This window comes from Streptomyces sp. NPDC059649 (assembly GCF_042734445.1).
In the GTDB taxonomy this organism is placed as follows: domain Bacteria; phylum Actinomycetota; class Actinomycetes; order Streptomycetales; family Streptomycetaceae; genus Streptomyces.
This window is the reverse complement of record NZ_JBHWDV010000042.1, coordinates 1-56,182: the sequence shown is the minus strand read 5'-3', so window position 1 is coordinate 56,182 and position 56,182 is coordinate 1. Positions and strand designations below refer to the sequence as shown.

48 protein-coding genes and 2 pseudogenes (1 of these 50 cut by a window edge) are annotated in these 56,182 nt (G+C 73.3%); 28 read left to right on the top strand and 22 right to left on the bottom strand.

Annotated features, from left to right (window positions below; translation table 11 throughout):
• Positions 1-114: the 3' portion of an MFS transporter gene (locus ACFV1J_RS31440; RefSeq protein ID WP_385863756.1), read on the top strand. Its footprint begins 1,536 nt before the window's first position; only the last 114 of its 1,650 coding nucleotides appear in the window; the start codon falls outside the window, past its left edge; its stop codon occupies positions 112-114.
• A 141-nt stretch (positions 115-255) separates the two neighbouring features.
• Positions 256-1,461, top strand: a complete 1,206-nt coding sequence (locus ACFV1J_RS31435; protein WP_385863754.1) for an acyl-CoA dehydrogenase family protein — start codon at positions 256-258, stop codon at positions 1,459-1,461.
• Positions 1,462-1,608: 147 nt separating this feature from the next.
• On the opposite strand, the gene ACFV1J_RS31430 is transcribed toward ACFV1J_RS31435, so the two are convergent.
• The 3 genes from ACFV1J_RS31430 to ACFV1J_RS31420 form a co-directional block, all read right to left on the bottom strand.
• Positions 1,609-2,058: a cell division protein SepF gene (locus tag ACFV1J_RS31430; protein WP_385863752.1), complete on the bottom strand. Its 450-nt coding sequence runs from the start codon at positions 2,056-2,058 to the stop codon at positions 1,609-1,611.
• A 247-nt stretch (positions 2,059-2,305) separates the two neighbouring features.
• Complete coding sequence (locus ACFV1J_RS31425) at positions 2,306-3,259, bottom strand: ABC transporter substrate-binding protein (protein WP_385863751.1); 954 nt, start codon at positions 3,257-3,259, stop codon at positions 2,306-2,308.
• A gap of 91 nt (positions 3,260-3,350) precedes the next feature.
• A complete protein-coding gene (locus ACFV1J_RS31420; protein ID WP_385863749.1) occupies positions 3,351-4,439 on the bottom strand; it encodes an LLM class flavin-dependent oxidoreductase in 1,089 nt (362 codons plus the stop codon).
• A 508-nt stretch (positions 4,440-4,947) separates the two neighbouring features.
• On the opposite strand from ACFV1J_RS31420, the gene ACFV1J_RS31415 reads away from it, so the two are divergent.
• The 8 genes and pseudogenes from ACFV1J_RS31415 (at position 4,948) to ACFV1J_RS31380 (ending at position 13,366) form a co-directional block, all read left to right on the top strand.
• Positions 4,948-5,829 (top strand): amino acid ABC transporter permease, encoded by an 882-nt coding sequence (locus ACFV1J_RS31415; RefSeq protein ID WP_385863748.1) that lies wholly within the window; start codon positions 4,948-4,950, stop codon positions 5,827-5,829.
• Complete coding sequence (locus ACFV1J_RS31410) at positions 5,826-7,658, top strand: FAD/NAD(P)-binding protein (protein ID WP_385863746.1); 1,833 nt, start codon at positions 5,826-5,828, stop codon at positions 7,656-7,658. The genes ACFV1J_RS31415 and ACFV1J_RS31410 overlap by 4 nt, the downstream gene beginning before the upstream one ends.
• Before the next feature lie 177 nt (positions 7,659-7,835).
• Positions 7,836-8,606, top strand: a complete 771-nt coding sequence (locus ACFV1J_RS31405; protein ID WP_385863744.1) for an amino acid ABC transporter ATP-binding protein — start codon at positions 7,836-7,838, stop codon at positions 8,604-8,606.
• 5 nt (positions 8,607-8,611) lie between these two features.
• Positions 8,612-8,824: pseudogene (locus ACFV1J_RS31400) on the top strand (F420-dependent methylene-tetrahydromethanopterin reductase); the annotation flags it as partial.
• Positions 8,821-9,606: a DUF1684 domain-containing protein gene (locus ACFV1J_RS31395; RefSeq protein WP_385863743.1), complete on the top strand. Its 786-nt coding sequence runs from the start codon at positions 8,821-8,823 to the stop codon at positions 9,604-9,606. The pseudogene ACFV1J_RS31400 and the gene ACFV1J_RS31395, both read left to right, overlap by 4 nt.
• Before the next feature lie 264 nt (positions 9,607-9,870).
• A complete protein-coding gene (locus ACFV1J_RS31390; RefSeq protein ID WP_385863741.1) occupies positions 9,871-10,779 on the top strand; it encodes a S1 family peptidase in 909 nt (302 codons plus the stop codon).
• 153 nt (positions 10,780-10,932) lie between these two features.
• The gene (locus ACFV1J_RS31385; protein WP_385863739.1) at positions 10,933-11,928 is read left to right on the top strand and encodes a slipin family protein; all 996 of its coding nucleotides are present in this window, start codon (positions 10,933-10,935) and stop codon (positions 11,926-11,928) included.
• 364 nt (positions 11,929-12,292) lie between these two features.
• Positions 12,293-13,366, top strand: a complete 1,074-nt coding sequence (locus tag ACFV1J_RS31380; protein ID WP_385863738.1) for a S1 family peptidase — start codon at positions 12,293-12,295, stop codon at positions 13,364-13,366.
• A gap of 75 nt (positions 13,367-13,441) precedes the next feature.
• Here ACFV1J_RS31380 and ACFV1J_RS31375 read toward each other — a convergent pair.
• From ACFV1J_RS31375 to ACFV1J_RS31365, 3 genes and pseudogenes are all read right to left on the bottom strand, one after another.
• Positions 13,442-14,245: pseudogene (locus ACFV1J_RS31375) on the bottom strand (metallophosphoesterase family protein).
• An 84-nt stretch (positions 14,246-14,329) separates the two neighbouring features.
• Entirely contained in the window at positions 14,330-14,770 is a 441-nt protein-coding gene (locus ACFV1J_RS31370) for a subtilase-type protease inhibitor (RefSeq protein WP_385863736.1), read from the bottom strand.
• A 410-nt stretch (positions 14,771-15,180) separates the two neighbouring features.
• Positions 15,181-15,879: a TetR/AcrR family transcriptional regulator gene (locus ACFV1J_RS31365; protein WP_385863734.1), complete on the bottom strand. Its 699-nt coding sequence runs from the start codon at positions 15,877-15,879 to the stop codon at positions 15,181-15,183.
• Positions 15,880-16,020: 141 nt separating this feature from the next.
• Between ACFV1J_RS31365 and ACFV1J_RS31360 the strand changes: the two genes are divergently transcribed.
• A complete protein-coding gene (locus tag ACFV1J_RS31360) occupies positions 16,021-16,791 on the top strand; it encodes an SDR family NAD(P)-dependent oxidoreductase (protein ID WP_385863733.1) in 771 nt (256 codons plus the stop codon).
• Between the two features lie 46 nt (positions 16,792-16,837).
• Here the strand turns inward: ACFV1J_RS31360 and ACFV1J_RS31355 are convergent, their stop codons facing one another.
• A complete protein-coding gene (locus tag ACFV1J_RS31355; RefSeq protein WP_385863731.1) occupies positions 16,838-17,161 on the bottom strand; it encodes a nuclear transport factor 2 family protein in 324 nt (107 codons plus the stop codon).
• Between the two features lie 56 nt (positions 17,162-17,217).
• Positions 17,218-18,282 (bottom strand): DUF3533 domain-containing protein, encoded by a 1,065-nt coding sequence (locus tag ACFV1J_RS31350; protein WP_385863729.1) that lies wholly within the window; start codon positions 18,280-18,282, stop codon positions 17,218-17,220.
• A gap of 275 nt (positions 18,283-18,557) precedes the next feature.
• Here ACFV1J_RS31350 and ACFV1J_RS31345 point away from each other — a divergent pair, with 275 nt between their 5' ends.
• Together ACFV1J_RS31345 and ACFV1J_RS31340 are read left to right on the top strand one after the other, a co-directional pair.
• Positions 18,558-22,112 carry a DNA polymerase III subunit alpha gene (locus ACFV1J_RS31345; protein ID WP_385863727.1) on the top strand — a complete coding sequence of 1,185 codons (3,555 nt, stop codon included), beginning with the start codon at positions 18,558-18,560 and terminating at the stop codon, positions 22,110-22,112.
• Positions 22,109-23,221 (top strand): hypothetical protein, encoded by a 1,113-nt coding sequence (locus ACFV1J_RS31340; protein ID WP_385863724.1) that lies wholly within the window; start codon positions 22,109-22,111, stop codon positions 23,219-23,221. The genes ACFV1J_RS31345 and ACFV1J_RS31340 overlap by 4 nt, the downstream gene beginning before the upstream one ends.
• A 46-nt stretch (positions 23,222-23,267) precedes the next feature.
• Here the strand turns inward: ACFV1J_RS31340 and ACFV1J_RS31335 are convergent, their stop codons facing one another.
• A complete protein-coding gene (locus ACFV1J_RS31335) occupies positions 23,268-23,984 on the bottom strand; it encodes a pyridoxamine 5'-phosphate oxidase family protein (protein ID WP_385863721.1) in 717 nt (238 codons plus the stop codon).
• A 327-nt stretch (positions 23,985-24,311) separates the two neighbouring features.
• Between ACFV1J_RS31335 and ACFV1J_RS31330 the strand changes: the two genes are divergently transcribed.
• The gene (locus ACFV1J_RS31330; RefSeq protein ID WP_385863719.1) at positions 24,312-25,163 is read left to right on the top strand and encodes an esterase/lipase family protein; all 852 of its coding nucleotides are present in this window, start codon (positions 24,312-24,314) and stop codon (positions 25,161-25,163) included.
• Between the two features lie 67 nt (positions 25,164-25,230).
• Here the strand turns inward: ACFV1J_RS31330 and ACFV1J_RS31325 are convergent, their stop codons facing one another.
• Positions 25,231-25,818: a TetR/AcrR family transcriptional regulator gene (locus ACFV1J_RS31325; RefSeq protein WP_385863718.1), complete on the bottom strand. Its 588-nt coding sequence runs from the start codon at positions 25,816-25,818 to the stop codon at positions 25,231-25,233.
• Between the two features lie 119 nt (positions 25,819-25,937).
• Between ACFV1J_RS31325 and ACFV1J_RS31320 the strand changes: the two genes are divergently transcribed.
• Entirely contained in the window at positions 25,938-26,420 is a 483-nt protein-coding gene (locus ACFV1J_RS31320) for an SRPBCC family protein (protein WP_385863716.1), read from the top strand.
• A gap of 356 nt (positions 26,421-26,776) precedes the next feature.
• Here ACFV1J_RS31320 and ACFV1J_RS31315 read toward each other — a convergent pair whose 3' ends face one another.
• Positions 26,777-27,826: a lytic polysaccharide monooxygenase gene (locus tag ACFV1J_RS31315; protein WP_385863713.1), complete on the bottom strand. Its 1,050-nt coding sequence runs from the start codon at positions 27,824-27,826 to the stop codon at positions 26,777-26,779.
• Between the two features lie 349 nt (positions 27,827-28,175).
• Between ACFV1J_RS31315 and ACFV1J_RS31310 the strand changes: the two genes are divergently transcribed.
• From ACFV1J_RS31310 to ACFV1J_RS31285, 6 genes are all read left to right on the top strand, one after another.
• Complete coding sequence (locus ACFV1J_RS31310) at positions 28,176-28,874, top strand: class I SAM-dependent methyltransferase (protein WP_385863711.1); 699 nt, start codon at positions 28,176-28,178, stop codon at positions 28,872-28,874.
• Between the two features lie 660 nt (positions 28,875-29,534).
• A complete protein-coding gene (gene asnB / locus ACFV1J_RS31305; protein WP_385863709.1) occupies positions 29,535-31,385 on the top strand; it encodes an asparagine synthase (glutamine-hydrolyzing) in 1,851 nt (616 codons plus the stop codon).
• Positions 31,386-31,540: 155 nt separating this feature from the next.
• Complete coding sequence (locus tag ACFV1J_RS31300) at positions 31,541-31,930, top strand: GntR family transcriptional regulator (RefSeq protein ID WP_385863707.1); 390 nt, start codon at positions 31,541-31,543, stop codon at positions 31,928-31,930.
• 89 nt (positions 31,931-32,019) lie between these two features.
• On the top strand, positions 32,020-32,796 hold the full coding sequence (gene ddaH / locus ACFV1J_RS31295; protein ID WP_385863705.1) for a dimethylargininase: 777 nt from the start codon (positions 32,020-32,022) through the stop codon (positions 32,794-32,796).
• Between the two features lie 92 nt (positions 32,797-32,888).
• The gene (locus tag ACFV1J_RS31290) at positions 32,889-33,854 is read left to right on the top strand and encodes a pirin family protein (protein WP_385863701.1); all 966 of its coding nucleotides are present in this window, start codon (positions 32,889-32,891) and stop codon (positions 33,852-33,854) included.
• 214 nt (positions 33,855-34,068) lie between these two features.
• A complete protein-coding gene (locus ACFV1J_RS31285) occupies positions 34,069-34,764 on the top strand; it encodes a GIDE domain-containing protein (protein WP_385863699.1) in 696 nt (231 codons plus the stop codon).
• 49 nt (positions 34,765-34,813) lie between these two features.
• On the opposite strand, the gene ACFV1J_RS31280 is transcribed toward ACFV1J_RS31285, so the two are convergent.
• The 3 genes from ACFV1J_RS31280 to ACFV1J_RS31270 all read right to left on the bottom strand — a co-directional run bounded on the left by ACFV1J_RS31280 (position 34,814) and on the right by ACFV1J_RS31270 (position 37,424).
• On the bottom strand, positions 34,814-35,683 hold the full coding sequence (locus ACFV1J_RS31280) for a helix-turn-helix domain-containing protein (protein WP_385863698.1): 870 nt from the start codon (positions 35,681-35,683) through the stop codon (positions 34,814-34,816).
• 153 nt (positions 35,684-35,836) lie between these two features.
• Positions 35,837-36,856 (bottom strand): teichoic acid biosynthesis protein C, encoded by a 1,020-nt coding sequence (locus tag ACFV1J_RS31275; protein ID WP_385863697.1) that lies wholly within the window; start codon positions 36,854-36,856, stop codon positions 35,837-35,839.
• A gap of 154 nt (positions 36,857-37,010) precedes the next feature.
• The gene (locus tag ACFV1J_RS31270) at positions 37,011-37,424 is read right to left on the bottom strand and encodes an SH3 domain-containing protein (protein ID WP_385863695.1); all 414 of its coding nucleotides are present in this window, start codon (positions 37,422-37,424) and stop codon (positions 37,011-37,013) included.
• A gap of 230 nt (positions 37,425-37,654) precedes the next feature.
• Here ACFV1J_RS31270 and ACFV1J_RS31265 point away from each other — a divergent pair, with 230 nt between their 5' ends.
• Entirely contained in the window at positions 37,655-38,986 is a 1,332-nt protein-coding gene (locus ACFV1J_RS31265) for a xylan 1,4-beta-xylosidase (protein ID WP_385863693.1), read from the top strand.
• Positions 38,987-39,068: 82 nt separating this feature from the next.
• On the opposite strand, the gene ACFV1J_RS31260 is transcribed toward ACFV1J_RS31265, so the two are convergent.
• The 6 genes from ACFV1J_RS31260 to ACFV1J_RS31235 form a co-directional block, all read right to left on the bottom strand.
• A complete protein-coding gene (locus ACFV1J_RS31260; RefSeq protein WP_385863690.1) occupies positions 39,069-42,572 on the bottom strand; it encodes a lipopolysaccharide biosynthesis protein in 3,504 nt (1,167 codons plus the stop codon).
• Between the two features lie 51 nt (positions 42,573-42,623).
• Positions 42,624-43,430 carry a polysaccharide deacetylase family protein gene (locus ACFV1J_RS31255; RefSeq protein ID WP_385863688.1) on the bottom strand — a complete coding sequence of 269 codons (807 nt, stop codon included), beginning with the start codon at positions 43,428-43,430 and terminating at the stop codon, positions 42,624-42,626.
• Positions 43,427-44,527: a glycosyltransferase family 2 protein gene (locus ACFV1J_RS31250; protein WP_385863687.1), complete on the bottom strand. Its 1,101-nt coding sequence runs from the start codon at positions 44,525-44,527 to the stop codon at positions 43,427-43,429. The genes ACFV1J_RS31255 and ACFV1J_RS31250 overlap by 4 nt, the downstream gene beginning before the upstream one ends.
• Positions 44,524-45,339, bottom strand: a complete 816-nt coding sequence (locus ACFV1J_RS31245; protein WP_385863686.1) for a glycosyltransferase family 2 protein — start codon at positions 45,337-45,339, stop codon at positions 44,524-44,526. Before ACFV1J_RS31245 ends, ACFV1J_RS31250 begins: the two co-directional genes overlap by 4 nt.
• A gap of 495 nt (positions 45,340-45,834) precedes the next feature.
• The gene (locus ACFV1J_RS31240; protein ID WP_385863684.1) at positions 45,835-46,929 is read right to left on the bottom strand and encodes a GNAT family N-acetyltransferase; all 1,095 of its coding nucleotides are present in this window, start codon (positions 46,927-46,929) and stop codon (positions 45,835-45,837) included.
• A 33-nt stretch (positions 46,930-46,962) separates the two neighbouring features.
• Positions 46,963-47,406, bottom strand: a complete 444-nt coding sequence (locus tag ACFV1J_RS31235) for a hypothetical protein (RefSeq protein ID WP_385863683.1) — start codon at positions 47,404-47,406, stop codon at positions 46,963-46,965.
• A 219-nt stretch (positions 47,407-47,625) separates the two neighbouring features.
• On the opposite strand from ACFV1J_RS31235, the gene ACFV1J_RS31230 reads away from it, so the two are divergent.
• The 4 genes from ACFV1J_RS31230 (at position 47,626) to ACFV1J_RS31215 (ending at position 50,880) form a co-directional block, all read left to right on the top strand.
• Positions 47,626-48,336 carry a YoaK family protein gene (locus ACFV1J_RS31230; protein ID WP_385863681.1) on the top strand — a complete coding sequence of 237 codons (711 nt, stop codon included), beginning with the start codon at positions 47,626-47,628 and terminating at the stop codon, positions 48,334-48,336.
• Between the two features lie 197 nt (positions 48,337-48,533).
• Entirely contained in the window at positions 48,534-49,340 is an 807-nt protein-coding gene (locus ACFV1J_RS31225) for an SGNH/GDSL hydrolase family protein (protein WP_385863679.1), read from the top strand.
• Between the two features lie 284 nt (positions 49,341-49,624).
• A complete protein-coding gene (locus ACFV1J_RS31220; RefSeq protein ID WP_030415749.1) occupies positions 49,625-49,888 on the top strand; it encodes a hypothetical protein in 264 nt (87 codons plus the stop codon).
• A 263-nt stretch (positions 49,889-50,151) separates the two neighbouring features.
• Entirely contained in the window at positions 50,152-50,880 is a 729-nt protein-coding gene (locus ACFV1J_RS31215) for a TetR/AcrR family transcriptional regulator C-terminal domain-containing protein (RefSeq protein ID WP_385863677.1), read from the top strand.
• Between the two features lie 48 nt (positions 50,881-50,928).
• Here the strand turns inward: ACFV1J_RS31215 and ACFV1J_RS31210 are convergent, their stop codons facing one another.
• Positions 50,929-52,206, bottom strand: coding sequence for a type ISP restriction/modification enzyme (locus ACFV1J_RS31210; RefSeq protein ID WP_385863675.1), 1,278 nt, complete (start codon positions 52,204-52,206; stop codon positions 50,929-50,931).
• A gap of 246 nt (positions 52,207-52,452) precedes the next feature.
• Here ACFV1J_RS31210 and ACFV1J_RS31205 point away from each other — a divergent pair, with 246 nt between their 5' ends.
• Positions 52,453-53,844, top strand: coding sequence for an MFS transporter (locus ACFV1J_RS31205; protein ID WP_385863673.1), 1,392 nt, complete (start codon positions 52,453-52,455; stop codon positions 53,842-53,844).
• A 622-nt stretch (positions 53,845-54,466) separates the two neighbouring features.
• Here the strand turns inward: ACFV1J_RS31205 and ACFV1J_RS31200 are convergent.
• Complete coding sequence (locus ACFV1J_RS31200) at positions 54,467-55,294, bottom strand: class I SAM-dependent methyltransferase (protein ID WP_385863671.1); 828 nt, start codon at positions 55,292-55,294, stop codon at positions 54,467-54,469.
• A 73-nt stretch (positions 55,295-55,367) separates the two neighbouring features.
• Between ACFV1J_RS31200 and ACFV1J_RS31195 the strand changes: the two genes are divergently transcribed.
• Positions 55,368-55,967 (top strand): TetR/AcrR family transcriptional regulator, encoded by a 600-nt coding sequence (locus ACFV1J_RS31195; protein WP_385863668.1) that lies wholly within the window; start codon positions 55,368-55,370, stop codon positions 55,965-55,967.
• The last annotated feature ends 215 nt before the right edge of the window (positions 55,968-56,182 follow it).

Sequence of the window (56,182 nt, the reverse complement as noted above, 5' to 3'; positions counted from 1 at the left end):
CGGGCGGCGGAGACCACCGAGCGGGCCGAGGGCGACACCGCCACCGCGGAGGGTGCCCCGGCGGGCGCCGGGCGCGGCACCGGCAAGCCCGCCCCGGCCGGCTCCGGCCGCTGAGCCCCGGGGCTGTCTCTTTCCCGTCCCGCCGCGCGCCGTCGGCTCTTGCCGCGCGGCACCGCGGGCCGTACCGTCGGACGCGCTGCATAACTACCACTGCTAGTTTTTCGTTGCGAGCGCTGAATCCGCCGGAGGCCCGCCATGTCAGCCAAGCCGTCCTCAGCTTCCTCTTCGGTCCCGCCGTTCGACCCCGGCGACCCGCTGGGCATCGACGACCTGCTCTCCGACGAGGACCGCGCGGTCCGCGGCACCATTCGCCAGTGGGCCGCCGACCGGGTCCTGCCGCACATCGCGGAGTGGTACGAGGCGGGCGAACTCCCCGGCATCCGTGAACTGGCCCGGGAACTCGGCGCGATCGGCGCCCTCGGCATGTCCCTGACCGGCTACGGCTGTGCCGGCGCCTCCGCCGTCCAGTACGGCCTGGCCTGCCTGGAGCTGGAGGCCGCCGACTCCGGCATCCGCTCGCTGGTCTCCGTCCAGGGCTCGCTCGCCATGTACGCGATCTGGCGCTTCGGCTCCGAGGAGCAGAAGCAGCAGTGGCTGCCCGGGATGGCGGCCGGCGAGACCATCGGCTGCTTCGGCCTGACCGAGCCGGACCACGGCTCCGACCCGGCGGGGATGCGGACGTACGCCAAGCGGGACGGCGACGACTGGGTGCTGACCGGCCGCAAGATGTGGATCACCAACGGCTCGGTCGCCGGTGTCGCGGTGGTGTGGGCCCGCACCGACGACGGCATCCGCGGCTTCGTCGTGCCCACCGACGCCCCGGGCTTCTCGGCCCCCGAGATCAAGCACAAGTGGTCCCTGCGCGCCTCGGTGACCAGCGAACTCGTCATGGACGAGGTGCGGCTGCCGGCCGACGCGGTGCTCCCCGGGGTCACCGGTCTGCGCGGCCCGCTCAGCTGTCTGAGCCACGCCCGTTACGGCATCGTCTGGGGCTCGATGGGCGCGGCCCGCGCCAGCTTCGAGGCGGCGCTGGAGTACGCCCGCACCCGGGAGCAGTTCGGCAAGCCCATCGGCGGCTTCCAGCTGACCCAGGCCAAGCTCGCCGACATGGCCGTCGAACTGCACAAGGGGATCCTGCTGGCCCATCACCTGGGGCTGCGGATGGACGCGGGGCGGCTGCGCGCCGAGCAGATCAGCTTCGGCAAGCTCAACAATGTCCGGGAGGCGATCGAGATCTGCCGCACGGCCCGGACGATCCTCGGCGCCAACGGGATCTCGCTGGAGTACCCCGTCATGCGGCATGCGACCAACCTCGAATCGGTGCTCACCTACGAGGGCACCGTCGAGATGCACCAACTGGTGCTGGGCAAGGCGCTCACCGGGCTGGACGCCTTCCGGTGAGCCGCCTGGCTCAACTCTGGTTGCCGTAATACCCGGGGGGTGACCCCCGGGCCCCCGGCCGGAAGCACCGGGATTGGGCTCAACTCTGGTTGCTGCAATACCCGGGGGTGACCCCCGGACCCCCAGCCGAAAGCACCGGTACTCGGCTCAACTCTGGTTGAAGAAGCCGCCGTTGCGGTGGCCGTGGGTCTCGCCGCTGAGGACCCTGTAGTCGGCGGGGGTGAGCAGGAAGACCCGGGTGGCGACCCGCTCGATCGAACCGCGCAGGCCGAAGGTGAGGCCGGCCGCGAAGTCCACCACCCGCTTGGCGTCGGCGGGCTCCATGGACGTCAGGTTGACGATCACCGGGACGCCGTCCCGGAAGAGCTCACCGATGCCACGGGCGTCCCGGAAGCTCTCCGGGGTGACCGTGGCGATGCGGGTGCCCTGGTCCTGGGCGGCCTCGTCGGCCACTCGGACCCGGGGGTCGGTCACCCAGGGGTTGCCACCCGGGCCGGCGGCATCGGGTCCCTCGGCGTAGTCGTCGTCGTAGTAGCGCTCGTCATCACTGTCGTCGACGAGGCCAAGCCAGGCACTCGCCTTGCGCACCGATCCCATTGACGCCTCCTCTCACCCTCGGTCTTCTTGTGCTCCTGCCCCCTATCGTCGTCCATGAGGCCGATGGAGTGCCAAGTGGATAGCGGCCGCACGGGGGGTTCGTGACACATCTGGTGCAAAGAGGGTGGCGCGCCATCAGCTTCCGCGCCCCGTAGTGAAACTGACTGTATGAAGAGCATAACGGTCGGTACCCGACCGAGGGATGACGGCAAGTGGCCGGGCCGCGCCGGGGTCTGATCCGGCCGGTCTACTTGAGTTCCGGCGGGCTGATCTGCGACGTCTTGATCGCCGAGGGGCCGGTGCCCCACTTCTTGAGGATGCGGTCGTAGGTGCCGTCCTTCTTCAGATGGTTGACCGCGGCCCGGAAGGCGGGCGCCAGCGGGGTGCCCTTCTTGAACGCGAAGCCGACGTCGAGCCGTTTGAACTCATTGAGGAACTTCAGACCGGGCTGCTGGTTGACGGCGTAGCGCAGCCCGTTGATGGTGCTCATCACCACGTCGCTACGGCCCTGCTGGAGCGAGATCCACAGTGCTCCCTGCTCGGCGAAGGTCTTGACGTCGTACGGCTCCTTGCCGGCCTCGGTGCACAGGTGCCGGTTCTGCTCCAGGGTCGCCTCGAAGGTGGTGCCGGCGCCGGTGGCGACGGTCAGTCCGCACAGCTGCCGCAGCGAGGTGACCTTCTTCAACGGGCTGTCCTTGCGGGCCGCGAAGCCCTGCCCGTCGTTGATGTACGTGACGAAGTCGAGGGTTCTGCGGCGCTCGTCGGTGACGCCGAAGTTGCCGGTGCCCACGTCGTACTTGCCGCTGCCGAGGGCCGGCAGGATCGCCTCGAAGCTCGCCACCTCGCGGTGGATCCGCAGCCCGAGGGCCTTGCCGACCGCGTCCGCGAAGTCGATGTCCTGGCCGGCCAGGGTCGTACCGTCGGGCAGGTAGGTGGCGCCGGGCGGGGTGCCGACGCTGGCGGCGAGCGCGAGGGTGCCGCGCCGGCGGACCTCGGCGGGCAGCAGTTTCGCCGCGGCCGGGTCCTTCGTGACGCCGGAGACCACGTCGGTGGTGGGGATCGTGGCGTGCGCGGCGGCCGGGCCGGTGGCCCCGGCCGTTTCCGACGGGTCGCCCGAGCCGCAGGCGGTGAGCGCCAGGACCGCGGTGGCCAGCAGGGCCGTGGCGCGCAGGGCGGTGGTGCGGGGCGTGGTGGTGGTCATGGGCGCGGGGCCTCCAGGTGCTTCTCGAACGGCAGCGGGCCGATCGACTCCGGGTCGGCGGACAGGTCGAACAGCGGCCGGGGCGTGGTGGTCATCGGGCCGCCTCCGTGACCGGCTCCGGCGCCGTGGCGGGGGCGGGCGACGGCCAGGGCAGCGGGTCGGGCAGCTCGTGGCGCAGCTGCGGCAGCACCTCGGCGGCGGCCAGCCGCAGCACCTCGGCCTTGCGGGCGAACGGCAGCCCGGCGCCGTCCACGGAGAAGAACTGCAGCGCATGGCCGTAGGCGAGGTGCTGCCAGAGGATCTTCTCGACGATCCGGTCGGGCGAACCGACCAGCGCAGGACCGTGGTCGGCGGCCTCGTCCAGGGTGCGGAACGGGGTGTTGTTGCCCGGTACGTCGCGCGCGGCGACCGCCGCCTCGTAGTACGGCGCGAACTCCCGGCGGGCGGTGCGGTCGTCGGCCGCCGTGTAGAGCGTGCCGCCCGAGGCGACCAGCGCGGCGGCCGGATCGTGACCGTAATCCGCCCAGCGGGCCCGGTAGTGGTCGATCAGTTTGGCGTAATCGGCCACCGGCTGGATGACGTTGGCGGCGAAGACCGGGTCGCCCCACAGCGCCGCCAGTTCCACCGAACGCTCGCTGGTGGCGCTGCCGTGCCAGATGGTGGGCGGCTGCCGGAACGGGCGGGGCAGCACCGTGGCGTCCTTCAGCGGCGGCCGGAACCGGCCCGACCAGGTGACCTGCTCCTCGCTCCAGAGCCGGCGCAGCAGCTCGTAGTTCTCCTCCTGGAGCTGGTATTGGTCGTCCGGGTCGCGGTCGAAGAGGTGCCAGGGCTCGGGCGCGTTGCCCTTGCCGATGGTCAGCTCCAGCCGGCCGCCGGAGAGCTGGTCGACGGTCGCGTAGTCCTCCGCGACGCGTACCGGGTCGAGGGTGGACAGCACGGTGACGGTGGTGAACAGCCGGATGCGGTGGGTCCGGGCAGCGATCGCGCCCAGCACCACGGGCGGCGCGCTGGACAGGAACGGCGCACCGTGCCGCTCCCCGACACCGAAGGCGTCGAACCCCAACTCCTCGGCGAGCACCGCGAGTTCGACGACCTCGTGGAGCCGGTCGTGGGGGGTGAGGAGGTGTCCGGACAGCACGTCCGGGACGTTGTCGATCAGAGTCATGACGCCGAAGCGCATACCGCGCCCTTCTGCGAGCGGGACGGAGAAAGGGAAGGAAAGGGAGAAGGCGGAGGAAAGGGGGGAGAGGGGGGAGGGAGAGGGGCGAGGCCCCGGGAGGAGGGGGCGTGACGAAGAGGGTGGGGCGAGGGGAGGGGCGCCGAAGGGGCGGTGTGTGGTGTGAAGGCGCGCGGCGTGAAGAAGGAGGAAGACCGCGGAAGGGGCCCGGCCTTACCGGCGACGGGCCGCGGGGCAGGGGGTCCTCAACAGGACGACGACCACACTCGACCGAAGTCGATGTGGTCGCGGGTGACCAGCCGCTGCCATGCGTACATGCGGACAAGTGGAACAGGCATCCGTTTCCGCGTCAACCACGACGTGCTCCATGGCTCACAGTGCGGACAGCCTTGACAACAGGGCGTGTTGACGCCATAGCCTCAAGAGCCGGTCGTGCTGAGGGGCGCGGCCCGTTGTGCGTGTGAAGGCGCCGGAGCCCGTGCTCGCTCTCGGCATCCACGGAGCCTTCGTCATGCCCTTGGTCGACCCCGTTTCCGACACCCTCGACGCCCCGGCCGCACCCGCCGCGGCACCCCCCGACGCCCCGGACCCCGCCGCCCTGCGCATCGTGCCGCGCCGGCGCACCGGCCGGTGGGCCGCGGCCGCCGTCGTCCTCGTCCTGCTGGCGCTGGCCCTCGTCTCCGTCGTCCGCAACGACGCCTTCCAATGGGACGTGGTCGCCGACTACTTCCTGACCACCGCCGTGCTGCGCGGTCTGGGGCTGACGCTCTGGCTGACCGTGGCCGTCATGGTGCTCGGCTTCGCGCTGGGCACCCTGCTCGCGGCCATGCGGCTGTCGGACAACCCCGTGCTGCGCGGCGTGAGTTGGGGCTACGTCTGGCTCTTCCGGTCGATGCCGATCCTGGTGCAGCTGCTGTTCTGGTTCAACATCGGCGCCCTCTACCCGACGGTCCTCGGTGTCCGCACCGTCAATCTGCTCGATCCGGTCGGCATCGCGGTCATCGGGCTGACCCTGCACGAGGCCGCCTACGCCGCCGAAGTGGTCCGCGGCGGCCTCCTGTCGGTCGACGAGGGGCAGCTGGAGGCCGCCCAGTCGCTGGGGCTGGGGGCCTGGCGGCGGCTGCGCCGGATCGTGCTGCCGCAGGCCATGCGGGCGATCGTGCCGCCGGCCGGCAACATGCTGATCGGCACCCTCAAGGGCACCTCCATCGTCAGCGTCATCGCCGTCCAGGACCTGCTCTACTCCGTGCAGCTGGTCTACCACCGCACCTATCAGGTCATCCCGCTGCTGCTGGTCGCCACCCTCTGGTACGTCGTGGTCACCTCCGTGCTCGGCGCCGGCCAGTTCTTCGTCGAGCGGCACTACGCCCGCGGTACGGCCGGTGCCCGGTGAACGCCTCGCTCGTCATCGTCGGGGCCGGCCCGCGCGGGACCGGCGTCCTGGAGCGGCTGGCCGCCAACCTCCCCGAGCTGTACGGGGACCGGCCCCTGGACATCCACCTCGTCGATCCGCACCCGCCCGGCGGCGGCCGCATCTGGCGCCACGACCAGTCCCCGCTGCTGTGGATGAACTCCATGGCCGAGGACGTCACCATGTTCACCGACGAGACGGTGGAGCAGACCGGCCCGGTCCGGCCGGGGCCGACGCTCGCCGAGTGGACCGGCGCCGACGGGCAGGCGTTCCTCAGCCGGCAGCAGCAGGGCGCGTATCTGCGCTGGGTGTACGAGCGGTCGGTGGCCGCGCTGCCGCCCGCCGTCACCGTCCATGAGCACCGGGGCACCGCGGTACGCGTCTCCGGCTCGCGCGACGGCCGGCAGCAGGTGTGGCTGGCCGGCCGACCGGCCCCGCTCCTGGCCGACCTCGTCGTCCTCGCCCTCGGCCACCTCGATGCCGAACTGCCGCCGGAGCAGGCCGAGTTGGCGGCGTTCGCGGCCCGGCACGGGCTGACGCACCTGCCGCCCGCCTTCACCGCCGACAGCGATCTGAGCGTCCTCGGGCCCGGCGAACCGGTGCTGGTGCGCGGTTTCGGGCTGGCCTTCATCGACCTGATGGTGCTGCTGACCGAGGGCCGCGGCGGCACGTACACCACCGGCACCGACGGGCGGCTGGCCTACCGGCCCTCGGGGCGCGAACCCGTCCTGCACGTCGGGTCGCGGCGCGGCGTCCCGTACCACGCCAAGATCGGCTATCCGCCGAGCGGTGAACGGCCGCCGCTGCCCCGGTTCTTCGGCCCCGCGCAGGTGGACGAGTTGCTCGCCCGGCCCGATAGGGACGGCCTCGACTTCCGGCGTGACATCTGGCCGCTGATCGACAAGGAGCTGGGCTTCGCCCACTACCACCGGCTGTTCTCCGCGCACGCCGACCGCACCCGGATGGCCTGGTCCGACTTCGAGGAGAAGTACGCCGCCGCCGACCCGGGCAGCGCCGCGCTCCAGGCCCTGGTCGGCGCGGCCGTCCCGGACCCGGCCGACCGGCTCGACCTTCCGGCGCTGGACCATCCGCTGGCCGGCCTGCGCTATCCCGACGCCGAGGCGTTGCAGGAGGGGCTGCGCGGCTACATCGAGGCCGACCTCGCCCGCCGCCACGACCCCGCGCACAGCCCCGACCTGGCGGTCTTCCTCGCACTGCTGTCGGTCTACGGCCAGCTGATCCGGCTCGGCGACCGCGGCCCCTGGTGGCACGGCTTCTTCAGCTACCTCGCCTCCGGCCCGCCGGGGCCACGGCTGCGGCAGCTGCTCGCGCTCTCCCGGGCCGGTGTGGTGCGCTTCCTCGGCGCGGACACCACCGTCACCGCCGACGAGCGGCGCGGGCTGTTCCGCGCCGAAAGCCCCAGCGTGCCGGGGGAGTCGGTGACGGCCCGGGCGCTGGTCGAGGCCCGGCTGCCGGAACCGACCGTGGCGCACACCCGGGACGCACTGCTCCGCTCCCTGTACGCCGAGGGCGCGGCCGCGACCCCGGCCGGGCTGCTGGCGGTCGACCCCGCCGACGGCCGGATCCTGGACCGGGCCGGCCGCCCGCATCCGCGCCGGTTCGCCCTCGGCCCGCACACCGACGCCCGGTCCGGGGGCGCGTTCTCCCGTCCCCGTACCAACGCCCCCGCCTTCCGGCAGAACGACGCCACCGCGCGGGTGCTGCTCGCCTTCCTCCGCGACCGGGCCGCCCCCGCCCCCACCCACGGCACCGCACCCACCCCCGAGGACACCCATGCCGCTGACCACTGACCCACCCGCCCAACGGACCGACCCCGAGCGGGCCGGACCGCCGGTCACCGACGAGCCGGCTGCGCCACAGGGGCGTGCCCCTGCCGAGGGTCGCCGCCGCCTGGTCCGTCCTGCGCACCACCGTGCGCTCCGTCCTCCAGCACCCCGTGGACGCCACTTCGCCAAGGGAGTCACCCGATGAGCACGCAGACCGCGATGGTCGACGTCCGCTCGGTCCACAAGAGCTACGGCTCGCTCGACGTCCTCAAGGGGGTGGACCTGACGGTCCGGGCCGGTGAGGTCGCCGTGGTCCTCGGACCGTCCGGTTCCGGCAAGTCCACCCTGCTGCGTACCATCAACCACCTGGAGAAGGTCGACCGCGGCACGGTGAGTGTGGCGGGGGAGCTGGTCGGCTACCGGCGGTCCGGCAACCGGCTCCACGAGCTGCGCGAGCGCGAGGTCCTCAAGCAGCGCACCGGCATCGGCTTCGTCTTCCAGAACTTCCACCTCTTCCCGCACCTGACCGTGCTGGCCAACATCACCGAGGCCCCGGTCTCCGCGCTGCGCCGCCCGAAGAAGGCGGCCGAGGCGACCGCCCGGGCGCTGCTCGACCGGGTCGGGCTCGCCGACAAGGCCGACGCCTACCCCCAGCAGCTCTCCGGCGGCCAGCAGCAGCGGGTGGCCATCGCCCGGGCACTCGCCCTCGAACCGAAGCTGCTGCTCTTCGACGAGCCGACCTCCGCGCTCGACCCGGAGCTGGTCGGCGAGGTCCTCGACGTCATCAAGGACCTGGCGCACCAGGGCACCACCATGATCGTCGTCACCCATGAGATCGGCTTCGCCCGCGAGGTCGCCGACACCGTCGTCTTCATGGACGGCGGACGGATCGTCGAACAGGGCCCGCCCGGCCAGGTCCTCGACCACCCGCGCCACGAGCGCACCCGGTCCTTCCTGTCCAAGGTCCTCTGAGCACGATGGACGCCTTCGTGCGGACCGGCGCCGCCGACGGGTTCCTCCAGGTGCCGCATCTGGCGCCCGGCGGTCTCGACCCGTTCGTCGACCGGGTGGTACCCCTCCTCCAGGAGCGCGGCGTCTGCCGCACCGCATACACCGGCACGACGCTCCGCTCCCACCTGGGGCTGCCGCCGCAGCCCGTCCGTGCCGCAGGAAGGGGACCGACCGGATGAGCACCGACGCACGCCAGGAGTGGCAGGACTGGCGCGAGCGGCGCCGCGCCGCGATCAGCGGACCGTACGGCCCGCTCGCGCTGGCCGGCACCCACTGGCCGGCGGACCACCCCGACGGCCGGATCGAAGGCCTGCCGGGCCACTGGACCGAGCGGAGTGACGCGGTCGTGCTGCGGGCCGGCCCGGACGACGGGCTCACCGTCGACGGCAGACCGGCCGCCGGTGAGTTCCGGCTGGGCCCGGACGCGGACCCGGGGTCGACGCGGGTGACGTTCGGCGAGCGGCATCTGCTCGTACTGCGCCGCGACGGCCGGTGGGCGGTGCGGGACTTCGACCCGCGGTCGGAGGCCCGCCGGTCGTTCGCCGGGATCGACGTCTACGAGTACGACGAGCGCTGGGTGCGGCCGGGCCTGTTCCGGCCGTACGCCCAGGGCCGCACGCTCCAGGTGCGCAACGCCGACGGGCAGCGGCGGGGCCTCGGACTCGCCGGGGAGCTGGCCTTCACGTGGGCGGCGGACGAGTACACCCTGCAGGTCGCGGTCGAGGGTGACGGCTCGCTGTGGGCGGTGCTCGCCGACGCCACCAGCGGCACCGACAGCTACCGCTTCCGGTTCCTGCGGCCGCCCGCGCCCGCCGAGGACGGCACCGTCACGGTCGACCTCAACCGGCTCCTGCTGCCGCCGTGCGCGTTCGCCGACCACTTCCTGTGCCCCTTCCCGCCGCCCGGCAACACCCTGTCGGTCGCCCTGCGCGCGGGAGAACGGAACCCCACCGTCCGCTGACCCGTCCCCGCCTCGACCAAGGGGGTCACCCCGCGCCCCGGCAGCCGTCAACTCGACTGCCGGGGCGCGGTGTTGGTGTGTCGGAGGGGTTTCCGGAGCGAGACATGCGTGAAGCCCTCTTGCGCTCTACGGGTGGTGCGCCCGAGACTCCCGCTCAGCGCTTGTCAGGGGCACGCAAAAATGAACGTGCGGATTCCGCGTGTCCTTCGGCTGCGCCTCACCGGGCTGCCCACCGGCGGCCCCCCGATCCCCTCGGAGGAATCAGTGAGGAACGAGCGCACCACCCCCCGCAGCGGCGTGGCGAGACGCACCCGGCTGATCGCCGTGGCGTCCGGACTGGTGGCCGCAGGGGCCATCGCGGTCCCGACCGCCAGCGCCCAGAACCCCGCCCCCGCAAAGACGTTCAGCGCCGCCCAGCTCACCGCGGCCGGTGACGCGGTCCGTGCGGCGGACGTCGCCGGCACCGCCTGGCGCGTCGACCCCGCGACCCACACCCTGGTCGTCACCGCCGACCGCACCGTCTCCCGGGCCGGTATCGCCAAGATCCAGCGGGCCGCCGGCGCCAACGCCGGAGCACTCCGCATCGACCGGACCGCCGGCACCTTCCGCAAGTTCATCTCCGGCGGCGACGCCATCTACGCGCCGAGCTGGCGCTGCTCGCTCGGCTTCAACGTCCGCAGCGGCAGCACCTACTACTTCCTGACGGCCGGTCACTGCACCGAGGGCAAGCCGCCGTGGTACACCAACTCCTCGGACACCACCAGCATCGGCCCGACGACCGGCACCAGCTTCCCCGGCAACGACTACGGCATCGTGAAGTACACCAACACCTCCCTGTCGCACCCGGGCACCGTCGGTAGCCAGGACATCACCAGCGCCGGCACCCCCAGCGTCGGCCAGTCCGTCACCCGCCGCGGCTCCACCACCGGCACCCACAGCGGCAAGGTCACCGCCCTGAACGCCACCGTCAACTACGGCGGCGGCGACATCGTCTCCGGGCTCATCCAGACCACCGTCTGCGCCGAACCGGGCGACAGCGGCGGCCCGCTCTACTCCGGAACCAAGGCCCTGGGCCTGACCTCGGGCGGCAGCGGCGACTGCACGTCCGGTGGCACCACCTTCTTCCAGCCCGTCACCGAGGCGCTCAGCGCGTACGGCGTGAGCGTCTACTGACCGGCCGGGACCGGCCGGGCCCCCGTCAGCCGGCGGACGGGGACCCGGCCGGCATCCCCCCCGTGCACGCGCCTCGACCGCCCTCCGGCCCGGGCATACCATGGAAAAGCAGCCCGAACACGGACGGTATACGGCACACCTCAGGGGGCCGTGATGGTCGAAGAACTGGTGACGGCCGGAGTGGGACTGGCATGCGCCGGCGCGGTGTACTTCATGGCGGCGGCGCGGGTGGTCAAGCAGTACGAGCGCGGTGTGGTGCTCCGGCTGGGCAAGCTGACCTCCGCGGTCCGGCAACCGGGCTTCACCATGATCATCCCGGCCATCGACCGGATGCGTAAGGTCAACATGCAGATCGTCACGATGCCGGTGCCCGCCCAGGAAGGCATCACCCGCGACAACGTCACGGTCCGGGTCGACGCGGTGGTCTACTTCAAGGTCGTGGACGCCGCCGACGCGGTCGTCCGGGTCGAGGACTACCGCTTCGCGGTCTCCCAGATGGCCCAGACCTCCCTCCGGTCGATCATCGGCAAGAGCGAACTGGACGATCTGCTGTCGAACCGCGAGAAGCTCAACCAGGGCCTGGAGCTGATGATGGACAGCCCGGCCATCGGCTGGGGCGTGACCGTCGACCGGGTGGAGATCAAGGACGTCTCGCTGCCGGAGACGATGAAGCGGTCGATGGCCCGCCAGGCGGAGGCCACCCGTGACCGTCGGGCCCGGGTGATCAACGCCGATGCCGAGCTCCAGGCGTCGAAGAAGCTGGCCGAGGCCGCGGCGGCGATGTCCGACCAGCCCGCCGCGCTGCAACTGCGGCTGCTGCAGACCGTGGTGGCGGTCGCCGCCGAGAAGAACTCCACCCTCGTCCTGCCGTTCCCGGTCGAGCTGCTGCGGTTCCTGGAGCGCTCCACGCAGCAGGGCCAGGTTCCGGCCGGCCCGCCCCAGGCCGCGGCCGGGCGGGAGCGGCTGCGGCGCCCGGACGGCGCACGGGCCGTGAAGGAGCCGCTGCCGGACGAGGAGCGGCTGGAGGTGCCCCCGGACGCCGAGAACCCGGCCGACCTGCCCGCCCACCTGGCGACCGAGGAGCCGGTGGACCTGCCGGCCGATGTGCCGACCGACGTGCCGGTGGACCTCCCGGAAGACCTCCGCTGAGCCGGTCCGCCCGGCCGCTGCCCCCGCCGCTCCCCGGCGGGGGTGTTTTTCGGCCGGAGCGGACCCTCACACACGGGCCCGCCCGGGGCGGCGCGCACCCCTTCTGATGTCCGCACTCAGGACCGCGGTCCGCGGATATCGGTGTGGCGGCGATGTGACGAAACCGTGAACTCCCGTACGGGAGACCGGAACTCGGTCTTGTGCACGACTGAGACGGGTGGGAATACTCGGCTCCGCACGTTGGCATGAACGCGACCCCCCGAGGCACTGCGCCGCGGGGCGGCACCGTTCGTGCCGGACCTCACTCTCCGGGCCCGTGCGACTCCCCACAGTCCGGGCCCTTCCCCCCACGGGAGGCTCTGAGTTGAAGCACCGACGCATACCCCACCGGCGCGCCGTTCTGGCAGGAGCCGGCGCGCTCGCACTCGCCGCCACCGCCACCGTCACCCTCGCCAACGCCCAGGCGTCCCCGGCCCCCACCACCCCCACGGTGGCCAGGCTGACCTCCGCCGCGGCCACCACCCTGGCATCCCAGCTCAAGACCGGCACGGCCGGCGCGTACTACGACGCACAGGCGAAGAAGCTGGTGGTCAACGTCCTCAGCGAGACGGCGGCCAAGGCCGTCCGGGCGAAGGGCGCCGAGGCCAGACTCGTCCGGCACACCCTCGCCCAGCTCGACGCGGCCCGGCAGACGCTGAAGGCCAAGGCCACCATCCCCGGCACGGCCTGGGGCATCGACCCGCGCAGCAACAAGGTCGTGGTCACCGCCGACCGCACCGTCACCGGCGGCAAGCTGGACCGGCTCACCCAGGTCACCCACAGCCTCGGCGACAAGGTCGAACTCCGGCGCAGCAAGGGGGAGTTCAAGCCCTTCATCGGTGGCGGTGACGCGATCTGGGGGAGCGGCGCCCGCTGCTCGCTCGGCTTCAACGTGGTCAAGGACGGCCAGCCCTACTTCCTGACGGCCGGCCACTGCGGCAACGCCGTCAAGAGCTGGTCGGACAAGCAGGGCGGCTCGGAGATCGCGACCACCGAGGACTCCAAGTTCCCAGGCGACGACTTCTCGATCGCCAAGTACACCGGGAACACCGAGCACCCGAGCGAGGTCGACCTCTACAACGGCAGCACGCAGAAGATCACCAAGGCCGCCGAGGCGACCGTCGGTGAGAAGGTGCAGCGCAGCGGCAGCACCACCCAGGTCCACGACGGCACCGTCAAGGCCCTGAACGCCAGCGTCAACTACCAGGAGGGCACGGTCGACGGGCTGATCCAGACCGACGTCTGCGCCGAGCCCGGCGACAGCGGCGGCGCGCTCTTCGACGGCGAGAGCGCCATCGGCCTCACCTCCGGCGGCAGTGGTGACTGCTCCGGCGGCGGCGAGACCTTCTTCCAGCCGGTCCCGGAGGCCCTGAAGGCCTACGGCGCAGAGATCGGCTGATCGCGGCAGCACCCCAGGACCGGCCCGGGCACGGCACCGGCCCCGGACCCGTCCGGGGCCGGTGCGCCGCGGGGGTCAGTCCGCCACCCGCCCGTCGCCCGGCCCGAACGCGGCCAGCGCCTCCTCGGCCGTCACCCGGGCCCGCACATACGTATCCGCCCAGTCGGCCGCCGACGGAAAGCCCGATTCCCGGGCGATCCGGGCGCAGGCCGCGTCGTAGTCGAAGGGGGTGTGCCGCAGGGTGACCGCGCCGCCGCCGGGCCCCAGCAGCGCCCAGTGCGCACCGGCCCTGCCGTACGGCATGCCGACGCTGCCGGGGTTGACCACCAGCCGGCCGTGGGTCAGCCGGACCTACGGCATGTGGGTGTGCCCGCAGACCACGGTCCGTACCGCCTCGGGCACCTCCGCCAGCACCTCGGCCCAGCGCGCGGGACGTGAGTCGACGAGCACCGTCTCCGCGTCGTCCCGGGGCGTGGCGTGGCAGAACAGGACCGGTCCGAGCCCGGTCACCTCCAGCGTCACGGAGGTGGGCAGCGACCGGAGGAACTCCCTTTCCTCCGGGGCGAGTTGGCCGGCCGCCCAGGCGCTCACCGGGTCCGTCGGACGGTCTTCCCCGCCGCCCGCCGGATCGCCGGTCAGCTCCCGGTCGGCGTTGCCCCGGACCCACACCGCGCGCTCCCCGAGGGCGTGCAGCAGGGCGAGGGTCTGGCGGGGCAGCGGGCCGGCGAGCAGATCGCCGGTCAGTACGATCCGCCCGGCGGCGCGGACGTCCGGCTCGGCGAGCACCGCCTCCAGGGCCGGCAGCACACCGTGGACGTCGGAGAGCACGGCGACCGGGGCCGAAGGGCCGTGCGAGGGCCAGATGTTGATGTCGGGCATGGGCCGAGCCTATGCTCCGGCGGCCCCCGCACAAGGCGGTCCCCGGGCACCACCCACCGGTGCCCGGGGACCTGGGTGCGGCGCTCAGAACTCGAAGACCGAGCTCAGACCGGCGCGCATCACACAGGAGTTGGCGTAGGTGTAGGTGTACGACACCCGCTTGCCCTGCCACACGCCGTCGGCGGTGACGACGATCGGGGCCCACTCCTTGGTGCACAGCCGGTCCGACTTGGGGCTGGTGACGGTGTTGAAGTCACCGGCCGCGGCGCGCAGTTCGGCGCAGGCGGCCTTCGGAGCCGGGTGGCTTCCGGAGGCCACCGGCATACAGCTGAGACTCACCGCGCGCTGGACCGTGGCGGTCGCGCGGCTGTCGCCCTGGCCGACCGTCAGGACCAGTTCCGACGGCGCGTAAAGACCGCCGGTGCGCGCGGGCTGTGCTGGGGCGGCGACGGCTTGGGCGCTGGTGGCCAGCGTGCCGAGGACCAGCGCCGTGCCGAGCGCGATCGCCCCAGTGGTGTACCGCATGACGAACACTCCCTTGCTCGAAGGTGCAGATACCGGACGGGAGTTTGGTCGAAACACGTCCCGAAAGCACCTTGAGTGGCCCTTCAGCGATCGCTTTGAGTCGTTGGGTGAAAGCTGAGAGTAATGGCGCGAACCTGACGGGAGGGGTTCCGGTAAGTGTGCGGGAAGCCGGGTGCGGCCAGCCGGGATGCCCGTGCATCATGCGGCGGGCAAGGGCCGGCGATGGCCGGGAAGGAAGCAAACCGGCCGCCGACCGGTCGTTCGGGTGGGTTTTGATCTCCGTCGATTGGCCGAAGAGGGGGCCCGGAGGCCGCCTCCGAACGGCCTGAGCGGCCCTGGGAGGTAAGAGGCGGTCCGCGGCGGGCCGCCTTACCCGCCGCGTTTCCGTATGCAATCCGGGGCGACCGGACTCAACTCCGGGGCGTGGGCCGCCCGTTGGGCGGCCCGTCCAGCCCCGGCAGTCCCGCCGTCAGCGCCCGCATACCGCGCACCACCAACTCGGCGGGCCCCTGTGGCCCGTTCACCGGCCCGTCCTCCGCCGCCCACTCCTCCACCGCGACCCGCATCGCGGTGTTCGCCGCGGCCGCGGCCAGCCGCACCTCCAGCGCGCCCGCGCCCGTCATCCGTGCCAGGACCGGCCGCAGTGCCTCCTCGGCGTCGTGGTGCACCCGGTGCCAGACCGCACGCAGCGCCGGATCGCCGGGCATCGCCCGCAGCAGCCCGCGGGTCCGGCGCAGCGCCTCCGCGGCCGGCTCGTCGGCGGGGCTCAGTGCCCGGCGGGCGGCCCGCTCCAGCGCCTCGCGGACCGTGGGCGCCGCCGGTCCGGCCGGCGGTGCGGCCAGGTCGTCGATCCACTGCCGCACCCCGACGGAGAGCAGCGGCGCCACCGCGTCCTCCTTGGTGCGGAAGTAGCGGTAGAAGGTGCGCAGGGCCACGCCGGAGGTCCGGGCGATCTCCTCGGCGGTGACCGCGACGCCGCGCTCGGCGAAGAGCGCCGCCGCACAACGGGCGATCTCCAGCTGGGTCGCGGCCTTGCGCCGCTCGGTCAGTGAGGGGCGGGCGGCGGGCGCTGCGGGGCGGTGCTCGGCGGGCGCGGACTCGGCGGACATGGCCCCAGCTTACGGAGCGGAACGCCAGGTCGGCACATGGCGCTCACTTGGCACATCATGCCACTTCGGCGTACCGTGCACGGCCAGGTGCAGAACGATCGCCGCAGCGCCGGTCGTCACCATCGCGAAGGGAGCGCCACCATGAACCGCTTCGAGGGACGCCGGGTCCTGATCACCGGGGCCGGCTCCGGCATCGGACAGGCCACCGTCCACCGGATCCTCGCCGAGGGCGGCCGGGTGGTCGCGGCGGACGTCGACGCCGCGGGCCTGGACGCCACCGCCGCCCGGGCCGCCGCGGACGGCACCGCGGACCGGCTGCGGACCGCGGTGCTGGACATAGCCGACGAGGCGGCGGTCCGCGCCGGCGTCGCCGCCGCCGTCACCGGCCTCGGCGGCCTGGACGTCCTGGTCAACGCGGCCGGCATCCTGCGCTCCGCGCACACCCACGAGACCAGCCTGGAGCTCTTCCACACGGTCATCGCGACCAACCTGACCGGCACGTTCCTGATGATCCGCGAGGCACTGCCGGCCCTCCTGGAGGGCGCGTCCCCGGTCGTGGTCAACTTCAGCTCCACGTCCGCCTCGTTCGCGCACCCCTACATGGCGGCGTACGCGGCGAGCAAGGGCGGCATCCAGTCCATGACGCACGCGATCGCCGCCGAGTACGCCAAGCAGGGACTGCGCGCGGTGTGTGTCGCGCCGGGCTCCATCGCCAGCGGCATGACCACCGGCCGCGGCCCGGGCCTCCCCGAGGACGCCGACATGTCGCTGTTCGCCAAGCTCGCCCCGGCCGTCGGCGAGGGTTTCGCGGGCCCGGAGACGGTCGCCGGCGTCATCGCGATGCTCGCCTCACGGGACGGCGCGTTCATCACCGGCACAGAGATCCGCATCGACGGTGGCACGCATATGTGACCGTCAGCACTCAACTCGAATGTTCCGGAAGGATGCTGACGGTACGTCAGGCTTGCCCGGTCTCGAACCGGCTCACCTTCCCGTCCGTCACCGTGAACTGCCAGCGCGTCCGCATCTCCCCCCAGGTGTCGTTGCGGTAGTCCGCCACGAGGGACAGTCCGTCGGCCGACTGCGATCGCACCGCCATGTGCCCGCGGGAGCCGAAGACCTCCCGGTCGGTCCACTCCCGAAGGTCGCGGTCGGTCCCGTCGTCGGACATCGTCGCGTCGGGGGTGAGCGCGGCGAAGAACGCCTGCTCGTCGTGGGCGTTGAGGGCGGTGACCAGGGCGCGCACGGCGGGGTGGGTCAGCCGGTCGGCGGGGAGGGGCATGTGCTGCTCCTTCGTGCGGTGCGGATGAGCGGGGTGTCCTTGCCGGGCCCGGCGGTTCAGGCCGGCGGTCGTCCGTCCTCCGGGGGCCGGCTCGCCCGGCGGTCCTGTTTCCGGAAGACCGACAGCAGGAGCGTGAGCACCGTGCCGCCGATCGCCCAGGCGGCGAGGACCAGCAGCGGGGCGGTCGTCGCGGCGCCGTCGAAGTACGCGAGTGAGCGTGCCGTCCAGGTGCCCGCGCCCGGGGGCAGGGCCGGGCCGATGGTGCGCCAGAACGGGGGCAGCAGCGGGTACGGGTAGGCGCCGCCCGCGCTCGGGTTGCCCAGGATGACGATCAAGAGGATCGCCAGGCCGATGCCGATGATGCCCAGCAGGGCCTGGCAGGCCAGCGTGGTGGCGCCCACCGCGAAGACCACCAGGGCACCCAGCCCCCACAACCCGGCGAAGGTGCCGGGCAGCGCGCCCAGGACCGGGCCGACGACGATCGCGCCGGCCAGCCCGGCGGCGATCGCGTACAGCGCGAGGGCGGCCAGCCGGATGACCGCCCGGTGCCCGTTGGAGGGCCGCGCCCCGGCGCTGATCGCGAGGATCGCGGCGCACAGATAGCCGCCGACGCACCAGCCGACGACCAGGTAGAAGGACGACAGGCTCCGGCTGTCGCCCCGGTCGGCGGGGGCGACGTCGACGGTCCGGACGGTGCGCCCCCGCGCCTTCTCGGCCGCGCCGACGACCAGTTCGACCGCCTGGGACAGCGAGGCGCCGCCGCCGCTCGCGACCAGCAGCCGGTCGGTGGTGCCGCGCGGATCGACGATCAGTGCCCCGTCGATCGTCCGGTCGGCGAGCCGCTGCCGCGCCACGCGTGCGGAGCGCAGCGCCCGCGGGTCCAGCGGGGAGCCGGGCGGCCGGTCCAGCTGCCGCACCACCTGCCCGGCGGCCGGCGGGGGAGCGACCACGCCGAACGGCACGTCCGTCGGCCGGGGCTGGTGGAAGGCGCCGGCGTACGAGGTGATGAACGCGGTCATCAGGCCCAGGACGCCGAGCACCAGCAGCGAGGCGTGCGGCGTCACCGCGCTCTTCACCTCGCGGAGGAAGGTGGTGCGGCTGCCGTCGTCCGTGGTGGCCATCCGTCACTCCTCGCCGCGGGTTCGCCCACCGGTGGCCGGGGAGGCGGCCACCGGAAGACGGCTTTCGCCCCGCTATCTTGCGATTGCCCCCATATCTTGCGATCCGCGGCCGATGGGTGCAGAACGGATGGGCCGAACGGCGCAGGGCGCGAAGACGATCTTTCCAGGTGCCCCGGCGTGTTGTTCGTACGAATGTTCGACGAGCGGGTTATGGTGGAGGTGAGGAACGAGGGACACAAGGTCAGCCGGGGGGCGGTGAGGTGCAGGAGGTGCGGATGCCAGGGTTCACGCATCTGCACACCGCTTCGGGGTTCTCCCTGCGCTACGGCGCCTCCCACCCGGAGCGGCTGGCCGAGCGCGCCGCCGAACGCGGGCTGGACGCCCTCGCCCTGACCGACCGGGACGGCCTCTCCGGCGCCGTACGGTTCGCCCGGGCCGCCGCGGAGGCCGGCATCCGCCCGCTCTTCGGCGCGGAACTGGCCGTCGCGGAGCACACCCCCGAGCCCCCGGCCACCACCCGCCGGCGCACCCCCGTGCGCGGCGGTGCCTTCCTCGACGAGTCCGCCGCCCGCGCCGTCTTCCTGGCCCGCGACGGAGCGGCCGGCTGGGCCGCCCTGTGCCGGCTGGTCTCGGCCGCCCACGCGGGCGGCGGCGACCGGCCCGTGCTGTCCTGGACCGACCTGGAATCCGCCGCGGACGGCCTCACCGTGCTGCTCGGCCCGGACTCCGACATCGGCCGGGCGCTGGCCGCCGGCCGCCCGGACCGCGCCGCCCGGCTCGTCGCCCCCTGGCGCGAGCGCTACGGCGAGGCGCTGCGCCTGGAGGTCGTCGACCACGGCCGGCCCGGCAGCGGCCCCGGCTCCACCCGGCTGGCCGCCCGCACCCTCGGCTTCGCCGTCGACCAGGGCATCCGCGCCGTCCTGACCAACGCGGTCCGCTACGCCGACCCCGGCCAGGGCCCGGTCGCCGACGTCCTGGACTCCGCCCGCCGCCTGGTGCCGGTGGACCCGCACCGCCCCGAGTCCTGGGACAGCGGTGAGCGCTGGCTCAAGGACGCCGCCGCGATGGCCCGCACCGCCGAGCGGATCGCCGAGGCGGCCGGCTTCCGGCGCGGCCTGGCACACCAGCTGCTCGCCATGACCGAACGGACCGCAGGGGAGTGCCTGGTCGACCCGCAGGACGACATCGGACTCGGCCGGATCCACTTCCCCGAACCCCGGCTGGTCGGCGCGGAACGCCGCACCGCCGCCCGGGTGCTGCGCTCGCGCTGCGCCGCCGGCATGGTCCTGCGCGGCCACGACCGCGACCGGACGCGCTGGGCCCGGCTGGACGACGAGCTGCGCACCATCGAACGGCTCGGCTACCCCTCGTACTTCCTGACCGTCGCCCAGGTCGTCGACGACATCCGGCAGCGCGGCATCCGCGTCGCGGCCCGCGGATCCGGCGCCGGGTCCCTGGTCAACCACCTCCTCGGCATCGCCCACGCCGACCCGGTCGAGCACGGGCTGCTGATGGAGCGCTTCCTGTCGACGCGGCGGGCCGCGCTGCCGGACATCGACATCGACGTGGAGTCCGCCCGCCGGCTGGAGGTCTACCGCGCGATCTTCGACCGCTTCGGCGCCGAGCGGGTCGCCACGGTCTCCATGCCCGAGACCTACCGCGTCCGGCACGCCGTACGGGACGTGGGCGCCGCGCTGGGCATGGACCCGGCGCGGGTCGACCGGCTCGCCAAGGCGTTCCCGCACATCCGCGCCCGCGACGCCCGGGCCGCGCTGACCGAGCTGCCGGAGCTGCGCGGCGTCCGGGAGTCCGGGACCGAACGGCTGTGGGAGCTGGTCGAGGCGCTGGACGCCCTGCCGCGCGGCATCGCCATGCACCCGTGCGGGGTGCTGCTCTCCGACGCCACGCTGCTGGACCGCACGCCCGTCGTGCCGACCAGCGGCGAGGGCTTCGCGATGTCCCAGTTCGACAAGGACGACGTGGAGGAGATGGGGCTGCTCAAACTCGACGTGCTGGGCGTCCGCATGCAGTCCGCGATGGCACACGCGGTCGCCGAGATCGGCCGCGCCACCGGCCACCGGCTCGACCTCGACGACCCCGCACAGGTGCCGCCCGGCGACCCGGCGACCTATGACCTCATCCGTTCCACCGAGACGCTCGGCTGCTTCCAGATCGAGTCGCCGGGCCAGCGCGATCTGATCGGCCGGCTGCAGCCCGCCACCTTCCACGACCTGGTGGTCGACATCTCGCTGTTCCGCCCCGGCCCGGTCGCCGCCGACATGGTCCGGCCCTTCATCGACGCCCGGCACGGCCGGAAACCGGTCCGCTATCCACACCCGGACCTGGCCGAGCCGCTGCGCGAGACCTACGGCGTGGTGGTCTTCCACGAGCAGGTCATCGAGGTGCTGCGGATCATGACCGGCTGCGCCCGGGACGAGGCGGACGAGATGCGGCGCGCGCTGTCCGAGCCGGAGCTGCAGGGCCGGGTGCGCGCCTGGTTCGCCCAGCGCGCCGAGCGGCGCGGATACGCACCCGAGGTGATCGCCCGGACCTGGGAGATCGTCGAGGCCTTCGGCTCGTACGGCTTCTGCAAGGCGCACGCGGTGGCCTTCGCGGTGCCCACCTACCAGTCCGCCTGGCTCAAGGCCCACCACCCCGCGGCCTTCTATGCCGGGCTGCTCACCCACGAGCCGGGGATGTACCCCAAGCGGCTGCTGCTCGCGGACGCCCGGCGGCGCGGGGTGCCGGTGCTGCCGCTGGACGTGAACCGCTCCGCGGTCACCCACCGGATCGAACTGGTGTCCGGTCGGGAGGGTTCCGGTTCCGCGGACACCTGGGGGCTGCGGCTCGCCTTCTCCGACGTCCACGGCATGAGCGAGGCCGAGGCGCGGCGGATCGCGGACGGGCAGCCCTACCACTCCCTCCAGGACCTGTGGCAGCGCGCCCGGCCGTCCCGCCCGATCGCCGAACGCCTCGCCCGGGTGGGCGCGTTGGACGCCTTCGGCGCGAACCGGCGGGACCTGCTGCTGTACGTCTCCGAGCTGCACCACCACGGACGGCAGGCGACCGGCGGCCAGTTGTCGCTGCACACCGACCTGGAGGAGCGGCGGGCCGACCCCGTCGAGCCCGCCGGACTGCCCGACCTCAGCGACGTCGAACGGCTCAGCGCCGAGCTGGGCGTCCTCGGCATGGACGCCTCCCGCCATCTGATGGCCGACCACCGGGAGTTCCTGGCCGAACTGGGCGCCCTGCCGGCCCGGCTGCTGCGCGATGCCAGGAACGGCGAGACGGTGCTGGTCGCCGGCGCCAAGGCGGCCACCCAGACCCCGCCGGTCCGCTCCGGCCGCCGGGTCATCTTCACCACCCTCGACGACAGCACGGGTCTGGTCGACTGCGCCTTCTTCGACAACAGCCACGAGGCGTGTGCCCACACCGTCTTCCACTCCTGGCTGCTGCTGGTGCGCGGCACGGTCCAGCGGCGCGGGCCGCGCAGCCTGAGCGTGGTCGGCAGCGCCGCCTGGAACCTCGCCGAACTGGCCGAACTCCGCCGCGAGGGCGGCCTGGAGGCGGTCGCCGCCCGGCTCGCCGCGGAGCCGGACCGGCCCACGGCCGGACCGGACGCGGCCGTCGACGCGGGCCCCGGCGAAGAGCCCGGCGAAGGCGCCGGCGAGGGAGCCGGGGAGCCCGCACCGGCCGGCGCCGGGCCGGGCCGCACCATCCGGCTGGAGACCGGCTACGAACTGCACCCGTGGGCCGACCTCCAGCCCCCGGGTGAACGCGCCGCCACCGGGCGGAAGCTGTGGCACGCGAGTCCCGGGAGCGCGGGATGACTCCAGCGACCCGGCCCCCCGCCCCGCCGCCGCGGCCCACCGGCGCCGCGCGGCCGCCCGGCATGCTCCACGTCCGCTTCCGCAACGCCCACGACACGCCGGTGAGCGCCGGACAGTTCGAGCAACTGCTGGGCCTGCTGGCGCAGTTCACGCCGACGGTCGAGGCGCTGCCGCCGGACGCCGCGCTGGCGGACGTCCGCGGCGCACTGCGCTACTTCGACCGCGACGCGGCGGGCATCGCCGAGCTGATCCGGCTGCGCGCACTGGCCTGGCACGGCGTACGGTGCACGATCGGGATCGCCGCCAACCCGCTGCTCGCCCGGATGGCGGCGCACGCCGCGGCGCCCGGCGAGATCCGGACCGTCCCCGACGACGCCGAGGCCGTCACCGCCTTCCTCGACCGCCGGCCCGCCTCGGCGCTGCACGGCGTCGGCCCGGCGACCGCCCGCGCGCTCTCCGCGTACGGGCTCGACAGCGTCGGCCGGATCGCCGCCGCACCGCCCGGGACCCTGCAGCGGATCCTCGGCGCCCGGGCCGGCCGGGTCGTCCACGACCGGGCCCGCGGTATCGATCCCACGCCGGTGGTGCCCAATGCCGTCGCCCGCTCGATGGGCGCCGAACACCGCTTCGTATACGACGAGTTGGACCCGGAGCGGCGCCGCCGGGCGCTGCTCTCGCTCGCCGACGAGCTCGGCGCCCGGCTGCGCACGACCGGGCAGGTGGCCCGCGCGCTCACCCTCACCGTCCGCTACGCCGACCGCTCCACGACCACCCGCACCCGCCGGCTCGCCGAACCGACCGCGCACGGCCCCGCGCTGACCGAGGCGGCCTACGCGCTGCACGCCGCGCTGGGACTGCAGCGGGCCCGGGTGCGGTCCGTGGCGCTGCGGGCCGAGGACCTGTGCCGCGCCGAACTCGCCGCGCGGCAGCTGAGCTTCGACCCGTCCGACGACAAGGCCCACCGCATCGAGGCGGCCGTCGACCGGGCCCGGGCCCGCTTCGGCGCCGGCGCCGTACGCCCCGCGGCGACCCTCGGCGGAGCCGCCCGCCGCACACCCCCGTCCCGGCACGCCACCAAGCCCCCCGGCCCGGGCGCCGGCCGGCACTGACCCCCGACGGGCCCGGCGGGTCCGGCCCCCGACGGGCACGGCGGGTCTAGCCGTAGAGCCGCTCGACGTACCGCGGGCCGTAGTGCTCCTCCAGCTCCGCCAGCGACTTGTCCGGCGCCTCGACGCCCCTGACGATCCGCGCCCGCGACGGCACCGCGTCCGGCTCCCAGGTCTCCGGCCGCCACAACTCCGAGCGCAGGAACGCCTTGGAGCAGTGGTAGAAGACCTCCTCGACCTCCACCAGCAGTGCCAGCCGCGGGCGGTTGCCCTTGACGAGGAGCCGGTCGAAGAACGGGGCGTCCCGCAGCAGCCGGGCACGGCCGTTGATCCGCAGGGTGTCGCCGCGCCCCGGCAGGACGTAGTTCAGCCCGACGTGCGGATTGGCGAGGACGTTCACGAAACCGTCCATGCGCTTGTTGCCGGGGCGGTCGGGGATGACGAGGGTGGTGTCGTCCAGGACGAGGGTGAAGCCCGCCGGGTCCCCCTTGGGCGAGACGTCGCACCGGCCCTCGGCGTCCGAGGTGGCTATCAGGCAGAACGGTGAACGGGCCAGCCACTGGCGATCGAAGTCGTGCAGCCGGTGGCGGGTCTTGTTGGCGGCATGGGAATTCGGGTGCCCCATCAGCTCCCGCAGCTCCGCCTCCGACGAGACCTCCGCGACCCCCGTGAGATCCGCCGTCCCCGAGTGAGCTGCCGTCTCCGAGTGACCTGCCGTCCCCGCGCGGTCCGCCGTTCTCGCGCCGTCCGCCGTCGTCGTCTCCATGGGTGTCTCCCCTCCGTCACCTGCCTGGTCAACGCGGTATCGACGGTACGCGACGGGTCTGACAACCGGCCCGGCCGAGTCGCATGAGTGAGGTATCCGACACGGCGGGCACGGCAGCACGGAACGGCAGATTCGACCCCCGTGCGTCCGGTGAGGGTTATGTGCGTTTTCCTTCACCGTCACACGACTGGTCCTTCTTGCTTACCCAGCCGTAACTTACTTGCCAGTCAACTGTGTTGGCCCTTGCGATCCGGATCGCAGGTGAACGACTCACCGAGCACCTCGGAGTCCCCTCACCCCCCTCACACCCCCCGCAAGGAGCCTCGTATGAAGCTGCGCTGGTCCCGACCACTGACCCTGCTGCCCGCCCTCGCCCTCACCCTTGGTTTCGCCACCGCTCCCGCCTCCGCCGACGCCCCCACCGTCCGCAGCGGCTGGAACAACTTCTCGTGCAAGCCCTCCGCCGCCCATCCGCGGCCGGTGGTCCTGGCGCACGGCACGCTCGGCAACTCCGTGGACAACTGGCTCGGTCTCGCGCCCTACTTGGTGGCCCGCGGTTACTGCGTCTTCTCCCTGGACTACGGCCAGCTCCCCGGCGTACCGCTCTTCCACGGCCTGGGGCCGGTCGAGGCCTCCGCCGGGCAGCTCGCCACCTACGTCGACCGGGTGCTGGCCGCCACCGGCACGCAGAAGGTCGACATCGTCGGCCACTCGCAGGGCGCCATGATGGCGCGCGTCTACCTGAAGTTCCACGGGGGCGCGGACAAGGTGAACACCCTGGTCGGGCTGGCCCCTGACAACCACGGCACCGATCTCGACGGGCTGACCCGCCTGCTGGACCACTTCCCCGGTGCCAAGCAGTACCTGAGCAAGCTGACCCCCGGGCTGACCGACCAGATCGTCGGCTCGGACGTGCTCAACCGCCTCAACGAGGGCGGCGACACCGTCCCCGGCGTGCACTACACGGTGATCGCGACCAAGTACGACGAGGTCGCCACGCCCTACCGGACCGCCTACCTCGACGGCCCCGACGTGCACAACATCCTGCTCCAGGACCTGTGCGCGGTCGACCTCTCCGAGCACGTCGCCATCGGACTCGCCGACCCGGTGGCCTTCCACGAGACGGCCAACGCCCTCGACCCGGCCCACGCCACCCCGACCACCTGTCTGAACACCTGACGGTTTGCCGGCCCGGCCCCCGTATGTGAGGGGCCGGGCCGTGTGCCGTCCACCCTGGAGCGCGGTCTCAGCCCGCGGTCAGCAGGGCGTCGGTGCACTGCGCGGCCAGCTCCTCGGCGTGCGCGGGCAGCGGCTCCCCGCCGCGCAGATGGCGGCGCACCAGGGACAGCGGCAGGTCGACGACGGCGAGCGACACCCGCTCCAGGCCCAGCTCGCCGTGCAGCCCCAGCGCGCCCGCGAGCGCCGCCACCGCCGCCCGGACCCGCATGTTCCCCTCGTCCGCGCGGCGCAGCTGCTCCTCCGGCCAGTCGTCCCGGCCGAACTCGTGCGCCCCGTACAGGAGCAGCGCGGCCTCCTGGGGGTGCGCACGGCTCCAGGCGACGACGTGCCGGGACGCCGCCCGGCCCCCGTCGCGCGGCCCGTCCCCCGACCGCAGGGCCGCGAAATAACCCTCCTGGAAGCCCTCGACGGTGCGCAGCCACACCTCGGCGAGGAGCGCCGGACGGCCGGCGAAACGGTGGTACAGCGAGCCGCTGGGGGCGCCGACGGCCTGGGCGACCGCGGTCATGGTGACGCCCGAGGGCCCGTGCTCGGCCGCCAGTCCTACGGCGGCGTCGAGGAGCTGTGAGATGTCGAAACGGGGTGGCCTGGCCATGTTCTAGAGGGTACTCTCCACAATAATTGGAGGCAGTCCTCCAAAACCCCTTTTCCCTGCGCTGCGCCGCGCCCCCGTGGGCCCGGCGCCCGTTCCACGCCTCACGGAAAGGCCACCCGATGGGTGTCTACAACGTGCACGAGCGGGTGCTGCCCGTCCCCGACGCCGAGGCCGGCCTGCTGATCGACGGCCTGTCCGGCGCCGGCGACCGGCTCTGGCCGGGCCGCGACTGGCCCCCGATGGTGTTCGACGGCCCGCTGGCGGCGGGCGCCACCGGCGGCCACGGCCCGGTCCGCTACACCGTCGCCGCGTACGTCCCGGGCCGCTGGGTCCGCTTCACCTTCAGCGGGCCGCGGGGCTTCGACGGCTTCCACGAGTACACCGTCCACCCGCTCGGACCCGAGCGCACCCTGCTGCGCCACACCCTCGCCATGCGCGCCCGCGGCCCGGCCCGGCTCACCTGGCCGCTGGCCTTCCGCCCGCTCCACGACGCGTGTCTGGAGGACAGCCTGGACCGCGCCGAACGCGCCTGCACCGGCCGTGTCGCCCGGCCCGCCCGCCGGAGCCGCTACGTCCGCCTGCTGCGCCGCCTCGTCCGCTGAACCGCCCGCACCGCCCACGCGCCGGCGCAACGCCGTACCGGCCTGCAACGAGGCCCCGGCATCACCGCACCGCCCACGCGCCCGGCGCAACGTCAGGAAGCCGAGCGCCGCACCGGCGAGGGCCGGCGGGATCGCCGGCAGCCGGCCGGAGAGGACGAGGACCACGGCCGTCAGCACGGCGCTCGCGCCCACGCCGCACCACAGGGGAGTGCGACGCGGCAGCAGCACCAGCACGGTGGCCGGGCCGGTGCCGCGGCGGTCCACCCCTTCGCCGGAAACAGCGCGCCGCCGCCCCCACGGAGAGGGGACGGCGGCACTCCCGGCGGCGGCCGGGCCTGTGGGGGGCTTGTGGGGGATCAGCCGCGGTGGCGGGCGGCCTTGCGGCGGGTGGTGGCGAACAGCACCGCGGCACCGGTGGCCAGCACGGCCGCACCACCGACGGCCAGCGGGGTGGTGGAGGAGTCACCACCGGTCTCGGCCAGCCGCTGCCCGCTGACCGGCTTGGCGTCCCCGTCGGTCCGCGCGGCATTGCCACCGGCCTTCGCGGCGACCGCCTTCTGCTCCGCGGCCGGCGCCCCGCCCTTGTCCGACGGCGCCACCGCGTCCTTGCCGTCGGTGCCGTTGCCGCCACCGTGGTGGCCGGGGGCGGTCATGTCGTGGCCGTGGGCGGACATGTCCATCGAGGACTTGTCCGCGCCCGCCGCGAGCTGGCCGTCGGTCGGCGCGGAGGCGGCCGGCGCCGGCGCGGTGCCGGACCGGGACCCGCCGCTGTCCTTCCCGAACACCACGTCCGAGCAGGTGTAGAAGGCCTCGGGGCTGTCCGACCGCTGCCAGATGCTGTAGATCAGGTGCCGCCCGGAGCGCTGCGGCACCGTGCCGTCGAAGACGTACTCCCCGTTCGTCAGCGTCGGGTCGGTGACCTTCACGAACGGCTTCGACTCCAGGTCCGACCACTTCAGCGGCTTGCTCGGGTCGTAGCCGGACTTGGTGAGGTAGAGCTCGAAGGAACCCCTGTGGGGGGCGGTGGCCTTGTAGCGGAACGTGTGCTTGCCGGCCCGCATCTTCGACGCCGGCCAGTCGGCCCGCGGCAGGTCCAGGCCCTTGAACTGGGCGTTGCCGGCGCTGCAGAGCTTGCCGTCCGGGATCTTCTCCTTGGACCTGCCGCCGGCGTTGCCGTCCCGCACCCCGTTCCAGTCGTAGAACTGCTGCGCCCCGCCGGCCTGCACGGCCGCCTTGCACGCCGCGGACTTGGGGCTCTCCGGCCCCTCCGTGTAGCAGGCCAGGACCCGGCTGACCGGGTCCGACATCGAACCGTGCGCGACGGCCGGCCCCGCGGAGAGCACGGTGAGCGCCAGCGGCGCGATCCCGGCCAGCGCGATCCCGGTGGCCTTGCGACGAACGGTCATGGTGGGGGTCTCCTTCATCAGGTGCGTCGAGCAGTGGTCGAGCAGTGGGGGAAAGCAGCGGGGGAAGCAGCTTCCGCAAGGGGCAGCCGGAGGTGGGGGGTCGGCGCACGGACACCGGCGCCGCCCCCCGGTGACCGGCACCGGCGGCCCGCCTGCTGCCGCCTTGCGAGAAGCACGCTAGCCCCGCTGAACAGCCAATTCGCCCCCGAAAGCCGCTAGGTGAGGATCTTTATGGCGCCCTTAAGGGACCGCTAAGCGGGGCCACAGGCAGGCCGGGAGGAAACGGGCGCGGGGTGCCGGGGGCCGGGCATGCGGGGGCGTTGTCAGTGGTCGATGGCAGCATCGAGGCATGAGCACGCACCTGTCTGCCGACCCGTCCCCGCAGTCCCGCGACCTGACCCCCGACGATTCCGCCCGCCGGCCGGCCGAGGAGGAGCCGGCCGCCCTTCCGGTGGCCGATGCGGCCTACTGGGAGGCCGCCGCCGAGACCTTCGACGACGAACCGGACCACGGGCTGCGCGACCCGGCCGTGCGCGCGGCCTGGGCCGCCCGGTTGCGGGAGTGGCTGCCGGCCGGGCCCGCCGAGGTGCTCGACCTGGGCTGCGGCACGGGCAGTCTGGCCCTGCTCGCCGTCGAGCAGGGGCACCGGGTCCTGGGCGTCGACCGTTCCGCGCGCATGATCGAGCGGGCCCGCGTCAAGCTCACCGGGCGGGACGCCGTCTTCCTGGTGGGCGACGCCGCCGAACCACCCGTGGGGGAGCGGCGGTTCGATGTCGTGCTGGTGCGCCATCTGCTGTGGGCGCTGCCCGATCCGGCGGCCGCACTGCGCCGCTGGGCCGCTCTGCTGCGGCCCGGCGGACGGCTGGTCCTGGTGGAGGGCCGCTGGGGCGAGTCGGACCCGATCGGCATCACGGCGCCCGAACTGGCCGATCTGGTCAGCCCGTTGGCGGCACGTATGGTCGTGCAGGACCTCGCGCACGACGCGGTGTTGTGGGGCAAGGAGGTCCGTGACGAGCGGTACGCCCTGTTGGCCGACATACCTGACTAACCGTTCCGCTGCGCTTTGCGGCGCCCCGTACGTTGTCGGCCGTCCCGCCGTGGGGCTTCTCGCCGTTGCTCCCCCACTGCCTAAAGGGCGTGGGAGGTACTCCCAGCGGCGGGTGTGGTGTTGTCGGGTGCGGTGACAGCCCTACAGACTTCGTCCTCCGGTCTGTCCCCTCCCGTGAGTGGGTGGAAGAGGTGAGTGGGGGCGGGCGTGGTTCTGGTCGCCGCCCGCGCGTACGGGCCACGGGCACCCCCACCGGCCGTTTCCCTTCCCACTACGGGAGGGGCTGGACCGGAGGACGAAGCCTGGAGGGCCAGAACCGCACCCGACCACCCCCAGCCCGCCGCAGGCGCAACGGCGAACAAGCCCCGCGGCGCAGCAGGCGGGTACGTGCGGGGCGCCGCAAAGCGCAGCGGCGAGCGAGCCCCGCGGCGGGACGGACAGGTACGTGCGGGGCGCCGCAAAGCGCAGCGAAACGGCGAGCAACCACCGCGGCGGGAAAGCCAGGTACGTGGGCGGCACCGCAAAGCGCAGCGGTATGGCTCGTTCCGGGTGGTTCGGCGGCGGGGTCGGTGGTCGATACATCTATTGGCGCGTACGGTGATCGTGCCGGTCGCCAGCGGGATGCGGCGGTCGGCCGCCCACGAAGGAGGAGCCGCCCGTATGTGCGGAATCACCGGATGGATCGCCTACGACCACGACCTCACCACCCAGCGCCCCACCATCGAAGCGATGACCGCGACCATGGCCTGCCGCGGGCCGGACGACGCCGGCAGCTGGCTCGGTACCCATGCCGCCCTGGGCCACCGCCGGCTCGCCGTCATCGACCTCGACGGCGGCAGGCAGCCCATGACCGTCGATCACGACGGCCGGACCGTGCTCGTCACGACGTACAGCGGCGAGGTCTACAACTACCGCGAGCTGCGCTGCGAACTGGAAGGGCTGGGCCACGCCTTCCGCACCAGCAGCGACACCGAAGTGGTGCTGCACGCCTACCTCGCATGGGGCGAGGCGTTCGCCGACCGCCTCAACGGCATGTACGCGTTCGCGCTCTGGGATCCCCGTACCGAGGAACTCCTGCTGGTCCGCGACCGGATGGGCATCAAGCCGCTCTACTACCACCCCACCGCCGACGGCGTGCTGTTCGGCTCGGAGCCCAAGGCGATCCTGGCCCACCCCGACGTACGCCCCACCGTCGACGCCGAGGGCCTCGCCGAGCTGATCACGTTCACCAAGACCCCCGGCCACGCCGTCTACAAGGGCATGCACGAGGTCCGCCCCGGCCATCTCGTCCGGGTCCGCCGGGGCGGCCTGACCGTGCGCCGTTACTGGGCCCTCGAAGCCCGCGAGCACACCGATGACCGGGACACCACCGTCGCGCACATCCGCGACCTGCTCGACGACATCGTCGCCCGTCAGCTGATCGCCGACGTACCGCTGTGCACCCTGCTCTCCGGCGGACTGGACTCCTCCGCCATCACCGCGCTCTCCGCCAAGGCGCTGGCGGAAGCCGGCCGCGGTCCGGTGCGCTCGTTCGCCGTCGACTTCACCGGCTACACCGAGAACTTCCGCCCCGACGACCTGCGCGGCACCCCCGACGGGCCGTACGCCCACGCCCTCGCCGCACACGTCCGCGCCGACCACCACGACATCGTCCTGGACACCGCCGCCCTGATGGACCCCGGCCACCGTGCCGCGGTGCTCGCCGCCCGCGACCTGCCGAACGGCTTCGGCGACGGCGACACCTCGCTCTACCTGCTGTTCAAGGCCGTCCGCGAACAGTCCACGGTCGCCCTGTCCGGCGAGTCCGCGGACGAGGTCTTCGGTGGCTACCGCTGGTTCCACGACCCCGAGGCCGTGCACGCCGACACCTTCCCCTGGATCGCCGCGGGCCTCTCCGGCCGTTTCGCCGGCGGCACCGCGGTCCGCGAGGCGCTGCTCGACGCCGCACTGCTCGCCGAGCTCGATCTGCCCGGCTACGAGGCCCGCCGCTACCGCGAGGCGCTCGCCGAAGTGCCGTACCTCGACGGCGACACCGGCCACCAGCGCCGGATGCGCGAGATCAGCTACCTCCACCTCACCCGCTTCGTGCAGATCCTGCTCGACCGCAAGGACCGCGCCAGTATGGCGGTCGGCCTGGAGGTCCGGGTTCCGTTCTGCGACCACCGCCTCGTCGACTACGTCTTCAACACCCCCTGGTCACTGAAGACCTTCGACGGCCGGGAGAAGTCGCTGCTGCGCGCCGCCACCCGCGACGTCCTGCCCGACGTGGTCGCCGACCGCGTCAAAAGCCCCTATCCCAGCACCCAGGACCCCCACTACACCGAGGCGCTCCGCGCCGAACTCAAAGAACTGGCCGCCGACCGCAATGCCCCCGTCCGCCCGCTGCTGGACCCCGCCGTACTGGCCGAGGTCACCGCCGACGGCGCCACCCAGGACATCCGCCCCGGCGCCGAACTGGCCCTCGGCATGAACGCCTGGCTCCGGACGACGGGCACGACACTGGAGGCCTAGCGAGCTCCCGCGAGCCTGCCCCTACGCGCTTCCGGCCTTCCGCGCCGCCTTCCGCGCCGCCTTCCGTGCCTCCCGGCGCGCCGGGCGCTCCTGACGCACAATGGATGCCACAAAGAGATCCGGCACCCCGTCACGGCACCACCAGGAGCGCCCCCGTGTCCCCGCAGACCGTGAGCATCACCATCGACCAGGCCTCGGCCGTCGCGCCCTTCGAGCAGGTCCGCACCCAGATCGCGGACCAGGCCAGGGAGGGCGCCCTGCCGGTCGGCTACAAGCTCCCCACCGTCCGCGGCCTGGCCGAGGACCTCGGTCTGGCCGCCAACACCGTCGCCAAGGCGTACCGCGCCCTGGAGACCGACGGTGTGATCGAGACCCGCGGCCGCAACGGCAGCTTCATCGCGGCGGCCGGCGACGCCGCGGAGAAGGAGGCCGCCGCGGCCGCCGAGAGCTACACCCGGCGCGTCCAGCGCCTCGGCCTGGACCGGCGCGCCGCCCGCACCGCCGTCGAGAACGCCCTGCGCGCCACGTATGGAGCCGAGGACTGACGGGCACGACCAACGGGGCCCGACAAGGCCCCGGCCGCAACGGCAACCACGGCAATCCGCCCCGCGCCTCCCGAAAGGACCGCCTCCCGATGCCCAGCAAACAGGCGCTCGTCCGCCGCCCCGGTCCGCGCCTCGCCGAGGGCCTGGTCACCCATATCGCCCGGCGTCCGGTCGACCCGGTACTCGCCCTGCGCCAGTGGGAGGGCTACGTCCAGGCGCTGCAGGACCACGGCTGGCGGACCACCGAGGTGGCGCCCGCCGACGACTGCCCGGACGCGGTGTTCGTCGAGGACACCATGGTGATGTTCCGCAATGTCGCCCTGCTCGCCCGCCCCGGCGCCGACCCCCGCAGGCCCGAGATAGCGGCCGCCCGGGAGGCCGTCGAGGCACTCGGCTGCTCCGTCAACGTGATCCGGCCGCCCGGCACCCTGGACGGCGGCGACGTCCTGAAGATCGGCGACACCGTCTACGTGGGCCGCGGCGGCCGCACCAACGCCGAAGGCGTACGCCAACTCCGCGCCGCCTTCGAGCCGTTGGGGGCCCGCGTGATCGCCGTACCGGTCAGCCGGGTGCTGCACCTCAAGTCCGCGGTGACCGCGCTCCCCGACGGCACCGTCATCGGCCACCCGCCGCTGGTCGACGACCCGGCCGCCTTCCCGCGCTTCCTGCCCGTCCCCGAGGAGGCCGGCGCGCACGTCGTCCACCTCGGCGGCGACGCCCTCCTGATGTCCGCCGGCGCCCCCGGGTCCGCCGCCCTCTTCACCGACCTCGGCTACCGGCCGGTCCCCGTGGACATCTCCGAGTTCGAGAAACTGGAGGGCTGCGTCACCTGCCTCTCGGTCCGGCTGCGCGGACTGTACGCATGAGACGTGCCGCACGCTGAACGGCTCGGGCGCGGTACCCGGGCGCCTCGTGCGCCTGCCGCCGCCCGCCCCCGCACCCGGCCTATCGTGACGCCATGAGCAACCTCGATACCAGACCCGCGCCGAGTCTGTGCGGGGGCACCGGCCGCACCGGCCCGGTCCGCGACCTCCAGCCCGGCAAGCAGGTGCCGCTCGGCGAGAGCACCGTGGTCCGCCGGCTGCTGCCCAACCTCGGCCGGCGGATGGTCGGCGCCTGGTGCTTCGTCGACCACTACGGCCCCGACGACATCGTCGACCAGCCCGGTATGCAGGTGCCGCCGCACCCGCACATGGGACTGCAGACGGTCAGCTGGCTGCACGCGGGCGAGGTGCTGCACCGCGACAGCCTGGGCAGCCTGCAGACCGTCCGCCCGCGCGAACTCGGCCTGATGACGTCCGGCGGAGCCATCGCCCACTCCGAGGAATCCCCGCGCGACCACGGCCCGTTGCTGCACGGCGCCCAGCTGTGGGTCGCCCTCCCCGCCGAACACCGCCACACCGCGGCGCACTTCGAGCACCACACCGACCTGCCACGGGTCACCGGCGGCCACGGCGGCCTCACCGCCACCGTCATCCTCGGTGAACTGGACGGCGCCACCTCCCCGGGCACCACCTACTCGCCCCTCGTAGGCGCCGACCTCGCCCTCACCGCCACCACGGACACCCGCCTCCCCCTCAACCCCGACTTCGAGTACGCCGCCCTGACCATCTCCGGCGAGACCGAGGTCGACGGCGTCCGCCTCACCCCCGGCGCCCTGCTCTACCTCGGCTGCGGCCGCACCGACCTCCCGCTCCGCGCCCACTCCGACAGCAGCCTGATGCTCCTGGGCGGCGTACCGTTCGAGGAACAGATCGTGATGTGGTGGAACTTCGTCGGCCGCACCCACGAGGAGATCGCCGAGGCCCGCACCGACTGGATGGACACCACCCGCTTCGGCACCGTCCACGGCTACGCCGGCCCCCGCCTCCCGGCCCCCGACCTTCCCCCGGTCGTCCTCAAGCCACGGGGACGGGAGCGCTGACGGGACGCCCAGCCGGTGCACCCGGAAGGCCAGAGCCGTACATCGCCGCCTGCCGACCGCTTGCCCCGTCCCCCGGCGCCCCGGATAGGGTCACGCGGTCGGAGGGGGGCGGGCGAAGCGAGGGTTCGGTGTGATCTGGATAGGTGTGGGCGCATTGGTCGCCGCGGTGGTCTGTGCGTACGTGGTGCGGGTCGCGCATGGGCGGGCTCGGGCCATGGAGAGCACCGAGACGCTGCCGGTGGCGGATCTGCGGGCGTTGCACGAGGCGGCGGCGGCAGCCGCGGGCCCCGGGCACTTCCGGTACCGGTGTGAGGTCGTCGGGCAGGCCCTGCCCCACCAGGACGGGGTGCTGCGGTCCGAGCTGGAGGGCGTGGACTGCGTGTGGCACCGGCACCGGATCACCCGCAAGTACGAAGAGGTCTACCGCGACGGCAACGGCAACCGGAGGCGCAGGACGTCTACCGATGTGCTGTCCGAGCACTCCAGCCCGACCGCGTTCTTCGTGGCCGACGCGACCGGGAAAATGGTGATCCGTCCCGGTGAGCACGAGGTCGTCGGGGCGGAGAAGGTGCTCGACCGGTTCGATCCGCATACCGGGGGAGGCGGGAGGCGTCTGCGGATCGGGCCGCTGAGCCTCGATCTCGGGAGCGGTGACGGGACGATCGGGTACCGGCGCGAGGAGTGGGTCGTCCGCCCCGGCAGCCGGTTCTACGTCCACGGTGAGGCCGCCGACGGGGACGGCCGGCTGGCGGTCGGCGCACCGGCCGAGGGCGGGGTCTTCGTCATGTCGGTGAAGTCCGAGGAGGAACTGCTCCGCGGCGAGAACAACAAGGTGTGGATCTTCGGGCTGGGGGCGGGGGTCGCCGCCGTCGCGGGGCTGGTGTTCCTGGTGCTGGGGATCGTCGGCTGAGCGACTGCCCCCGGTCGGCTGAGCGCCGGCCCCCACCTCGAAGGCGGCCTCAGCGGGTCACCTGGAGCAGGAAGGTGGGGTCCGGCAGGTCGTGGTCGGGGCCGGGGCGGGCCGGGGTCCGCAGTTCGAGGGCGCCGGTGCAGGCGACCCGGTCGGCCACCCGGGCGCAGGCCACCGCGCTGTGCAGGTCATCGGTGGCCAGCATCGGGCTGACGGCGCGGCCCGTGCGGCCGCCCGGGTGCGAGGTGAGCCGGGCGTCCCGGCCCACCCAGATCGACACCTTCTCCGCGCCGCCGGACCGTGGCTGCACCTCCGACCAGACCGTGCCGCAGGCCGGGCTGAACAACAGCCGCACGGTGTAGGTGGCGTCCGTGATCGTGCTCGCCGTTCGGGCGTCGCGGTGGCAGCCGAACCGTTTCGGGTAGCGGCCCTCGCAGCGGTGCCCGTGGCAGGGGTCGGGCGCGGTCCACTCCGCCCGTACCGCGTGCGCCGGGATGCTCGCGATCGAGGCCGCCGCTCCCATGGTGGCCAGCACGGCCGTCAGGGCCATCAGCGCCGCGGCACCCCGCAGTTTCCGCCGCGCGGGGCCGGTGGGCGGCGCCGGCTGCCGGGTCTCCGTGGTGGCCGCCGCGTTCCCGGCCGGTGCCGGTGCCGTACGGGCCCGGTGCGCCGCCTCGCACAGGCCGAGCAGCCGCGGCTGGTCCGCCCCGGCCACCCGGCCCAGCGCCTCGACCGCGGCGCGCGGCGGCAGCTTCTCGCCGTTGAGATAGCGGTGCCAGGCGGACTTGCTGTACGGCGTGCGCTTGGCCAGCCCGTCCAGGCTCAGCCCGGTCCGCTCCTTGAGTATGCGCAGCTCCTGGGCCAGGAGCTGCCCGGCCGGATCGAGTGTGTCGGGCAGCGGCCGCCAGCGGGACACCATGTGCGCCTCCCTTACCGCCCTGCCTGTGATCCGGCAGTGGTTCCCCCGCAGAGGCCCCAACCGGTTGCCCGGGGCGTCTGATTCCTCCTTGATGGCGGAATGTGTACCCATGCCCAGGGGTTGATGACACTTTGGCCGGAAGAGCGGGAAAGGTCAGTTGAGCGCTTTTTCGTACAGCCGGAAGGTGCGGGCGCCGGCCGGCCCCTCGGTGAAGCCCAGGCACAGCCGCGGCGTACCGGTGTCGCCGCCCCACCGGACGGCCAGCCCCTCCGGCTCGCGCGGGGACAACTCCGGTGCCGTCCGGTCCATCTGCTGCCACGCCACCCTGCCGGTGCGCAGATCGATGCGGTAGAGGCGGGCGTTGCCGCCCGAGGACGGCGGGTTGCCCACGCCGTACGCACTGCCGAGCAGCTGGTACGCGGAACTGCCGTGCAGGGCCATGCCCTGGAAGGGCAGCCCGAGGTGGGCCCCGGGCTGGGCAAAGGTGATCAGCGGCCGGAACACCCCGGCCCGGAACCGGTCGAGATCGTGCAGCGCGAAGCGCGGTGTCCCGCTTCGCTTGTAGCGCAGCAGCAGGCGCCGGTGCACCGGGTCGACGGCGGGGGAGTTGCTGGTGGAGCCGGTGACCGGCCGGTACGTCCGCAGACCGGGGGAGGTGGGTGACAGCACCCGGCCGTCGGTGAACCGGAAGCGGCACAGTCCGCGCCCGTACCCGGACGCCGGGTTGGCGTCCCACTCGGTCCACAGCGCGACACCGTCCCAGGACTCCTCCAGGCCGATCGAACCGCCGTGCCCGAACCCCTTCAGATACATGTGCCCGGCCGGCGACCCGTCCCATGCCAGCCGGTTCAGGCACAGATCGCCCCGCCGGACCCGCACCGTGTGCGGGACGGCCGCCCGTTCCCCCGGCAGCCGGACGCCGCCCGCCACCACCTGCAACGCATAGACGTGCCCCCGTAACTCGTCGAAGGCGAACGACTGCAGCACGGTGGTGTGCCGCAGCCGCCCGGCGAGGAACTGCCGCCCCGCCGCGGCCAGTGCGGGCAGCGCCCGGTCCGGCGGCGCCGCGACGGCCTGCGAACCCGGGACGGCCGCGACCGCGCCCGCGGCACCCCCGAGCCACCGAAGGACCGCCCGGCGTCCCGGCCCCGCCGCGGAGAAGTCCGTGCTCATCAAACCTCCAGGCCATCGGTCCGGTCGCCCGCCCGCCCGTCGCCGCGAACGGGCGGGCGGGCGGAGGTCATCCGGACGCCGCTGTCCGCGCGGCGCCCGCCGCGGCGGGATCACCGCCACGGACATCAGCGCCAAGGCATCCGCACGACGGGCATCAGCACCACGGAACGGTCTGGAACGCATGGACGTAGTGGGCGGAGACGTAGCCCCGCCGATGGGCGAGCCGGTACCAGTACGGGTTGCCGTGGACGCTGCTGCCGGTCGTCGTGCACCGCAGCCCGTGCAGGCTCCCCGAACGCAGCGCACCGATCACCCGGTACGTGACACCCGGGCCCGAGCGGACGTGCAGCGGCACCCCGGGCGGGGTCACCACCTCCCCTTGCGCATACCGCACATGACGGTGCACATGACGGCCCGTCGGCCCCGGCACGCCCGTGCCGTGGTGGACCGCGTGGGTATGCCGACCGGGGTGGCGGTACGGACCGGAGTCGGCCACCGCCACCGCGGGGACCATCGAAAGGGCGGCCGCCAGGGCGACCACACCGTTGCGGAACAGGCGTCGGTTCATCGGAACCTCCTCGAACGACTGCAGCGGCACCGGAGCGTGCCCTGCGTCGCTCAGCGTTTCCGACCGCTCACCCGTCGATGCCGTCCCAGCCGTCCCAGGGAGGAAGTGGAACCCCGGCACGGGCCGGGGAAACCCCCGTCCCTTGCCCGGAAACCGCATGTACTGGGCAGTTGGATCGCTAATCTGCCCGTGTGCTACGTCGTGGTGGGGAACGTCAGGGTACGGCCTGGGTGCTCGTGGCCGGGGCGGTGGTGCTGGGTATCGGGCTGCTGTTCGTCCTGTGGAGCGCGCCGGGGGGTGGGCAGCGGGACGCCAAGGGACCGGCGCGGGGGCGGACGGCCGGGCCGGCGGTCGGGTGGGGGTTCACACACACCCAGTTCAGTGCGGACCGGGGCGCGGACGCGGCGGTGGAACGGGCCGCCCGCCTGCTCGCCGGGCAGCCGATGGCGCAGAACCAGCACCTCATGGGCTGGGGCGCGGACAACCCGGAACCGAGCCCCGGGCGGTACGCGTTCGACGACCTGGACCGGCGGCTGGCGCTGATCCGGCGCACCGGCGGCACACCCGTACTGACGCTGTGCTGCGCGCCGGACTGGATGAAGGGCGGGACGCCCGGCCGGACGGACTGGAGCCAGCTGGAGAAGGCCCCGGAACCGGAGCACTACGCGGATTTCGCGGCGCTCGCCGGAAAGATCGCCCGACGCCATCCGGAGGTCCGGCATTTCGTCGTCTGGAACGAATTCAAGGGGTTCTTCGACGACGCCAAGGGGCGCTGGAACGCCGAGGAATACACCCGGCTGTACAACCTCGTCTACCAGGAGCTGAAGAAGGTCGACGAGCGGAACCAGGTGGGCGGGCCCTATCTGGTGATGGACAGTTATGTGCCGGGCGACGACCGGTATCCGTCGGCGCTCGAGGGGGCGTGGGGGCATCTCGACCAACGGACGCTGGATGCGTTCGCGTACTGGAACCGGCACAAGGCCGGCGCGGATTTCCTGGTCGTCGACGGGTCGAGTTACAGCAAGGACGACCGTTACGCCCCCGACGTCTTCACCGCCGCCCGGAAGTTCGCCGAGGTGGGGCGGTGGCTGCGGCACGAGAGCGGGCTGCCGCTGTGGTGGGCCGAGTGGTACGTCGAGGTCGCGGACGAGAAGGGCGGGCGGAGCGGCTGGAGCGAGCGCAAGCGGGTCGCCGCACAGGCCGTCGCGCTGATCGAGATGGCGGAGGGCGGGGCGACCGGCGGCTTCTACTGGAATCCGGAAAGGGACGGGAAGGGGCCGGGCGGGAAGGAATGCCCGGGGTGTCTGTGGAGCAGTACCGAAAACCCGGACGGCGGGCGGGAATTGCCCATGTGGAGCCTGCTGGCGCGGTTTTCCCGTACTTTTCCGCCGGCGGCCCGGCCGCGGGAAATGGCCACCGGAAACGGCGACATCCTGGGGCTGAGCGACGGGCGGACCGCGCTGCTGGTGAATACCGCGCGGCGGTCCGGGGCGGCGCGGGTGGGCGGAAAGGAGCACCTGGTGGACGGGTACGGGGTGCGGTGGGTTCCGCTCACGCCATGACGAGCGTCATCGTGCGGTGGGCTCCCCTCGCGGAGTGAGTGCCCCCTTATAACCTCGCCTACGACCTCGCCCACGACCTGCCCTACGACATCGTCACGAAGCGCTGGACCAGCGACGCCAGGAACGTCAGCAGCAGTGGCATCGCGAACCAGAAGAGGGCCTGGATCCGCCGGAGTTGCCGGGGAGTGGGGGAGGGCGACCGGACGCGGAGCAGCTCGCGGGCGGTGAGGACCGTCAGCAGGGCGAGCAGGGACAGCGCGCCCAGCACCGACCAGGGGGTCCAGGTCACCCGGGGGCCGGCCGGGCCCGGGTGGGCGGCGGGGACCGTGCCCGGCGGGCGCTGCGCGAGGGCGTAGAGCGCGGCGTGTGCGGTGCCGAACACCCGGCGGAGGTCGGGGCGGTGGTCGAGGGCGGTGCGCAGCCGCCGCTCCCAGCCCCGGGGATACGCCGAGCCCAGCCGCAGCGCCTCCGACTGGCCGTGATTGACGATCAGGTACGACTGCGGACCGGCCTTCCGGAGTGCGCTGACCAGCGGCGCCACCGCGGCCGGATCGCGGGGCGCGAGGGTCGGTACGTACTGCACCCGCTCCATGTCCCTGGCGCCCCAGGGCATCGCCGGGGTGACGCTGTTGACCGGGTCGTCGCTCGGCCACAGCAGCCGCACCGTCGGGCGGTCGTGCGCGTAGACGTAGTCCATGGCGGTCACCTCTCCCGGCCGGACGCGTTCGAAGGGCTCGTTGCCCCAGCGGGCGACGAGGAAGCCGGCGGTCAGGAGCAGGCCCGCGAGCAGCGCGGCGAGCGGACCGTGGGTGCGGCGCCGGGCGGGCGTGACGCGCGGGAAGAGGGCGAGGGCGGCCAGCGTGCAGGCGCCGGGCAGGGCGAACAGGAAGACCCGCAGGGCCATTTCGCCGCCGTACGACTGCAGGCCGAAGGCCAGGAACGGGACGAAGGCCAGGGCCGGCAGGGAGCGTTCGGTGAAGCCGGCCGCGCGCCGGCGCAGGACGCCCCAGCAGGCCAGCGCCAGCACCCCGCCGGCCAGCGCCACCCGGGTGCCGAGGACGAGCTGGTGGGTGGGGTCGCCGCCGGTGATCCGGTCGGTGACGGACGAGGTGACATTGGCGCCGATGCCCCCGAGGCCGCCGAACAGCTCGTCGAAGTGGCCCGACCAGTAGGGCTCGGCCAGGAACCCCACCCACCCCGCGACCAGCACCCCGAGCAGCAGCGGCAGCCCCGGCAGGGTGCAGCGGCGGGCCACCACCAGGACGGTGAGCACCCCGAGCATGACGAAGGGGGTGAGCTGGTGGCCCGCCACCGACGCGGTGAAGAGGGCGAGGAGGACGGCCAGCAGGGTCACGCGCCGGCCCGGACCGGCCGGCAGCACGGCGGCCTCGCCCGGGCGGTGGCGGCCCGCCTCGCCGTGCGGAGCGCGGAACCACACCAGCAGGATCGCGACGAAACAGAGGTAGAGGAGGTAGGTGAACCCCTGCGGGGAGAAGTAGTCCTGGCCGACCCAGCCGCACAGCACGAACAGCCAGGCCGCGCACCACTTCGCCCGCCACCCGGCCCGTACCGCCTTCAGGAGGAGGAACAGCGGGGCCAGGTACAGGAGTTGGAGGGTGAGCGGCCACCAGCGGAGGAGTTCCGTGAGGTCGGTGACACCGCACGCACCGGCGAGGAACTGCGCTCCGGCGAAGAAACCGGGCCAGCTCCAGCGCGCGTCCAGGTCCGGTACGGCCACGCCGGTCCGGGCGAGATGGTCCAGGAACCCCAGATGCTGCCAGGCGGTGGGGAAGCGCGGTGCGGCCTCCAGGACGGCGGGCAGGGCGTGCAGCGCGACCACCGTCAGCAGGAGGACGGACGCCAGCAGCGCACGGTGCTGCCGGCGGAGCCCGAGCGCCACCGCGAACGCCGCCACCAGGAGGGCCGCCCCGGCGAGAGTCGCGCCGGGCAGGACGGAGATCAGGCCGAGGCCGTTCATCCGGTCCAGGGCGCTGTCGTCCGTACCGCGCAGCGGCAGCCAGAACAGGACCGCGGCGGCGGCCGGCAGGGTCCGGGCGAGGGCGGTGGCCGCCCGGTCCGTACGGCGCCCGGGGCGGGACCGGCCGCGTCGCGGGGGGCGGGTCCGCCGCACGGACCTCCGGCGTACGGCCGCTTCCCGCGGCATCCCGTACGCACCGTCGCCCAGGTCCCCGTAGGCGGCCAGGTCCGCCAGATCGCCGTCCGGGGCGCGGCCGTCCGGAGGGACCCGGCACGGCGGCGCCGGGGCGGTGCCGCCGCGCAGCACCCGCCGGAGCCGCGGGGCGGCGAGTGCGACGATCACCGTCAGGCTGCCGACCTCGGCGATCCCGGCACCGGTCAGCCCCCGGTGCGGCAGCAGCACCAGGGTCAGTCCGAGCACCGAGGCGCACAACAGGCCCTGGAGGGCGGCCAGTCCGGACGTCCGGCTCCGGGCGCGCAACACCGCGAAGTGCACCTCCATCACGACCCGCAGCCCGGCACCGACCGCGTACCAGCGCAGCAGCGGCGTCGCCGCCCGTGCGTACCCGGGGCCGAACACGCCCAGGATCCACGGCGCGAAGAGGAACAGGCCCAGGCAGACCGGGAGCATGATGCGGGTCATCCGGCGCAGCGCGGCCCGGGTGTGCCGGGCCAGGCCCGCCGGGTCGTGCGCCCCTTCCACGGTGAGCGAGGCGCCCATGTTGAGGGCCAGCAGATTGACCGTGCCGCCGATGGTGGTGGTGACGTAGAAGTACGCGTTGTCCGCCGCGCCGACCTGCGAGGCGACCAGTACCGGTACGAGGTGGACCACGGCGAGCGAGAAGAGCGAGCCGGTGGAGTCGCCGGCCAGGAAGCGGCCCAGTTCGCCGGGCGACGGCGGCCGGGCGGTGCGGCGGGTGGCCCGTACGTGGCGCGGGATCAGCCGCCGGAAGACCAGCCAGCCCAGCGGCAGCACCGACACCGCGATCGCCGCGGCCCAGGACACGAACACCCCGGCGGTGGGGAACGCGGCGGCGAGGACGACCAGCAGCGCCAATTTCACGGTGGAGAAGGCGAGGTTGCCGGCCGGGACCCAGCAGGCGCTGCGCAGCCCGGTCAGCACCCCGTCCTGGAGGGTGAGCACCGACCACGCCACCACCGCCACGACGAAGCCGACACCGGCCGGCAGGCCGTGCAGGAAGCGGTAGGAGGGGCCCCAGAGGCCGAGGGTGAGGAGGAAGGCGGTGGCGGCGAGGGCCACCACGACCGCACTGCCCGTATAGGTGCGCCGCACCAGCCGCCCGGTGGTGTGGCCGGCGACCGGGAGGAAGCGGGCCAGCGCACCGGTCAGGGTGACCGCCGTCAGCCCCGCCAGCAGCTTCATCGCGGCGATCGCCGCCGACCCCTGGCCGACCGCGAACTCGGTGTAACAGCGGGCCGCGACCAGCCAGAACCCCAGGCCGAGCAGACCGGAGACACCGGTGTTCAGCATCAGCGCCCAGGCGTTGCGGAACAGCGGACTGCCCGGCGCGCGTCCGGCGGACCCCCGCGCCGCCGCCTCCGGCTCCGGGCCCGTGTGCTCCGCGGCCCGGGTGGTCGTCTCAGGCACCGGCGTGGCCGCTCCTTCCTCCGCCGCGGCGGGGCCACGCCGGGCTCGGCGTCAGAAGCCCGGCGGACACGGCCGCACCGCCTGACGTGCCCGCCGGACCACCGCGTACCCCTTGGTGAGCACCCGGTCCGCGGCATAAGTACGGAGCAGCCCGCGGCCCTCGACGAGCCGGGCGAACTCCGCGGTCCCGGTACGGCGCCGCACGGTCAGCCGGGCCAGCGCGTACGGGCCCTGCGCGCGGGCCGCGAGCGCATTGCCGACCGCGAGTGCCTGCCGGAAGCCGAGCCCGCGCACCGTGCGCCGCACCCGCCGGTCGGAGTGGCCGTAGGGGTACGCGAAGGACTCCGGCGCCGTGCCCACCTCCTCGGCGATCAGCTCCCGGCAGCGCAGCACCTCCTGCCGCAGCCGCCGGTCGTCGAGGCCGTCCAGCGGGGGATGCCCGTGGCCGTGCCCGCCGATCTCCACGCCGGCCGTGGCCAGTTCGCGCACCTGCCGCCAGTCGAGCATGGTGTCCGGTGCGTCCCCGGTGTCGTACGGGCCGCGCAGCCAGCCCGTGGAGAGGAAGAGGGTGGCCGGGAAGCCGTACCGGGCGAGGGCGGGCAGGGCGTAGCGGTGGACGCCTTCGTAGCCGTCGTCGAAGGTGATCAGCACCGGCCGGTCGGGCAGCGGGCCGCCGCCCCGCCAGGCCGTGGCGAGGGCGGCGGCCGTCAGCGGGGTGAAACCGCCGTCGGCGAGCGCGGCGAGCTGCTCGGCGAACGCGTCGGGGGTGACGGAGAGCGCCCGTACGGCCGGGGTCGGGGCGAAGGCCACCGCGTGGTACATGAGGATCGGCACTCTCACGGGGCGGTCGTCGCTCATACCGCCGCTCCCTCGTGCGCGGCGGTGACGGCTGTCGTGCCGTCGCCGGGGAAGGTATCAACTCCCTTGCTTTTCCCCTTACTTGATGCGGACCGGAGGCGGAGGGTGCCGCGGGCGTAACCGGCCGCGGCGGCCGCCGTACCCGTCAGGATCGCGCCCGCCCGGGCGGCCCCGCCCGGCCGCCCGAGCAGCGCGTCCCGCAGTCCGCGCAGCACGCCGGCGGGCAGCACCCGGGTCGTGTGGCGCCGCTCGCTGGCCAGCCCGTCCCGGGTGCCGACGCGCCGCGTCACCAGCGCCTTGGACAGGCCCTCCGCGTACGCCCGGCGGCGGAAGTAGCCGAACCGCTGCCGCTCGGCCGGCACCCGGTGGTGGATCACCGCACGGTCGTCGATCAGCAGCACCGCGTCCGGGAGGGTGCGGGTGATCCGGATGCACAGCTCGGTCTCCTCACCGCCGAACGGCCGCCGGTCACCGTCCCGCCCGATCCCCGTCGCGAACCCGCCGACGAGGTCGAAGGCGATCCTGCGGAACGAGGCGTTGCCGCCCAGCACGTTGCGCACCCGCACCCTCCCCGGCGGCAGGCCGCGGTACGTGCAGCCCACCACCCAGTCGAACTCCTCGGGGAACCACACCGGCCGCCGGCCGGACGCCCACACCGGCTCGGTGCGCCCGCCGACCGCCAGCACCGCCGGATCCGCGTACGCCGCGGCGAAGTGGCGCAGCCAGTCCCGCTCGGCGACCGCGTCGTCGTCGAGGAACGCGATGACCTCGCCGTCCGCCGCGGCGATCCCGGTGTTCCGGCCGGCGGACAGCCCGCGGGGGCCGGAATTGGCCATGATCAGCAGGGGGACCGGCGGCGCACCGGGAGCGGGCGCGCCCGTGCGGGCGCCCCCGAAGTGCTTCCGGAGCCGGTCGAGCAGCACCGGCTGGTGGTCGACCACCAGCAGCACCTCATGGGCCGGGTGGGACTGGCCGCGGACCGAGTCCACCGCGGCCAGGATGTCGTCCCAGCGGTCCTCCGTGTGCACGCAGATGACCACGGAGAACCGCAGCGCCGGCCCCACCGCAGGCCCGGCCACCGGTCTGCCGGGGCTCATCGGGCCTCCCCGGTGAGCAGCGCCGGCCGGGGCACCCGTTTCCGCCCGGCCCCCCGTTCGCGGGCGATGACCTTCAGCACCCGCAGCCCGTCGCGCACCGCCCGCAGATTGCTGGCGCCGTGGATGCGCGGGTATTCGTGGCTGGGGATCTCCTGCACCCGCAGGCCGGCCTTGACCACCCGGATGTTCATCAGCGTCTCGACCTCGAACCCGGCGCAGTCCAGGGCGAGTTGGTCCAGACAGTGGCGCCAGAAGGCGTTGTAGCCGTAGCACAGGTCGGTGTAGCGGGCCCCGAACTTGGCGTTGACGAGGGCGGTCAGCAGCCGGTTGCCGAGCCGGCGGATCCACGTCATGTCGTCCGTGCCGCCGCCGTTGGCGAACCGCGAGCCCTTGGCGAAGTCGGCGCCGGACACCAGGGCCGAGACATAGCTGACGATCTCGCCGCCGTCGGCCGAGCCGTCCGCGTCGACCATCACGATGATCTCGCCGGTGCACGCCGCGAACCCGCTGATCAGCGCGTCTCCCTTGCCCTTGCCGCGCTGCGGTACGACGGTGATGCCCGGCCACAGCTCCCGGGCGACCCGGACGGTGTCATCGGTGGAGTTCCCGTCGACCAGCACCACTTCGTGGATCCAGTCCGGGAGGGTGGTGAAGACGTGCGGGAGGTTCGCCGCCTCGTTCATCGCCGGGATCACGACGCTGACCGGCGGAGCGATGGCCAGATGGGAGGAGACGGGACGGTAGACGGCCTGGTCCGGCAGCAGCGTCAGCGGCGGTTCATCCGCATCGGCCGGGCGAAGGAACGCACTCATGGGTTGATTTCCCTCTCGTCCGGTGGACCGCCCGCCCCCGGGCGGTCCGTGCTGAGATCCGGGTCCGACAGGGGGTTCGCACCCCGGCCGGCGCGGCGCTGAGCACCGTGCGGACAGGGCGAGCCGATAGGCGTGACCACGAAAGCGCGGCTCGTGACCGGGCCCCGGCGGACCGTGGTCGGCCGGCGAGGACCAGTGCACCAGACCCCCCACCGCGCACCGCACCGGACGCTTCGCCGGCTGCTCCTCCCCCGGAACAGCGCGGCGGCGATCGTCCGATGCGGCGGGAAGTACGTCGGAAAATGAAGTGCGACGGAATGGACGAGGAGGACTCTAAGGCAAGACGTTGCATGTCAAATACCCTTTAGGGCAATTGGCCACTACGTACTGATGTACGCCTGTATGCATGCACCGGCGCACACCCTTCCGAGCCTCCGCGAAAAGGCCACGGAATACCGGGTGGAAAGGCCCGAAAGGCCCGTACGGGCGCCGGAATCAGCGTCCGGTCCGCAGCCGCCCGACCCGCTTGAGCAGGCGGTCCGCGGGAGCGAACCACTCGGGGCGGGCGAGCACCGCATTGCGCAGCGCACGCACCGGCGCGCGCCGCGCCCAATGCACCGCCGCCGCCGGATGGCGTTGCCTCACCCATCCCTCCGCGACCACGAGTTCACGCGTTTTGAGGGAATCCTTGTAATCCTTCGCACCGCGTCCCAGATCGAGATATCCGAGCGACTCGGCGGCCGCCGCCCGCGCCATGCCCAGATGCAGCACAAGCCCGGGGGAATACTTCGCAAACTGCGGGTCATAGGCCGGGAACCAACAGGCGAGAACGGAATCGGAACGCAGTCCGAAGTGGGCCGCGACCGGCCGCTCACCGGCGTACAGCACCGACAGCAGCCCGGTGCACGACGCCGTACGCGTGTGGAACAACTGCTGCACCAGCCGCACGATCCAGGGGTGCGCGAAGCGGTCGCCGCGCCCGGTCCTGCGGTACTGCGCGGACTTCCACCGCAGCAGCGTGCGCAGCACCGCCGGATCGCGCTCGTCGTGGACGTGCCGCAGCGGCCCGACGTCCCGGCCGAGCCGGCGCTCCTTGGCCAGGGTGGTCCGGGCGAACTTCGGCGAGCGCGCCCGCAGTCCGGCCAGATACGCCTCGAAACCCCGGTCCACGTCGATGACCGGCGAGGCGAACCGCCCGAACGAGCGGGTTTCGAAGGCGCCTTGGCCCGCCACCAGGTGGTCGAACTCCAGCACCGACAGCCCGCAGGCCCGGAGCAGTTCCCGGGCGTCCCACCCAAGGCCCGGGCGGTGCACCAGCCCCTGCGCGTCCGACAGGCCCAGCCCGATCGCCCGGCCCACCCCGAGCGCGGACCGCTGGAAGGGCAGGAACCCGGCCGGCAGGCCGTCCTCCCGCAGCACCGCGATCCGTACGTCGCTCCGGCAGCGGCCGACGGCCAGTGCGAAGGCGGGGGAGAGGAACGGGTTCGCCAGCTGCGGCGCCCCCGCCGCCCGCGCCCCGGCCTGCAGGGCGGCCCAGGCGTCGCGTTCGGCCCCGGTCAGCTCGCCGGGCCGGTGCACCGTGATCTCCATGTCCGCGCGTGGCCCCCCTGCCTGTCCGTACCGTCAGTCGGTCCGGCGTCCGCGCGGCCGGCCGGCCCGTCGCCGTACCGCGCAGCCCAGCAGCAGTACGCCGCTGAACGCCGCCACGGCGAGCACCCCGCCGCGCACCGACCACATCCGCAGCGCCAGCATCGTCTGGGCCACCAGCAGGTCGACGGCGAGCGCCCCGGCGCCGGCCACCACGGCCCGGCCGAGCGGATCCATCCGCCCGAGCGCCACCGCGAGCGCGCCGGCCGGCGCCATCAGGAGGAAGAAGAGCGTGAACGGCGCACGCAAGGGCGATTCGAGACCGGTGAGCGCCAGCCCGGCCCCCATCACTCCGGCCGCGACCGCGGCACCCAGGGCCAGCGACCGGGCCGCCCCGGCCGGCGGTGCCTGCGGCGCGGGCGGTTCGCCGGACGGGGACGGCTCGTACGGGCCGTCGCCCCGGATGGTGTCCGTCTGCATGAGCGGCGCTGCCCTCCCCGGCCGGATGAGGGCTCAATGTCGCGTAACGCCCGGAGCACCGTCAAGGCGCGAAGAAGGCCGGAAACGGGCGCAACCCGGGCCGCGGGGGAGGTCGCCGGGCCGCCCACAGACGGCGCAATGACCGCGACCGGGGACCGGACCTGCGGAGACTGGGGGCGAGACCGCGAGGTGAGGCGCCCGCGGAAAGGAGCCGGGCCCGTGGAGCCGCCGAGCGGAACCGCCCTGACGGTGATCATGGTGTGTCTGACCGTGGTCACCGGCATGGTGGAGGCCGTCAGCTTCCTGGCGCTCGGTCAGGTCTTCGCCGCCATGCAGACCGGCAATCTGCTCTTCCTCGGCTTCGGTGTGGCCGGGCAGGGCGGGCTGCCGGTGGTCGGGACGGCCGTCTCGCTCGGTTCGTTCGCCCTGGGCGCGGCCCTCGGGGCCCGGTGGGAATCCGGGCTGGCCGCGCGGGAGCAGCGCTGGTTCCCGGCCGGCCTGCTCACGGAGGCGGCCCTGCTGGCCGGTGCGGCGGTGGCCGCCTGGGGATCGGCTCCGGCCCCCGGACTGCCCCTGGGCCGGCGCTACCTGGTCATCGGTCTGATGGCGCTGGCGATGGGCATGCGCAACGTCACCGCCATACGGGCCGCCCCGCCCGACCTCACCTCCACCGTGGAGACCCGGACGATGACGGCGCTGGTCAGCGGTTCGGTGCTGGGGCAGGACAAGCGGCTGGGATACGGCAGCCACGCGGCGGTCCGGCGCCTGGCCTCCGTGGGCGCGATGTTCGCCGGCGGTCTGCTCGGGGCCGCGCTGCTCGGCCTGGGCACCCGGCCGGCGCTGGTGCTCCTGCTGGTCGCGGTGTTCCTGGCGGGCACCGCGGCGGTGGTGCCCGCGCTGGTCCGGCGCGATCGCCACACGGAGGGCTGACGGCCCGCCAGGCGGCATACCGGCGCCCCGGGTGGCGATAGCCGGTCTCGTGGTCAGAAGCAATGACACGGCGGTGAACATCCGCCCGGATCGGCACATTTACCGTGAACATGAAACTACTTTTGGCATGGACACTTCCGGCTACCCGCGAGTCTTGCTACGACGGATGTGGCAGAGATCCTGCTAAGGGAGGTTCCATGAGACTGTCCCGATTCGCGGCCCTGACGTCCGCCTTCTTCGTCACCACGGCGCTCGCGCTCACCGGCGCGAGCGCCGCCGCGTCCGCCCAACTCCCCACCGCAACCGGCTATGTGGCACTCGGCGACTCGTACTCCTCGGGTGTCGGGGCCGGCGGCTACGACACCGCCAGCGGCTCCTGCAAGCGCAGCAGCAAGGCCTATCCGGCTCTGTGGGCCGCCGCGCACTCCCCCTCCTCCTTCCAGTTCACCGCCTGTTCCGGAGCCCGAACGGGTGATGTTGTCAGCGGACAGCTCGGCCCGCTCAACAGCACCACGGGCCTGGTCAGCATCACCGTCGGCGGCAACGACGCCGGATTCGCCGACACCATGACGACCTGTGCGCTCCAGGGCGAGAGCGCCTGCCTGGCCCGGGTCGCGCAGGCCAGGCAGTACATCGACAACACCCTCCCCGGCAAGCTCGACACCGTGTACAGCGCCATCTCCCAGAAGGCCCCGGCCGCGCACGTGGTGGTCCTGGGCTACCCGCGCTTCTACAAGATCGGCGGAAGCTGCTTCGCCGGCCTCTCCGAGAAGTCCCGCACCGCCATCAACGCCGCGGCCGACGACATCAACGGCGTCCTCGCCAAGCGCGCCGCCGACCACGGCTTCTCCTTCGCCGACGTCAACACCACCTTCGCCGGCCACGAGCTGTGCTCCGGCAGCGCCTGGCTGCACAGCGTGACCTATCCCGTCGACGAGTCCTACCACCCGAACTCCGCCGGCCACTCCGGCGGCTATCTGCCGGTGTTCGGCTCCGCCGCCTGACGAGCCGCACCCGGGGCGCGTCCCGGGCGCCGGGGAGTGTCCGTGAGATCCCGGTCTCTCCCCGGCGGACCCGGCGGCCCGTCAGGCGTCCGGAAGCTCTCCCTCCGGAAACTTCCGGTCCGTCAACTCCCCCTGGAGCGCGGCTTATAGGTGACATTCCGTATGGTGTGCGTCAACGTCAGGGCGAGGCAGGTGAATCCGTTGACCGGTCTGCACGCGTGTCCTCCAAGAGAGATAGGGTTACCCTGCCCGGGCCGGGTGCCCTCGTAAGGGTGGGGAGAGTCATGGAACAGATAACAGTGCGTAGCAGGGCCAGAGTCCCTGCGATCAATTGCGGGAGTGGTGCGTCCAGTGCGCGCCTCGACCGCCACCTCGCGGTACTGGGTGGCCCCGCCATCCCGCAGCGGGAGGCCGAAGGCGCGACCTCGCTGATGCAGGAGCTCACCGCGCGCGACCACCTGCGGACGAGGAACGGCCGCGGCGCCAGGGTGTCGCTGTTCGCACCGCTGCGCAGGCTGCGGCGCTCGCTCTTCGGCGGACACGGCTGAGCCGTTCGTCACACGGCACCTCGGGCGGCCGGCCCGTCCCCGCCCGGCCGGTCCGCTCCCGACCACCCGTCACCACGTGACGGGTGGTTTTTTCGTGCCCGGCCGCACGCGCCGGGGTCCGCGCTGCCGAACGGCTCCCGGCAGCCCACGACGACCGGGCTGACCGGCTTCCGGCCGGCCGGTCGGCTGCCCCTCGTACCGGGCGGGCAGCCCCAGGTGGTCGCCGACCCGGGAAACTAGGATGGTGGCGAGGTGATCGATCCATGGCAGCAAGCGGCCGCGCGGCCGGACCCGAAGTGATCTGGGCGCGTCCCGAGCGGACCGGCCGCGGCCCCCGGCCCGCCTTCACCCGCGACGAGATCGCCGAGGCCGCGGTGCGGATCGCCGACGAGTCCGGGCTCGCGGCGGTCTCCATGCGCCGGGTGGCGACCGCGGTCGGCTGCGCCACCATGTCGCTCTACAACTACGTCCCCGGCAAGGGCGACCTCATCGACCTCATGGTCGACCTCGTCGTCGGCGAATACCGGCTGCCCGGCCGCCCGTCCGGCGACTGGCGCGCCGATCTGCTCCAACTCTGCCGGCAGACCCGCGACATGATGCGCCGCCACCCCTGGCTGCCGGGCGCCGTGCTGTCCCACACCTTCCTCGGCCCCAACGCCCTGCGCTACATGGAGCACTGCCTCGCCGTACTGGAGGACTCCGGGCTCGACGACGCGCTCAAGCTCGAACTGATCTCGATGCTCAACGGCACCCTCATCACCATGGCCACCGCCGAACAGGCGGCCGCCGAACGCGCCAAGGAATCCGGCCACAGCCCGGAACAGCGCCAGGCGGCCCAGGCCGGCTACCTGCAGTCGGCCGTGGCCACCGGGCAGTACCCCCTCATCGCCCGGGTCCTGGCCGGCAGCGCACCGGTCGGCGACCCCGACGAGATCTTCGCCCGGCTCATCGGCCGGGTCCTCGACGCCTACGCCGGCCCGCCTGCCGAGTAACCACGGACCGGCCGGCACCAGGGGCGAACCGCCACCGGCGAACGGCGCTCACACCAGCGCGAACTGCCCGTCCGGGCCCTCCTCGTGGTGGTCCAGCACGGACGCCGGGCGGCGGGCCGCGGACGGCGGCGGCAGCACCCCGGCGGCCCGTAGCTCGCCGGACAGGAGCTGCGGCGCCTCCACGACGGCCGCCGCCAACTGCTCCCGTTCCGGCTCCAGTTCGGCCAGCAGGGCCAGTACGGTGATCAGCTCCAGCAGCTCCGAGGTCCACTCCCGCGGCCAGTCCGCGGGCCCCAGCGCCGCCAGCGAACCGGCCTCCGGCGGCGTCGCCGTACCGTCCTCCGCCACACCGGTGCGGCCGGCGAACCAGTCCGCCAGCACCCGCACCCCGCCCGCAAAGAAGTCCCAGGCGCCCTGCGGCACCGGCGAGATCCGGCCGCCGTCACCGAGCAGCAGCGCCTCCTCCGCAGGGTCGTACCCCAGGGACCGCGGCAGCCCGCGGGCCGGCAGTGCGGCACGGACGTACGGGCGGCGACCGCCCGGCATCCGGGGCCGCCCACCGGGCCCCGCGCACCCCTCGGGCGGGCCGTCCGCGGGCACGTACCCGCCCCGGGTGTACAGCCACAACAGTCGCTCGCCCAGCGCCACACCCCGCGTCCACACCTCGGCATCGGCGGTCAGCGGCACCACGACGCCGTCGGGGGAGTGCCGGGCGCCCGCGGCCACCCACGCCAGCAACTGCGCCGGCTCCACCGGGCGGTCCAGCCGGCGGGCGAGCAGGGCGAGCAGCCCGGGAGCGAGGTTCGGCTCACGGCCGCCGGGCCGCCGGTAGAGCGGATGGATCCGGCCGGGACGCCCGCCCGGCGACCGCCCGTCCGGCAACAGTGCCGAGCACACCACCGCGGGCCCGGACGGCTGCGGCAGCCGGCCCGGCTCGATCGCGTACAGCTGCCGGGCGTCCGCCACCCGCCACAGCTCGGGCCGGGCCGCGTCGATCAGCCGGTGGTCGGGCAGCAGCCATTGTTGGTCGAACGGGCCGTGCTGGATCCGCACCGGCTCGGGGCACGGGCCGTCCGCACGGTACAGCCGCCCGGTGGCGGTCCGCTGGCCCGGCAGCTGGCCGACCGCGGAGTACAGGGTCCGGGCCCGGGACGGCCGGAACAGCCGCTCACGGGCCGCGCTGTCCTCGGCGGCCACCAGCGCCCGCCAACGCGCCCGCAGGGCCGCCGGGTCCGGCGACCGCACCCAGGAACGGCCGAGCCGCAGCGGCGCCACCGACCACGGCATGAGATCGGACAGCCGTGGCGCGTCCTGCTTCGCCGTCACGCGGAGCCCCTCCCGGACCGTTCGGTTGACCCCGGCATGGTAACGACGGCGCCCGCCGCTCCGCCCGGCCGGCCGGACCGGATCCACCCTCCGGGACGACCCGGACGCGGTCTTCCGCTTACTGATCTTGGCGGAGTACGGTCCTCGCCGTACGCCCGGCACCGCGGTGCGGACGTCGCTCCTGCCGACGCCGGAACGGCGCGCGGGACCCCCATCGCGCCGGGACCTGCTCAGGGGAGGACCGCCATGACGGACACCACCTCCCCCACGCCGGAACGGCGCGGGGGGACCCTCATCGGCAACCGGGCCGCCGCACGGCTGGACCGGCTGCCACCGTCCCGGTGGCACCGCCGGATCACCCTCGTCGTCGGCATCGGCGCCTTCTTCGACCTCTACGAGATCTTCCTCGGCGGGGTGCTCGCCGCCGTCCTCGCCGACCGGTGGCACCTCGGCCACACCGGGAAGTCCTGGGTGATCGCCGCCGGATTCCTCGGCATGTTCGTCGGCGCGAACGCGCTGTCGGTGCTCGCCGACCGCCTGGGCCGGCGCCGGATGTTCCTGGTCAACCTCGGCGCCTACTCGGTGTTCTCGCTGGCCGCCGCCTTCGCCCCGGACCTGCCCTGGCTGCTGGCCCTGCGCTTCCTGGCCGGCCTCGGCCTGGGGGCCGAACTCGTGCTGGTGGACACCTACCTCGCCGAGTTCCTGCCCCGGGCGGTACGCGGCCGGTACATCGCCTCCGCCTACACCCTCGGCTTCCTCGGCGTCCCCGTCGCCGCACTGCTCGGCGCCCGGCTGGTCGCCGACCACCGGCTGTTCGGCATCGACGGCTGGCGCTGGCTGCTGGTGGCCGGTGCGCTCGGGGCCGCATTCATCCAGCTGATGCGGCGCCAACTCCCGGAATCTCCACGGTGGTTGACGGTGCACGGGCGGCACGAGGAGGCCGAGCGGATCGTGGCCGGGCTGGAGGAACGGGTGGGCCGCGAGACCGGCGGCAGCCTGCCCTCCGTACCCGAGGCCGAGACCGTCCCCCAGCGGCGGGTGCCGCTGGTCGCCATGTTCCGCGGCGACCTCCGCCGGCGCACCCTCATGTGGTGGATCTTCCAGATCCTGCAGACCGTCGGCTACTACGGCTTCGGGTCGCTGGCACCGGTGGTCCTCACCGCCAAGGGCCACACCGTCACCGAGTCGCTGCTCTACGCCGCCCTGAGCTTCTGCGGCTATCCGCTCGGCTCCGCGCTCTCCGTCCCGCTCATCGACCGGATCGAGCGCCGCACCCTGATCATCGCCGCCGCCCTCGCCATCGCCGGCTGCGGCCTGGCCTTCGGCTTCGCCGACGCCACCTGGGCCATCATCGCCTTCGGCTTCCTGCTGACGGTGGCCAGCAATGTCTTCTCCAACGCCTTCCACGTCTACCAGACCGAAATCTTCCCGACCGGCCTGCGCAGCAGCGCGATCGGCATCGCCTACTCCCTCTCCCGCCTCACGTCGGTCGTCCTGCCGTTCGTCGCGCTACCGGTCCTTACGCGGCTCGGCCCCGCCGCGGTCTTCACGGGATCCGCGGTCCTGATGCTGCTGCTGTGCGCGAACGTGGCGGTGCTGGGGCCGCGCAGCACGGGGCGCAGCCTTGAGCGGATCTGATCCCCTGTCCGCTGCGCTTGGCGGCGCCCGTACGTAGCTGGCTTTCCCGCCGCGGGGCTTGTTCGCCGTTGTGCGCTTTGCGGCGCCGCGTACGTTGTCGGCTGTCCCGCCGTTGGGCTTGTTCGCCGTTGCGCCTGGCGGCGGGCGTTTGTTTGTCGGGTGCGGTGACAGCCCTACAGACTTCGTCCTCCGGTCTGTCCCCTCCCGTTGGTGGGTGGGAGAGGTGAGTGGGGGCGGGCGTTGTCGTTCGGCGGTGTCTCGTGTCGTGCAATGTCTTGCGTCGTGCATGTCTTGCGTCGTGCGGTGTCTCGTGTCGTGTGGTGTCGGGAATACCGCCCCGGCCCGTCGAGTTGAGGCCCGCAAGGGGCGCCTCGTACCCCTAGGGGATCTGTTCGTCCCCGCCCTAGGTGGTGGGATCCGGAAGTCCTTCGGGTCGAGCCTGGCCCGTAGATCGTCCAGGTCGGGGGCGGTGGACTTCCACTGGAACGGCTGTGCCGTGGCGTTGTAGCGGGCCGTCTGCGTCCGCTGCGCGACCTGGCCGCCGCCGCCGTGCATGAGAACGAGGCGGGGCAGGCCGCGCAGGGTCCGCATCAGGGAGCAGTGGAGGGACCCCAGAGGGGGGTCAGTGGGTATCGGTTCGCATGGTGGTGACTGCCACGGTGGCGTAGTGCATCGTGAAGCTGCCTCCTGCCGCGTCGATGGCGGCGCCGACGCCAGCCAGCAAGTCCTCCAGCTTGGCCTGCGGGAGCCGGGTGAAGGCGCCCTGGGTGGGTAGCTGGTCCAGCCACTCGTCCCGTGTGTAGGGCCGTTCCCAGTCGAATCGCCACTGCTCGGCCTCGGTGAACCCCTCCACTTCCCGTATTCCGTCGGCTGCCTTGGTGCACAGTGCCGTGTACGCCTCCACGGCCGGCACCGCCCATTGACGTGCGGCGAGCGAGTCGGGCATCACTCGGCGGTATACCTCGGCGAAGGCTTCCGCCACGTCGGGCAAGGGCTGGCCCGCGTTCCAGAAGAGGGCCAGCAGACCGCGGGGACGCAGAGCCTGTGCCGCCTTGGCGGCGCCAGCGACCGGGTCCACCCAGTGCCAGGTCTGTCCGGAAACGACGGCGTCGAACTCTCGGCCTGCCGGATCCCAGGCTTCGAACGCCGCCACCTCGACGTCGAGCCCACGCCGGCGTGCCAGGTCGGCCATCCGAGCGTCGACGTCGAGACCCAGCACCCGACATCCGGCCGCCTCGAACTGCCGGGCCACGATGCCAGTGCCGCAGCCGACATCCAGGACATCGCGGCCGGGGGTGGCGGCAATGATCCGGTCCACCAGTGCTTGGGGGTAGCTGGGCCGAGCCCGGTCATAGCGTTCGGCGTCCGAGCCGAACGACTCCGCTACCTGTCGGTTTTCATGGGATGCGTGTTCGGAGCGAGGACCTCGCTCCGGCGGTAGAGTGGGCATGCGCCCACTATGAGTGGGCGCATGCCCACTCGTCAATCCAAACGACCCGATCAAGAAGCCGGGGAGATGCCCGATGCCCACGGGAGTAGCCATCCGCGACGTGCGCGGCCAACTGTTCGACGCCGCCGAACGCGTCCTGCTCCGGGACGGACCGAGCGCGCTCACCAGCCGGGCGGTCACCACGGAGGCAGGCTGCGCCAAGGGCGTCCTGCACCGGCACTTCGCCGATTTCGACGCTTTCCTTGCCGAGCTCGTACTGGAACGCATCGCCCGTATCGACGACCAGGCCGCCGCCCTGTGCAAGTCCGCCGGAACCGGGACCGTCGCCCACAACCTCACCCAGGCATTGCTGGACCTTTTCGAGTCGGTGGCGGTGGCCATCGTCAGCCTCGTCACCTCGCGGGACGGTCTGCGCGCCCAACTGCGCGAGGTCAGGCCCGCCGGCGTCCCGATCCTGACCGATGCCGCGACCGCGATCGCCTCCTACCTCACTGCCGAGCGTGAACTCGGCCGCATCAGTGCGGATGCTGACGTCGACACACTCGCTCCCACTCTCATCGGAGCCGCGCACATGCTGTTCGCCGACCGACAGAGCATCCCGCCAGGGGCCGGAGACGTCCGCAAAGTCGTCACCGCAGTCATCGCCGGCGTGGAGCAAGAACCGCTGCGGTGAACTCTCATCAATGAGCCATCGCCGCAGCCAACAAGCAGGGGCCTCACCTCACTGCCCCGCGTACGACACACGGCCCGAAAGCAAAACGGGACCCCCGCCGCTCACCCCCACCGGCCTCAACTTCCCCCCTCACGGGAGGGGACGGGCCGGAGGGGGGGGGGGGGTGTGGGGTAATCTTAAAGCAGCCCACACACCCCCCCCCGCGGCCGCCACCC

Bases quoted from the DNA above. Each gene is read 5' to 3' on its own strand.
- ACFV1J_RS31435 (WP_385863754.1), top strand. From the start codon at position 256: ATGTCAGCCAAGCCGTCCTCAGCTTCCTCTTCGGTCCCGCCGTTCGAC.
- ACFV1J_RS31430 (WP_385863752.1), bottom strand. From the start codon at position 2,058: ATGGGATCGGTGCGCAAGGCGAGTGCCTGGCTTGGCCTCGTCGACGAC.
- ACFV1J_RS31425 (WP_385863751.1), bottom strand. From the start codon at position 3,259: ATGACCACCACCACGCCCCGCACCACCGCCCTGCGCGCCACGGCCCTG.
- ACFV1J_RS31420 (WP_385863749.1), bottom strand. From the start codon at position 4,439: ATGCGCTTCGGCGTCATGACTCTGATCGACAACGTCCCGGACGTGCTG.
- ACFV1J_RS31415 (WP_385863748.1), top strand. From the start codon at position 4,948: ATGCCCTTGGTCGACCCCGTTTCCGACACCCTCGACGCCCCGGCCGCA.
- ACFV1J_RS31405 (WP_385863744.1), top strand. From the start codon at position 7,836: ATGAGCACGCAGACCGCGATGGTCGACGTCCGCTCGGTCCACAAGAGC.
- ACFV1J_RS31395 (WP_385863743.1), top strand. From the start codon at position 8,821: ATGAGCACCGACGCACGCCAGGAGTGGCAGGACTGGCGCGAGCGGCGC.
- ACFV1J_RS31385 (WP_385863739.1), top strand. From the start codon at position 10,933: ATGGTCGAAGAACTGGTGACGGCCGGAGTGGGACTGGCATGCGCCGGC.
- ACFV1J_RS31370 (WP_385863736.1), bottom strand. From the start codon at position 14,770: ATGCGGTACACCACTGGGGCGATCGCGCTCGGCACGGCGCTGGTCCTC.
- ACFV1J_RS31365 (WP_385863734.1), bottom strand. From the start codon at position 15,879: ATGTCCGCCGAGTCCGCGCCCGCCGAGCACCGCCCCGCAGCGCCCGCC.
- ACFV1J_RS31360 (WP_385863733.1), top strand. From the start codon at position 16,021: ATGAACCGCTTCGAGGGACGCCGGGTCCTGATCACCGGGGCCGGCTCC.
- ACFV1J_RS31355 (WP_385863731.1), bottom strand. From the start codon at position 17,161: ATGCCCCTCCCCGCCGACCGGCTGACCCACCCCGCCGTGCGCGCCCTG.
- ACFV1J_RS31350 (WP_385863729.1), bottom strand. From the start codon at position 18,282: ATGGCCACCACGGACGACGGCAGCCGCACCACCTTCCTCCGCGAGGTG.
- ACFV1J_RS31345 (WP_385863727.1), top strand. From the start codon at position 18,558: ATGCCAGGGTTCACGCATCTGCACACCGCTTCGGGGTTCTCCCTGCGC.
- ACFV1J_RS31340 (WP_385863724.1), top strand. From the start codon at position 22,109: ATGACTCCAGCGACCCGGCCCCCCGCCCCGCCGCCGCGGCCCACCGGC.
- ACFV1J_RS31335 (WP_385863721.1), bottom strand. From the start codon at position 23,984: ATGGAGACGACGACGGCGGACGGCGCGAGAACGGCGGACCGCGCGGGG.
- ACFV1J_RS31330 (WP_385863719.1), top strand. From the start codon at position 24,312: ATGAAGCTGCGCTGGTCCCGACCACTGACCCTGCTGCCCGCCCTCGCC.
- ACFV1J_RS31325 (WP_385863718.1), bottom strand. From the start codon at position 25,818: ATGGCCAGGCCACCCCGTTTCGACATCTCACAGCTCCTCGACGCCGCC.
- ACFV1J_RS31320 (WP_385863716.1), top strand. From the start codon at position 25,938: ATGGGTGTCTACAACGTGCACGAGCGGGTGCTGCCCGTCCCCGACGCC.
- ACFV1J_RS31315 (WP_385863713.1), bottom strand. From the start codon at position 27,826: ATGACCGTTCGTCGCAAGGCCACCGGGATCGCGCTGGCCGGGATCGCG.
- ACFV1J_RS31310 (WP_385863711.1), top strand. From the start codon at position 28,176: ATGAGCACGCACCTGTCTGCCGACCCGTCCCCGCAGTCCCGCGACCTG.
- asnB (WP_385863709.1), top strand. From the start codon at position 29,535: ATGTGCGGAATCACCGGATGGATCGCCTACGACCACGACCTCACCACC.
- ddaH (WP_385863705.1), top strand. From the start codon at position 32,020: ATGCCCAGCAAACAGGCGCTCGTCCGCCGCCCCGGTCCGCGCCTCGCC.
- ACFV1J_RS31290 (WP_385863701.1), top strand. From the start codon at position 32,889: ATGAGCAACCTCGATACCAGACCCGCGCCGAGTCTGTGCGGGGGCACC.
- ACFV1J_RS31285 (WP_385863699.1), top strand. From the start codon at position 34,069: ATGGAGAGCACCGAGACGCTGCCGGTGGCGGATCTGCGGGCGTTGCAC.
- ACFV1J_RS31280 (WP_385863698.1), bottom strand. From the start codon at position 35,683: ATGGTGTCCCGCTGGCGGCCGCTGCCCGACACACTCGATCCGGCCGGG.
- ACFV1J_RS31275 (WP_385863697.1), bottom strand. From the start codon at position 36,856: ATGAGCACGGACTTCTCCGCGGCGGGGCCGGGACGCCGGGCGGTCCTT.
- ACFV1J_RS31270 (WP_385863695.1), bottom strand. From the start codon at position 37,424: ATGAACCGACGCCTGTTCCGCAACGGTGTGGTCGCCCTGGCGGCCGCC.
- ACFV1J_RS31255 (WP_385863688.1), bottom strand. From the start codon at position 43,430: ATGAGCGACGACCGCCCCGTGAGAGTGCCGATCCTCATGTACCACGCG.
- ACFV1J_RS31250 (WP_385863687.1), bottom strand. From the start codon at position 44,527: ATGAGCCCCGGCAGACCGGTGGCCGGGCCTGCGGTGGGGCCGGCGCTG.
- ACFV1J_RS31245 (WP_385863686.1), bottom strand. From the start codon at position 45,339: ATGAGTGCGTTCCTTCGCCCGGCCGATGCGGATGAACCGCCGCTGACG.
- ACFV1J_RS31240 (WP_385863684.1), bottom strand. From the start codon at position 46,929: ATGGAGATCACGGTGCACCGGCCCGGCGAGCTGACCGGGGCCGAACGC.
- ACFV1J_RS31235 (WP_385863683.1), bottom strand. From the start codon at position 47,406: ATGCAGACGGACACCATCCGGGGCGACGGCCCGTACGAGCCGTCCCCG.
- ACFV1J_RS31225 (WP_385863679.1), top strand. From the start codon at position 48,534: ATGAGACTGTCCCGATTCGCGGCCCTGACGTCCGCCTTCTTCGTCACC.
- ACFV1J_RS31220 (WP_030415749.1), top strand. From the start codon at position 49,625: ATGGAACAGATAACAGTGCGTAGCAGGGCCAGAGTCCCTGCGATCAAT.
- ACFV1J_RS31215 (WP_385863677.1), top strand. From the start codon at position 50,152: ATGGCAGCAAGCGGCCGCGCGGCCGGACCCGAAGTGATCTGGGCGCGT.
- ACFV1J_RS31205 (WP_385863673.1), top strand. From the start codon at position 52,453: ATGACGGACACCACCTCCCCCACGCCGGAACGGCGCGGGGGGACCCTC.
- ACFV1J_RS31200 (WP_385863671.1), bottom strand. From the start codon at position 55,294: ATGCCCACTCTACCGCCGGAGCGAGGTCCTCGCTCCGAACACGCATCC.
- ACFV1J_RS31195 (WP_385863668.1), top strand. From the start codon at position 55,368: ATGCCCACGGGAGTAGCCATCCGCGACGTGCGCGGCCAACTGTTCGAC.